The 57,671-nt window shown below is 34.3% G+C and carries 44 protein-coding genes and 2 tRNA genes (2 of these 46 cut by a window edge); 22 read left to right on the forward strand and 24 right to left on the reverse strand.

The features are described 5' to 3' along the window. On the forward strand, positions 1 to 74 hold the end of the coding sequence (locus tag P2W75_RS17810; protein WP_276381512.1) for a radical SAM protein. Its footprint begins 2,125 nt before the window's first position; the window shows 74 of its 2,199 coding nt (coding positions 2,126–2,199); its start codon lies off the left edge, out of view; the stop codon is at positions 72 to 74. On the opposite strand, the gene P2W75_RS17815 is transcribed toward P2W75_RS17810, so the two are convergent. From P2W75_RS17815 to P2W75_RS17825, 3 genes are all read right to left on the reverse strand, one after another. After that, on the reverse strand, positions 75 to 839 hold the full coding sequence (locus P2W75_RS17815; RefSeq protein ID WP_207295060.1) for an MBL fold metallo-hydrolase: 765 nt from the start codon (positions 837 to 839) through the stop codon (positions 75 to 77). A 109-nt stretch (positions 840 to 948) separates the two neighbouring features. After that, on the reverse strand, positions 949 to 1,635 hold the full coding sequence (locus P2W75_RS17820) for a response regulator transcription factor (RefSeq protein ID WP_276381513.1): 687 nt from the start codon (positions 1,633 to 1,635) through the stop codon (positions 949 to 951). After that, on the reverse strand, positions 1,632 to 2,897 hold the full coding sequence (locus tag P2W75_RS17825) for a sensor histidine kinase KdpD (RefSeq protein WP_276381514.1): 1,266 nt from the start codon (positions 2,895 to 2,897) through the stop codon (positions 1,632 to 1,634). Before P2W75_RS17825 ends, P2W75_RS17820 begins: the two co-directional genes overlap by 4 nt. A 163-nt stretch (positions 2,898 to 3,060) precedes the next feature. Between P2W75_RS17825 and P2W75_RS17830 the strand changes: the two genes are divergently transcribed. Further along, entirely contained in the window at positions 3,061 to 3,474 is a 414-nt protein-coding gene (locus tag P2W75_RS17830; protein ID WP_207295063.1) for a DUF1573 domain-containing protein, read from the forward strand. A 130-nt stretch (positions 3,475 to 3,604) separates the two neighbouring features. Beyond that, positions 3,605 to 5,182 (forward strand): murein L,D-transpeptidase, encoded by a 1,578-nt coding sequence (locus tag P2W75_RS17835; protein ID WP_276381515.1) that lies wholly within the window; start codon positions 3,605 to 3,607, stop codon positions 5,180 to 5,182. A gap of 158 nt (positions 5,183 to 5,340) precedes the next feature. Here P2W75_RS17835 and P2W75_RS17840 read toward each other — a convergent pair whose 3' ends face one another. Continuing rightward, on the reverse strand, positions 5,341 to 5,787 hold the full coding sequence (locus tag P2W75_RS17840; RefSeq protein ID WP_276381517.1) for a C40 family peptidase: 447 nt from the start codon (positions 5,785 to 5,787) through the stop codon (positions 5,341 to 5,343). Between the two features lie 278 nt (positions 5,788 to 6,065). Here P2W75_RS17840 and P2W75_RS17845 point away from each other — a divergent pair, with 278 nt between their 5' ends. The 3 genes from P2W75_RS17845 to bglX all read left to right on the forward strand — a co-directional run bounded on the left by P2W75_RS17845 (position 6,066) and on the right by bglX (position 10,986). After that, positions 6,066 to 7,166, forward strand: coding sequence for an SGNH/GDSL hydrolase family protein (locus P2W75_RS17845; protein ID WP_276381518.1), 1,101 nt, complete (start codon positions 6,066 to 6,068; stop codon positions 7,164 to 7,166). Further along, positions 7,156 to 8,535 carry a sialate O-acetylesterase gene (locus P2W75_RS17850; RefSeq protein ID WP_276381519.1) on the forward strand — a complete coding sequence of 460 codons (1,380 nt, stop codon included), beginning with the start codon at positions 7,156 to 7,158 and terminating at the stop codon, positions 8,533 to 8,535. Before P2W75_RS17845 ends, P2W75_RS17850 begins: the two co-directional genes overlap by 11 nt. A gap of 156 nt (positions 8,536 to 8,691) precedes the next feature. Continuing rightward, on the forward strand, positions 8,692 to 10,986 hold the full coding sequence (gene bglX / locus P2W75_RS17855) for a beta-glucosidase BglX (protein ID WP_276381520.1): 2,295 nt from the start codon (positions 8,692 to 8,694) through the stop codon (positions 10,984 to 10,986). A 91-nt stretch (positions 10,987 to 11,077) separates the two neighbouring features. Here bglX and P2W75_RS17860 read toward each other — a convergent pair whose 3' ends face one another. Both P2W75_RS17860 and P2W75_RS17865 read right to left on the reverse strand, forming a co-directional pair. After that, positions 11,078 to 11,413, reverse strand: coding sequence for a DUF5615 family PIN-like protein (locus P2W75_RS17860; protein ID WP_276381521.1), 336 nt, complete (start codon positions 11,411 to 11,413; stop codon positions 11,078 to 11,080). After that, positions 11,413 to 11,643, reverse strand: coding sequence for a DUF433 domain-containing protein (locus tag P2W75_RS17865; RefSeq protein ID WP_276381522.1), 231 nt, complete (start codon positions 11,641 to 11,643; stop codon positions 11,413 to 11,415). The genes P2W75_RS17860 and P2W75_RS17865 overlap by 1 nt, the downstream gene beginning before the upstream one ends. 167 nt (positions 11,644 to 11,810) lie before the next feature. On the opposite strand from P2W75_RS17865, the gene P2W75_RS17870 reads away from it, so the two are divergent. After that, positions 11,811 to 12,767, forward strand: coding sequence for an aldo/keto reductase (locus P2W75_RS17870; protein ID WP_276381523.1), 957 nt, complete (start codon positions 11,811 to 11,813; stop codon positions 12,765 to 12,767). A gap of 120 nt (positions 12,768 to 12,887) precedes the next feature. Here the strand turns inward: P2W75_RS17870 and P2W75_RS17875 are convergent, their stop codons facing one another. The 6 genes from P2W75_RS17875 to P2W75_RS17900 all read right to left on the reverse strand — a co-directional run bounded on the left by P2W75_RS17875 (position 12,888) and on the right by P2W75_RS17900 (position 20,545). Next, positions 12,888 to 14,174 carry a cellulase family glycosylhydrolase gene (locus P2W75_RS17875; protein WP_276381524.1) on the reverse strand — a complete coding sequence of 429 codons (1,287 nt, stop codon included), beginning with the start codon at positions 14,172 to 14,174 and terminating at the stop codon, positions 12,888 to 12,890. Positions 14,175 to 14,339: 165 nt separating this feature from the next. Beyond that, positions 14,340 to 15,569 carry a glycoside hydrolase family 26 protein gene (locus P2W75_RS17880; RefSeq protein WP_276381525.1) on the reverse strand — a complete coding sequence of 410 codons (1,230 nt, stop codon included), beginning with the start codon at positions 15,567 to 15,569 and terminating at the stop codon, positions 14,340 to 14,342. Between the two features lie 2 nt (positions 15,570 to 15,571). Continuing rightward, complete coding sequence (locus P2W75_RS17885) at positions 15,572 to 16,762, reverse strand: AGE family epimerase/isomerase (RefSeq protein ID WP_276381526.1); 1,191 nt, start codon at positions 16,760 to 16,762, stop codon at positions 15,572 to 15,574. Between the two features lie 6 nt (positions 16,763 to 16,768). Beyond that, positions 16,769 to 17,959 carry a glycosidase gene (locus tag P2W75_RS17890; protein WP_276381527.1) on the reverse strand — a complete coding sequence of 397 codons (1,191 nt, stop codon included), beginning with the start codon at positions 17,957 to 17,959 and terminating at the stop codon, positions 16,769 to 16,771. Between the two features lie 27 nt (positions 17,960 to 17,986). Then, complete coding sequence (locus P2W75_RS17895; protein WP_276381528.1) at positions 17,987 to 19,378, reverse strand: MFS transporter; 1,392 nt, start codon at positions 19,376 to 19,378, stop codon at positions 17,987 to 17,989. Between the two features lie 36 nt (positions 19,379 to 19,414). After that, entirely contained in the window at positions 19,415 to 20,545 is a 1,131-nt protein-coding gene (locus P2W75_RS17900) for a glycoside hydrolase family 26 protein (RefSeq protein ID WP_276381529.1), read from the reverse strand. 295 nt (positions 20,546 to 20,840) lie between these two features. Here P2W75_RS17900 and P2W75_RS17905 point away from each other — a divergent pair, with 295 nt between their 5' ends. From P2W75_RS17905 to P2W75_RS17935, 7 genes are all read left to right on the forward strand, one after another. Then, positions 20,841 to 21,719, forward strand: a complete 879-nt coding sequence (locus P2W75_RS17905) for an AraC family transcriptional regulator (protein WP_207295076.1) — start codon at positions 20,841 to 20,843, stop codon at positions 21,717 to 21,719. Positions 21,720 to 22,029: 310 nt separating this feature from the next. Further along, complete coding sequence (locus tag P2W75_RS17910; protein WP_276381530.1) at positions 22,030 to 25,227, forward strand: TonB-dependent receptor; 3,198 nt, start codon at positions 22,030 to 22,032, stop codon at positions 25,225 to 25,227. 11 nt (positions 25,228 to 25,238) lie between these two features. Continuing rightward, positions 25,239 to 26,837, forward strand: a complete 1,599-nt coding sequence (locus tag P2W75_RS17915) for a RagB/SusD family nutrient uptake outer membrane protein (protein WP_207295078.1) — start codon at positions 25,239 to 25,241, stop codon at positions 26,835 to 26,837. A gap of 17 nt (positions 26,838 to 26,854) precedes the next feature. Next, positions 26,855 to 27,910, forward strand: coding sequence for a hypothetical protein (locus P2W75_RS17920; RefSeq protein WP_276381531.1), 1,056 nt, complete (start codon positions 26,855 to 26,857; stop codon positions 27,908 to 27,910). Between the two features lie 88 nt (positions 27,911 to 27,998). Next, positions 27,999 to 29,234, forward strand: coding sequence for a glycoside hydrolase family 27 protein (locus P2W75_RS17925; RefSeq protein ID WP_276381532.1), 1,236 nt, complete (start codon positions 27,999 to 28,001; stop codon positions 29,232 to 29,234). A gap of 7 nt (positions 29,235 to 29,241) precedes the next feature. Next, positions 29,242 to 30,204 carry a glycoside hydrolase family 5 protein gene (locus P2W75_RS17930; protein WP_276381533.1) on the forward strand — a complete coding sequence of 321 codons (963 nt, stop codon included), beginning with the start codon at positions 29,242 to 29,244 and terminating at the stop codon, positions 30,202 to 30,204. Between the two features lie 591 nt (positions 30,205 to 30,795). Beyond that, positions 30,796 to 31,866, forward strand: coding sequence for an outer membrane beta-barrel protein (locus tag P2W75_RS17935; RefSeq protein WP_207295082.1), 1,071 nt, complete (start codon positions 30,796 to 30,798; stop codon positions 31,864 to 31,866). Between the two features lie 456 nt (positions 31,867 to 32,322). Here P2W75_RS17935 and P2W75_RS17940 read toward each other — a convergent pair whose 3' ends face one another. From P2W75_RS17940 to P2W75_RS17960, 5 genes are all read right to left on the reverse strand, one after another. Continuing rightward, entirely contained in the window at positions 32,323 to 33,228 is a 906-nt protein-coding gene (locus P2W75_RS17940; protein WP_207295083.1) for an N-acetylmuramoyl-L-alanine amidase, read from the reverse strand. A 32-nt stretch (positions 33,229 to 33,260) separates the two neighbouring features. Continuing rightward, a complete protein-coding gene (locus P2W75_RS17945; RefSeq protein WP_207295084.1) occupies positions 33,261 to 33,809 on the reverse strand; it encodes a hypothetical protein in 549 nt (182 codons plus the stop codon). Positions 33,810 to 33,849: 40 nt separating this feature from the next. Further along, positions 33,850 to 35,163: a 30S ribosomal protein S12 methylthiotransferase RimO gene (gene rimO / locus P2W75_RS17950; protein WP_276381534.1), complete on the reverse strand. Its 1,314-nt coding sequence runs from the start codon at positions 35,161 to 35,163 to the stop codon at positions 33,850 to 33,852. 150 nt (positions 35,164 to 35,313) lie between these two features. Continuing rightward, entirely contained in the window at positions 35,314 to 36,819 is a 1,506-nt protein-coding gene (locus tag P2W75_RS17955) for an OmpP1/FadL family transporter (RefSeq protein ID WP_276381535.1), read from the reverse strand. A gap of 50 nt (positions 36,820 to 36,869) precedes the next feature. After that, positions 36,870 to 37,883, reverse strand: a complete 1,014-nt coding sequence (locus P2W75_RS17960) for a hypothetical protein (RefSeq protein WP_207298757.1) — start codon at positions 37,881 to 37,883, stop codon at positions 36,870 to 36,872. Positions 37,884 to 37,987: 104 nt separating this feature from the next. On the opposite strand from P2W75_RS17960, the gene proS reads away from it, so the two are divergent. The 4 genes from proS (at position 37,988) to rpsT (ending at position 40,141) form a co-directional block, all read left to right on the forward strand. Beyond that, the gene (gene proS / locus P2W75_RS17965) at positions 37,988 to 39,466 is read left to right on the forward strand and encodes a proline--tRNA ligase (protein ID WP_276381536.1); all 1,479 of its coding nucleotides are present in this window, start codon (positions 37,988 to 37,990) and stop codon (positions 39,464 to 39,466) included. Between the two features lie 78 nt (positions 39,467 to 39,544). Further along, a tRNA-Glu gene (locus P2W75_RS17970) sits at positions 39,545 to 39,616 on the forward strand. Positions 39,617 to 39,662: 46 nt separating this feature from the next. Then, a tRNA-Glu gene (locus tag P2W75_RS17975) sits at positions 39,663 to 39,734 on the forward strand. A 155-nt stretch (positions 39,735 to 39,889) separates the two neighbouring features. Next, on the forward strand, positions 39,890 to 40,141 hold the full coding sequence (rpsT, locus tag P2W75_RS17980) for a 30S ribosomal protein S20 (protein ID WP_089052957.1): 252 nt from the start codon (positions 39,890 to 39,892) through the stop codon (positions 40,139 to 40,141). 148 nt (positions 40,142 to 40,289) lie between these two features. Here the strand turns inward: rpsT and P2W75_RS17985 are convergent, their stop codons facing one another. Next, on the reverse strand, positions 40,290 to 40,691 hold the full coding sequence (locus tag P2W75_RS17985; protein ID WP_207295088.1) for a response regulator: 402 nt from the start codon (positions 40,689 to 40,691) through the stop codon (positions 40,290 to 40,292). A 3-nt stretch (positions 40,692 to 40,694) separates the two neighbouring features. Further along, positions 40,695 to 42,404: a PAS domain-containing protein gene (locus P2W75_RS17990; protein WP_276381537.1), complete on the reverse strand. Its 1,710-nt coding sequence runs from the start codon at positions 42,402 to 42,404 to the stop codon at positions 40,695 to 40,697. Positions 42,405 to 42,572: 168 nt separating this feature from the next. Between P2W75_RS17990 and typA the strand changes: the two genes are divergently transcribed. Continuing rightward, positions 42,573 to 44,369, forward strand: a complete 1,797-nt coding sequence (typA, locus tag P2W75_RS17995; RefSeq protein ID WP_207295090.1) for a translational GTPase TypA — start codon at positions 42,573 to 42,575, stop codon at positions 44,367 to 44,369. Positions 44,370 to 44,480: 111 nt separating this feature from the next. On the opposite strand, the gene P2W75_RS18000 is transcribed toward typA, so the two are convergent. Genes P2W75_RS18000 through P2W75_RS18010 form a run of 3 tightly spaced genes read right to left on the reverse strand, consistent with a single transcriptional unit; the run spans position 44,481 to position 48,572 of the window. Continuing rightward, positions 44,481 to 46,805: a T9SS type B sorting domain-containing protein gene (locus tag P2W75_RS18000; RefSeq protein WP_276381538.1), complete on the reverse strand. Its 2,325-nt coding sequence runs from the start codon at positions 46,803 to 46,805 to the stop codon at positions 44,481 to 44,483. Positions 46,806 to 46,820: 15 nt separating this feature from the next. Then, positions 46,821 to 47,657 (reverse strand): ABC transporter permease, encoded by an 837-nt coding sequence (locus P2W75_RS18005; protein WP_207295092.1) that lies wholly within the window; start codon positions 47,655 to 47,657, stop codon positions 46,821 to 46,823. A gap of 3 nt (positions 47,658 to 47,660) precedes the next feature. After that, on the reverse strand, positions 47,661 to 48,572 hold the full coding sequence (locus P2W75_RS18010; RefSeq protein ID WP_276381539.1) for an ABC transporter ATP-binding protein: 912 nt from the start codon (positions 48,570 to 48,572) through the stop codon (positions 47,661 to 47,663). Between the two features lie 95 nt (positions 48,573 to 48,667). Here P2W75_RS18010 and P2W75_RS18015 point away from each other — a divergent pair, with 95 nt between their 5' ends. Next, the gene (locus tag P2W75_RS18015) at positions 48,668 to 49,720 is read left to right on the forward strand and encodes a hypothetical protein (protein WP_207295094.1); all 1,053 of its coding nucleotides are present in this window, start codon (positions 48,668 to 48,670) and stop codon (positions 49,718 to 49,720) included. Between the two features lie 28 nt (positions 49,721 to 49,748). Next, the gene (locus P2W75_RS18020; protein ID WP_276381540.1) at positions 49,749 to 50,612 is read left to right on the forward strand and encodes an SdiA-regulated domain-containing protein; all 864 of its coding nucleotides are present in this window, start codon (positions 49,749 to 49,751) and stop codon (positions 50,610 to 50,612) included. Between the two features lie 124 nt (positions 50,613 to 50,736). On the opposite strand, the gene P2W75_RS18025 is transcribed toward P2W75_RS18020, so the two are convergent. Beyond that, positions 50,737 to 54,471: a metallophosphoesterase gene (locus tag P2W75_RS18025; RefSeq protein ID WP_276381542.1), complete on the reverse strand. Its 3,735-nt coding sequence runs from the start codon at positions 54,469 to 54,471 to the stop codon at positions 50,737 to 50,739. 26 nt (positions 54,472 to 54,497) lie between these two features. Between P2W75_RS18025 and P2W75_RS18030 the strand changes: the two genes are divergently transcribed. Then, positions 54,498 to 55,676 (forward strand): Pycsar system effector family protein, encoded by a 1,179-nt coding sequence (locus P2W75_RS18030; protein WP_207295097.1) that lies wholly within the window; start codon positions 54,498 to 54,500, stop codon positions 55,674 to 55,676. A 169-nt stretch (positions 55,677 to 55,845) separates the two neighbouring features. Here P2W75_RS18030 and P2W75_RS18035 read toward each other — a convergent pair whose 3' ends face one another. Next, positions 55,846 to 57,671, reverse strand: partial view of a GAF domain-containing protein gene (locus P2W75_RS18035; RefSeq protein WP_276381543.1) — the 3' portion only. It continues 544 nt past the right edge of the window; the window shows 1,826 of its 2,370 coding nt (coding positions 545–2,370); the start codon falls outside the window, past its right edge; its stop codon occupies positions 55,846 to 55,848.

Here is a 57,671-nt window from a genome sequence, read left to right on the forward strand (position 1 = left end):
TAGAAGACTTTGAATTATTTTGGTATTCAAAACCAATTAATACGTTACGTGAATTTGGACTTTTGGTTTTATAATTAATATTCGATCGCATATCCATCATTTGGAATTGCTGTTTTAGATAAAAGATTGTTCTGCGAAAGCGCTCTTTTTAATTCCTCACGCGTTGTTGGACAATGATTTAAAGCTTCAAGATGATTGGCAAAAACTTTTCCGGGAGCCAAAGTCACAAATCTCAAAATGTCATTCATTTTCATTAATAAAGGCTGTCCAATATCCAATCGGGCAGTTCCGCAGGCAACAGTTGAAATATCTGGTTTTAGTTCGATAAGCACCTTTTGAACATCATCTGTAAAAATAGTGTCGGAACTTATGTAAACTGTTTTCTCGTTAGGAAGTTCAATAAAAAATCCCATTACATTTCCCATCAATTTGGCTATAAAACCATAACCATGAACGGCTGGGATTCCAATAATTCGTCCGCCTAAAAAAGGCTGTGGTGTCCAATATTCTAAAGTTTGAATAATATTTAAACCTCTTTGAGTAAGTTTTTTTTCGTCTTTTACGTTGCAGATTACCGGAATACTTTTTCTTCTTAAAAAAACTTCTCCCGCTTTGTCAATATGATCCGGATGTAAATGTGTAATTAAACAATGCGTTACCTTACTCAAAATTTCCCTGCTGTTTTTAGGAAGAGCGACAAGAGGATTTCGTTTCGGATTATATCGAAAAATGGTAAATGGCGGAATTGTTTTTCTCTTGCCTAACATTGGGTCAACCAGAATCACATTCTCTTCTGTTTCGATAACCAATGTAGCATTTCGCAGGTGATGTATTTTCATGTCAGGGGAATTTAGAACTTAAAAATACAAAGATTTTCGAAAAACCATTTACAGATTTTTCTTTATTTTTAACAGAATTGTTAATAATTAGCGTCAGATTTACAACAAACTATCCAATCAAAAAGCGAAATCCAATTCCGTGTAGATTTTCAATTGAAATCCCTTCTTCATTAATCAAAATCTTGCGAAGGCGAGATATAAAAACGTCAAGGCTTCTTCCCATAAAATAATCATCTGTTCCCCAAAGTGCGGTTAAGATCTGCTCTCTTTTTAGAACTAAGTTTTTATTGTCTAGAAAAAGTTTTAGTAATTCGGCTTCACGTTGTGTCAAACCGACTTTTTCATCGTCATTGAAAAGAATAAAGTTTTTAGTGTCAAACTGATATTTTCCAATTTCATAAATTGATTTTTCAGTCTTATTATTTTTCTGGGAACGTTTTAAGAAAACTTCAATTTTCAAAATTAATTCTTCAATACTAAATGGTTTTACCAAATAATCATCGGCACCCAGACGAAGTCCTTTTATACGATCTTCTTTTAAAGTTTTGGCCGAAAGAAAAATAATCGGAATATCAATATCTATTTTACGAATTTCCGAAGCCAGTTCGAAACCATCCATTTTCGGCATCATAATATCCAGAATGCAGATATCAAAATCTTCTTCTTTAAAAGCCTCCAATCCTGCTTTTCCATTTAAACAATGCACTACCTCATAATTATTTTGCTCCAGATTATCTTTGGTCAAAAATGCTAAAGTTTCATCGTCTTCGGTATAAAGTATTCTGAATGGCTTCATTTTTTATAAGGAATTGAAAGAGTTATCGTAACTCCGTTTGTTACATTGTTTTCGGCTTTTATTTTCCAATTCTGCAAATTGCAGATTTCTTTTACGTAATACAATCCAAGTCCAAAACCATTCACTTCATTGCTTTTCTCGTTTTGTATACGATAGAATTTATCAAATATAAAAGATAATTTTTTAGCAGCAATCCCAATGCCATTATCTATAAACTCAATTTTTAGAGTTGAATTTTCTTCAGAAATTTTAACGGTAATTTCAGGTTTTTTATTGCAGTATTTAACCGCATTGTCAAGAAGATTGTAAACCAGATTTGCAAAATGAAAAACATCAGTTTCGAGAATATATTCATTAGAAACACTTTCTATTTTAATGCTTGCATCAGGATATTTTAGCTGAATATTTTCAATCGTTTCTTCAATAACAGGAATTATTAAGACATTTTCTTTTTTTAATTCCAGCGGAGTATGATCAGACTTGGCAACACTTAATATTTTTTCAACATGATGATTCAGTTTGTTTCCTTGATTCACAATGATTTCAGCATATGTGTGCAATTTTTTATTCTCTTTAATGAGATTTTGTTCGCTCAAATATTTTGAAGCAATTAAAATGGAAGAAAGAGGCGTTTTAAATTCATGCGTCATATTGTTAATAAAATCACGTTGCAGCTCCGAATATTTTTTCTGCTGTAAAAGCGTTACAATCGAATACACATAAATCAATAATATAAGAATCAATGCAATTGAAAGTACAAACCAGAAACGCATTGAACTAAATAAATACGTGGTTTCATTAGGAAAACGAACCGCGAAATAATAAACGAGATTTTTATGTTTAGGGAAATAAACCGTTTTTTTACATTCTGCTTTTTTCTTCGAAAGCGAAATATAATCTCCGTAAATCATTTCATCGCTCTGGCAATTGTACATCGCATATTCAAAATCGGTCGTGATATTCATTTTTTTGAATTCCGTTTTTAAATAGAATTCCAAAATATCAGGTTCGAAATCATTATCGACATTTACAATATAATAGTCATTCGCAATTTTCTGAACCGGATTTTGCACAGGAAGTTCGTGATTTGTGCCTTCGTATAATTTTTTAGCTACTTCAAGAAGAGCGATGTGCGCTTTTTGACTCAGCTTTTTCTGCTCAATTGTAAACGCTTCTTTCGTCCAAAGTAATTGCGCAACCAAAATACTGATAATCGCTACCAGTCCTAAAACAATGATACTATTGAGTTTGTTTATTTTCAAGAATAAAGAGTTTTCAAGGTGTAATATTAAGCAATTTTATAGTGAAAATAGGCGATTAACAAGTCGTTAACAAACATTTGAAACCGCTTAACAGCGATTTGTTCAAAGCTGAATTACTTTTGAAATGTAAAATTCGAACTATAAACCATTAAATATTTTAACTATGAAAATTATCAAAATTTCTATGCTGGCTGTAGCGTTAAGTTTAATGTCTTTTTCAGCGATCGCACCAGTGAAATCTTTAGTTTCTGAAACTAAAAAAGTTGAAACAGCTTCTACAATTGTTTGGAAAGCTGAAACAATTGATGTTGGACAAATTCCGCAGGGAACTCCAAAAGCAATTGTATACGAATTTAAAAACACAGGAAAAACAGCAGTTGTAATTACAAATGTTCAGGGTTCATGCGGATGTACTGCAACAGATTACACAAAAGAACCAGTTTTACCTGGTAAATCAGCAAAAGTGACTGCCACTTATAATGCGGCAAACAAAGGCGCTTTTACAAAAACAGTTACAGTAACAACAAGTGCTGAAACGGCTCCAAAAATACTTACTTTAAAAGGAACTGTTATCTAAAATAAAGGTTGGTTATAAAGTGAAAAGCCCTGAATACGTAGTCTATTCGGGGCTTTTTTTATGACAAAATATTATTTTTAGAATCATTTGATTTTACCAAAACTTTTCTACTTTTATTAAAAAAATCATTATGAAAATTTGGTGCAGATTTGCTGTTATTACGCTCCTTTTTGCTATTGTTTCCTGTAATTCAAAAGGAGATAAAAAAGAAGAAAATCAGAAGAAAGCAAAAGTCGTTATTCCAGAATTAAAACTTGTAATTGACAGTACGGCGATTGCTAAATTTTATGAAGCATATCCGAAACTGCAAAACTTTCAGGGTGAAGTCGCGTCTTTATACACTAAAAAACAATCAACCCAATTGTGGCTGGATAATAAAGGTGTTGTCGAGTTTGGAAATACTTTATATAATAAGTACAAAGAATTAGAAACCGAAGGCTTAAAAGCAAATTTTCCGTACAAGGAAATCAATTCTATTTTTGAAAATAATACAGATAATAAACTCTCAAAAGTCAACACCGACTTGATGATTACGAATTTGTATTTCTATTATGCCGAAAAAGTATACCGCGGTTTTGATGAAAAAACATCTCTTTCGTTAGAATGGCTTTTGCCGAGAAAAAAACTCAACTATCAGGTTTTAACCGATTCGATCTTCAAAAAATCAACTATAAATGATGATAAGAAGAGCAAGATGTTCAGCCAGTATTACAAACTTCGTGATGCTCTTCATCAATATAGAGAAATTGAAAAGAAAGGCGGATGGAAAACAATTGAAACTGATGAAGATTATAAAAGTTTAAAACTAGGCGATTCTTCAGCTGTGATTGCTCAAATTAGAGAAAGGCTTTTTATAACCGGAGATATTAAAGAAGATACCAAAAGTGCGGTTTGTGATTCGACGTTAATCAGCGCGATGAAAAAATATGAATTTCATCACGGTTATGCACAAAAGAACACTATATTATTGGAACATATTAATGATTTGAACATTCCAGTTTCTGATCGAATCAAAACCATTATTGCCAATATGGAGCGTTGCCGATGGATTGATCCAGAACTTGAAAAAGGTCAGAAATACATTGAAGTCAACATTCCTGAATTTAAATTGTACATAATCGAAGATGGCAAAATTGCTTTTACATCGCCGGTAGTGGTAGGAAAAGCAATGACCAAAACCGTTATTTTCAGCGGCATGATGAGCAATATTGTTTTTAGTCCGTATTGGAATGTACCGCCGAGTATTATTGCAAAAGAAATAAAACCCGGAATGGCGAAAAACAAAAACTATCTCGCTCAGAAAAACCTAGAATGGAATAACGGAGCGGTTAGACAACTTCCGGGGAAAAATAATTCGCTTGGTTTGGTGAAATTTTTATTTCCAAACACCAGTAATATTTATCTGCACGATACTCCTGCAAAAAGCTTGTTCGAAAGAGAAAGCAGAGCCTTCAGCCACGGTTGTGTACGTGTAGCAAAACCACGTGAACTGGCAATTGAATTGCTAAAAGTAGATCCGCAGTGGAATCCTGAAAGAATCGACAAAGCCATGCATGCCGGAAAAGAAAGCTGGTATACTTTAAAGAAAAAAGTTCCAGTTTATATTGGTTATTTTACAGCTTGGGTAGATCGTGAAGGAAATCTGAATTTCTACAAAGATATTTACGACAGAGACGAAAGTCTAATTAAACTTTTAACGGAAGAATAAAAGTTTAAATTCCAATTTATAAAAAACAAATTCCAAAGTTGGATGTAAAATTTAAGTTGCCACAAATTGCACAAATTACAATTTTTAATTTGTGCAATTTGTGGTTTAAAAGATAGCTAAAAAATAAATTCGTGAATTCGTGGGCTAACAAAAAAAACTTATTCCGATAAAACATCCACACATTTATAAAAACGTTTGGTATAATGTTCTGTATCAAGTGCTGTTATAGTTACTTGCTGTGCTTTTCCAGAAGAAGCATGAATAAATTTCGACTGCATGCCATTGGCTTCACAGATAATTCCAAGATGGCCAATTATGGTTCTGTCTTTATACCCATAAAAAACTAAAATATCTCCAACTTTAAATTCTTCAGGTTTTAAGGTTTTGCCAATGTTTTTATAACCGCTTGAACTTCGTGGCAATGTCTTTCCAAAATGGCTGAAAACATAACTCACAAATCCAGAACAATCAAATCCTACAGCTGGATTACTGCTGGCATATTTATATGGGGTTCCCAAATATTTTTTTGCAAAAACAATAATCGAATCGCGATTGATTTCAGTTTGAAGTTTAGGGTTTTCAAATCGTATTTGAGATTCTTTCATTTTTGATTTAAACGAAGAGAAGAAAAATACAGGCAGTAAAAATAGCAATAGGAACGTTCTCATTTTTTTAGTTTTATCTAAATTAAAACGCTAAATTTAAATTGTTATTTTATTTTAAAAAGAACAGAAACACCTAAAAAGTACAAATATGTATGGTTAGCCTCCAAACGATGTGTTTATGTGGTGTTTTTTTATTGCTTTTTGACATTTTAGTATCTTTTTAAATATTTTCTTTCTAATATATTTGTGAATTGTATTTATATTTTAACAAATAAATTATGTTTCCCAAAAAAATAGCACTTTTAATTTTATTTTTGCTGATTTCGATTATTTCGACTTCTCAAACGCTAAATTCAAATAAAACTTTCTTATACCAAGGCCGGGTAGAAAAATTACAGAACGATGAGGTCATTTTAATTGGAACCGCTTCTTCGGTTTCCTTTAATTTTACAGGAACAAAATGTTCGATTTCCCTTCAAAGCGTCGATTCGTATGAACATCATAATTATGTTTCCTTAGTTTTAGATGGAAAATACTTGGGTAAAATCAGGGTTGAAAAAGGAGCAGTCCAGTCATTTCCAATACAAGTAACTTCCAATAAAAAAGAACATCATTTAGAAATCTATAAAAATACAGAAGCGCAAAGTGGTAATATCTTGTTTGCCGGAACAACTGCAAAACTGACTTCAATTTCATTTAAAAAGAAAAAGAAAATCGAGTTCATAGGTGATTCTATTACATGTGGTGCCGCCAGCGATGGTTCTGATGTTCCTTGCGATCAAGGAGAATATTTAGATCATCATAACAGTTATTATGCTTATGGGCCAAGAATTTCCAGAGCTATTGGAGTTGATTATTTAATGAGCTGCGTATCTGGAATTGGAATGTACCGAAACTGGAACGACGAAAATAAAGACGAAGCTATAATGCCTGATGTCTATCAAAATTTATATTTAACCAAAGACGCTTCAAAATCTAAATATGACTTTGCTTTTCAGCCGGATATTATCAGCATAGCTTTAGGAACCAATGATTTTTCGGGTGGAGACGGCAAAAAAGAACGCTTGCCTTTTAATTCCGAAAAATACGTTTCGAACTACATCAATTTTATTAAGATGCTGTACAAGCATAATCCCAACGTGCAGATCGTAATTACCAACAGTCCAATGGTAAATGATGCCAGATCTGTTGTTTTTGAAGATTGTTTGAACCAAGTAAAAAAGGCTTTTGATACTGATAAAGCCCACAAACCGATTCAGATTTTCAAATTCAAACCTATGAAACCAAAAGGCTGTATAGGACATCCAGATGTAGAAGATCATAAAGTTTTAGCTGCTGAATATGGACCTTTTTTAAAGAAACTTTTAAATGAAAAATAAAATACTATTCCTTTTCTTTTTGATGATGTATGGTTTTGCAGAAGCAAATGTTACACTTCCGAATATTTTTGGAGATAATATGGTTTTACAGCGCAACTCTGAAGTGAAAATCTGGGGATGGGGAAATCCAAAAGAAGAAATAAAATTAGTTTCAAGCTGGAACAATCAGGAATATAAAACCGTTGCAAGCAATCAAGCAAAATGGGAATTGACAATTAAAACTCCAGAAGCCGGAGGTCCTTTTACTATTTCTATAAAAGGCTACAATGAAGTGATTTTAAAAAACATTTTGATTGGTGAAGTGTGGCTTTGTTCAGGTCAGTCAAATATGGAAATGTCGGCAAGCTGGGGAATCGATAATGGCGATGAAGAAGTGAAAAATGCTGCGAATCCTAATATCCGTTTTTTCACCGTTCCGAAATTAACCGCCGCAAGTCCGCAGAATAATTTACTCGGAAACTGGACGGAATCGACTCCAGAAACTATGAAATATTTTAGTGCCGTTGGTTACTTTTTTGCGAAACGTTTACGAGAAGATTTGAAAAATGTTCCAATTGGATTGATTTCTTCCAATTGGGGCGGAACTCCTGCGGAAATATGGATGCCGGAAGAAGTAATAAGTAACGATTCCCTTTTATTAGAAAATGCCAAAAAACTCAACGAACAGGAATATGGTCCGCATCAGCCGGGGCGTGCATACAATGCGATGATTCATCCAATTGCAGGATTTAAAATTGCAGGAACGCTTTGGTACCAAGGAGAATCGAATGTGGGTTCTTTGGTTTATGATAAAACTTTAGGAGCTTTAATTACTTCTTGGCGAAAAGAATGGAAAGAAAATTTCCCGTTCTATTATGTTCAGATTGCGCCGTATAAAACGGGAACGAATAATTTCTCAAACGTAACGGTTCGTAATTCTCAACGAAAATTATTAAAAGAAGTTTCAAATACCGGAATGGTCGTGATTAGCGATATTTCAGACACGATCGATATTCACCCAAAGAATAAAAAATCGGTCGGAATTCGTTTGGCGAATCTGGCTTTGGCTGAAACCTATAAAACCAATTCTAATTTGGTAAACGGTCCATTGTTTACCGATTTTAAAATTGAGAAAAACAAAGTAATCGTTTCTTTTGATTATGCTGACGGATTGTATTTCAAAGACAAAAAATCAAATCAATTTGAAGTAGCTGGAGCAGATGGAGTTTTTGTTCCCGCCCAAGCTTCGATAAAAAATAATCAGGTGATTTTGACCAGTAAAAAAGTTGTAAATCCAGCGAAAGTGAGGTTTGCGTGGGGAAATACAACGCAGTCGGATTTGTTTAACAAAGCAAACCTGCCTGCTTCTTGTTTTACGAGCGAATTTTAGAGTGTAGATTTTAGATTTTAACCACTTGTCAGGCTGAGCGAAGTCGAAGCCCGCACGGCATAATTTAATCTCGCAAAGTCACAAAGGCGCAAAGTTTTTAAAACTTAGAACCTTAGCCTCTTAGAACCTTAGTACCTAAGAAAAAACTAACTAACCATGAAAAATAAAAAAATAATAATTATTGGGGTCTTGTCCCTGTTTACAGTTGGAAACATGAATGCACAAAAAAAGCCGTATCTGGATAAAAATAAAACTATTGAGCAGCGTATTGATTTGCTTTTGCCTTTAATGACTTTAGACGAAAAAGTGGGACAGATGAATCAATACAACGGTTTTTGGGATGTTACTGGACCTGCGCCAAAAGGCGGAACAGCCGAATTAAAATACGAACATTTGCGAAAAGGATTAGTGGGTTCAATGCTGACGGTTCGTGGCGTAAAAGAAGTGCGCGCCGTGCAGAAAATTGCAGTAGAAGAAACTCGTTTGGGAATTCCTTTAATTATTGGTTTTGACGTCATTCACGGTTATAAAACGTTAAGTCCGATTCCGTTGGCAGAAGCGGCGAGCTGGGATTTAGAAGCCATTAAAAAGTCGGCGGCGATTGCAGCTGATGAAGCTTCGGCATCTGGAATTAACTGGACTTTTGGTCCAAATGTCGATATTGCAAATGATGCGCGCTGGGGACGTGTGATGGAAGGCGCAGGCGAAGATCCGTATTTAGGAAGCAAAGTGGGTTATGCACGTGTGAAAGGTTTTCAAGGAGAAACCGTTGCTGATTTGGCAAAAGTAAATACGATCGCCGCTTGTGCGAAACACTTTGCGGCTTACGGTTACGTTGAAGCGGGATTGGAATATAATATCGTAGATATCAGTAATTCTAAATTATACAATTCGGTTCTGCCTCCTTTTGAAGCAACGGTTCAGGCAGGAGTTCGTACGTTTATGAATTCGTTTAATACTTTGAACGGCGTTCCGGCAACAGGAAATGCTTTTTTACAAAGAGATATTTTAAAAGGAAAATGGAAGTTTGACGGATTTGTAATTTCTGATTATGCATCAATCCGTGAAATGATTGCACACGGATATGCCAAAGACGAAGCCGATGCAACAGCAAAAGCGGTAATGGCAGGTTCTGATATGGATATGGAATCCTATTTATATGTGGCAAAACTGGTGGATTTAGTAAAATCTGGAAAAGTAAAAGAAGCTTTGGTTGATGATGCCGTTCGCCGAATTCTTCGTGTGAAATTTGAATTGGGATTATTTGATGATCCGTACAGATATTGCGATGAAAAACGCGAAAAAGAAGTTGTGGGAAGTAAAGCCAATAATGAAGGCGTTTTGGATATGGCGAAGAAATCTATTGTTTTATTAAAGAACGAGAAGAATTTGCTGCCACTAAAAAAATCGGGGCAGAAAATTGCTTTGATTGGAGCTTTGGCAAATGATAAAAACAGTCCTTTAGGAAGCTGGAGAATTGCTGCTTCTGATGATACTGCAGTTTCAGTTTTAGAAGGAATGCAGCAATACAAAGACAATCAATTGGTTTTTGAAAAAGGGGCCGATTTATTAAAACAAAAAGCAACTTTTTTAACCGAAACAGTTTTCAATACAACTGACAAAAGCGGATTTGAAGCAGCGAAAAAAGCAGCAAAAAATGCAGATGTTGTCGTAATGGTTTTAGGCGAATACGGTTTTCAAAGCGGCGAGGGAAGAAGCAGAACTGATTTGAATTTGCCTGGATTACAACAAGAATTATTAGAAGAAATCTACAAAGTAAATCCGAATGTGGTTTTGGTTTTAAATAATGGACGTCCGTTGAGTATTCCATGGGCTGCAGAAAATGTTCCAGCAATTGTGGAAGCTTGGCATTTAGGAACTCAGGCTGGAAATGCAATTGCGCAGATTTTATACGGAGATTACAATCCGAGTGGAAAATTACCAATGTCATTCCCGAGAAATGTAGGGCAGGTACCAATTTATTACAACAAATATAGCACAGGAAGACCAACAGACAGCGATAAAAACGTTTTTTGGTCGCATTATATGGATGTAGAGAAAACGCCTCAATTTCCATTTGGTTTTGGATTAAGCTATACCACTTTCGATTATAAAAACCTAAAACTGAATAAAACGTCTTTTGCAAAAGGCGAAAAAGTTGAGGTAAGCGTTGAAGTTACAAACTCTGGAAATTATGATGGAAAAGAAGTCGTTCAATTGTATATTCATGATGAATATGCGAGTATCGTTCGTCCAATTAAAGAATTAAAAGGTTTTGAATTGGTGAATCTTAAAAAAGGAGAAACTAAAACCGTAAAATTTACTTTAACAGATAAAGAACTTGGTTTTTATGATAACGAAGGGAAATATCTAGTTGAGCCAGGAAGTTTTAAAATTATGGTTGGAGGAAGTTCTGATAAAGGATTGCAGGGTGGATTTGAGATTCTTTAAGGTTCAAATTAACAAAGTTTTTTTGCCACGAATTCACGAATTGATTGATTTAAAATTCGTGAATTCGTGGCTATTTTTTTTAGGACACAAATCAATAAATTTCTAAAATCATCAATTGATCATTAGAAATAAAAGATTCTATAATTTCTTTTTTTGAAATCAGCAATTCGGCTAATTGCTGTGTGTTTTTATTGAAAGTCTTTAGAATTATGACTTTTGGAGGAACTCCTTTTAAAAGTAATAATTTTTCGAAATCATCATCATGCGTAAGAATGGTAAAATCATTTTTTCTTGCAAATTCCCAGATTTCATTATCCTTTGCGGGTTGTGTTATCTGAATATCTTTTGAGTGAAAACAATTCGGGAAATCATTCTCAACAAGTTTTGCAATTCTCCATGAAATATTAGCATCTAAAAGCAATTTCATTATGCGGCAATAATTTTGGTGATATTTTCCCTATTGGCAGCAAAAGACAAAGCAGCAAGGATATGTTCTCTTTTTAATTCAGGAAAATCTTCGATAATTTCTTCGAAAGACATTCCTGTAGATAACCAAGAAAGAATATCAGAAACACAAATACGTGTTCCTGTAATAACAGGTTTTCCAAATCTGATATCAGGATCAATTGAAATTAAATTTTGCCAGTTATTTTCCATGTCTCTTTCTATTTAAAAACAAATTTACAAAATTTAATATGATTTCAATTTGCTCTCGCAGATTTAGCAAATCTGACAGATTTTTTTAATCTCCTAAATCTGCAAAATCTGCTGGAGTTTTTTGTATTTTTAAAATCTATTAAAACTCCAACTTTTAAATAATAAACATGAAATATAACAGATGCGGCAGAAGCGGATTATTACTGCCTGAGATTTCTTTAGGATTATGGCATAATTTCGGTTCAGTAGATAATTTTGAAAATGCAGAGAGTATCGCTATTGAGGCTTTTGATAAGGGAATTACGCACTTTGATTTAGCCAATAATTATGGTCCGGTTCCGGGTTCTGCCGAGGAGAATTTCGGAAAAATACTTTGGCATAATTTTCAGGGAAATCTGCGTGATGAAATCGTGATTTCTACTAAAGCTGGTTATACCATGTGGAAAGGCCCTTATGGAGATTGGGGATCTCGAAAATATCTCCTTTCTAGTTTAGATCAGAGTTTGAAACGAATGAATATCGATTATGTAGATATTTTTTATTCACATCGTCCAGATCCGGAAACGCCAATTGAAGAAACGATGATGGCTTTAGATCATGCTGTTAGAAGCGGAAAAGCACTGTATGTTGGAATTAGTAATTATTCCGCAGAACAGACTCGTGTTGCGGTTGATGTTTTGAAACAATTGGGAACGCCTTGTTTGATTCATCAAGCAAAATATTCGATGTTGGAACGCTGGGTAGAAAATGGTTTGTTGGATGTTTTAGAAGAAAAAGGAGTGGGGTGTATTGCCTTTTCACCTTTGGCACAAGGACTTTTAACGGATAAATATTTAAAAGGAATTCCTGAAAATTCACGCGCTCATAATCCAAACGGACATTTGAGAGAAGATGAGGTTACGCAAGAAAGAATTCAGAAATTAATTCAGCTGAATGAAATTGCTCAGAACAGAAATCAGTCTTTGGCACAAATGGCTTTGGCTTGGCTGCAAAAAGACAAACGAATTACTTCGGTTTTGATTGGTGCGAGTTCAGTAAAACAATTATGTAATAATATCGATTGTCTTGAAAATACGCAATTCACGCATGATGAATTAAATGCGATTGAGAAGATTCTAGCATAGTTTTTTGAAAAGTAAAATGTGATTGTAGAGACGCACCGCAGTTCGTCTTATGCGCATCGAATTTACAGAACGTAGACGCACTGCGGTGCGTCTCTACAAAAAACAGGAAAAATAATATCGTTATTTCTTCAATTCTAAATTGTATTTTTTTACAATTTTTAAAGTTGATTTATCTCCGTTAAAAACAGAATTCAAACCTTGCGGTTCCTGCGGAGGATCTGTAGTTAACGGATCTCCAGGATTCCATTTTCCAGTTTCGTTTACTGCTTTTCCTTCACCGCCATAACCCCAAAAATTTGCTGCCTGCAACGGACCGCCATTTTTACGACTTTCAACTACTCTTCCAAAAATGTAGCTGTAAAATTGATCACGATAAACGGAAGGCTCACCAGCATTTAAATTTTCATGCTCTCTCGGAAGCCCAAATTCTTCAATAATAATAGGTCTTTTTAAGTTGTTGGCTACTTTAATATGGTCATCAATATATTTTCCTGCGTTTTCGATTGTTTTTGATATGGTTGCTTCGGCATTATCGGCTTTGAACCAATTCCAGTTTTTTGGCCAAATGTGCATCGTCAAATAATCGATATTCGGGTTTTGATGTGTTCTTTCAAAGATTTCCATGCTGTCGTTAGAACTGTTTTTCCCTTCAGAACCTGTAGAAACTAAATGATTTTTGTCTAAACTGTCAATTAAATCGACAATATTGTTCAGCCATTTGGTGAATTTAACTTCGTTTTCTGTCGTAAAAGTTCTTGGTTCATTTCCAACCTGCCACGCCATAATCGTATTGTCTTCGTTGTATTTCTTTTTAGAATAAACGTTAGTTCTTCCAATAATAAACTTCACATGATTGCTCAGTGCCTCCATACAAGGTTCGCAGCTGTGAAACTGTTCTGTATACGACATAAATTGAGGCCATGTATTCGGTGGAATATTTGGAATGGGAACTGGACCTTTCCCGTTCCATTCTAAATATTGTGACATTCCGCCCGACCATTCCCAGTTATTGGTCAAGTACAAAACCGCATACATTTTGCGTTTGCTCATTTCATTAATCAAGAAATCCAAACCGTCCAATAAATCTTCATCATATTTTCCTTGTTCGTATTGCAAAGCTGGACGAACGGTGAAATCGTATTTTCCGCCATCGGCACCAACCAAAATACGTAAATTATCGATTCCGTTTTTTTTCATGAAATCCAATTCACGTAAAAGTCTTTTACGATCGCCTATTTTTTTAGAAGCCAGCATACTCCCATACCAGTAATTGGTTCCAATATAAGCGTAAGGTGTATTGCCTTTGTAAAATTCGTTTCCTTTTACGGTAATTCTTTCCTGCGCCTGACAAGCGATTACAACAAAAATCAACGCTGCAGAAAGTATTTTTAAAAAATGGTTTTTCATAATTTATATTTTAAGGAGCTAATCCTGCTATCCGTTACAATCTTTTGTGGTCTCGTTAAAAAAAAAACGAGACCACAAAAGGATTTTCACTCCTATCAGGGCTAGGGCTATACGTTATTTTAGAAGTTTTGATTTTAACTTCAAACTTTAAACATGAAACAAAAACTATTTCGGCATTTCATACATTTTTGGCAGAGAATTTACCAATGCTGATTTTGTTTTTAAACTGTACGTTTTGAAATCTGCTGTGTTTGAAACCGAACCGTTTGGAACATAATAACCATCTGTATTATTATTCCAGAACATAACGTAACTTATCTGAATGTCATTTTTAGTTAAAGCACTGTACAATAAAGTCGAAAACCAATCAGTAATGGCTGGATTTGTGTTGGTTACACGATAACCAGTTTCGGTTAAGGCTGCGATTTTTACTTTTGCTTTAGCGTAATCAGAAAGAATTTTTAATTTAGAATTCGCTCTGTCAGATCCAGTTTGTCCTTGATTATTGAAATCTCCATAATTGTCCATTCCAATAATGTCAACATATTTATCGCCCGGATATCTGCTTAAATAAGCAGTTTCCGTTGTATACGAATTGTCGGGAGAAAAGGCATATAAAATGTTATGAACGCCTTTTGTATTTTTTAAATAATCAACGGTAAACTGATACGCTTTTTTGTATTCATCGGCCGTGCAGTAATCCGCTCCCCACCAAAACCAGTTTCCGTCAAATTCGTGAAAAGGTCTGAAAATAATTGGAATCAATTCGCCGTTCGCACCTTTAAGATTTGAAACAACACTGGCAACTTTGTCTAATTTTTTCTTGTACCATTCGTTGTTGGCTCCGCCAGGTAAAATACTTTTAAAAGCCGTTGCCTTTTGTTCCGAAGTCATGTCGGCCGTATAGAAAGATTCATCATTATACGGTTCTCTCAAATGCCAGCTAAAGGTGTTAATTATGCCTTTTGCGTAAGCGTTTTTAACATCTGATGTAATTTTAAGTTCCTGTTGATAGAACCAGTTATTGGCTTGTTCGTTATTGTTTTTATCAGTGATGAACATAAAATCAGAACCGAGAACGGCAGGATCAAAACCCGTATTTTTTTTGATATCAGATTCTCCGCCTGCATCTTGGTAAAAACTGTTGAAAGCATCCTGTTGTCCAATTGCAGTTTTGGTTTTCGCCAGTCTTTTTAAATTATAAAATAGGGCAACAGTCTCTTTCGTAGCATTGGCGTCGACCATGTAGGTTGCTGCATTTGATGTGGTTAAAGGATCGTCTTGCGTAGGATAATCGATTATAACTTCGTCAGAATCTTCTTTGTCTGAGGAACAGCTTGCGAGGGTTAAAATCGAAAGACTGAGAAATGCTATTTTAAGAAATGTTGTTTTCATTTTTACGTTTTAATTCGGTTAATAAGTTCCAAACAGGCTCTGCCGTTGTGATAAGGGCATTTCCAAAAACCTGCTTTGTCTTTTTGCATTACAGAATAATCGCTGTAAACTCCCCAAAACCATTCGCCGTTTTCTTTGTCGAGAATGTATTTTTTGGTGAATTCCCAGTTTTTGTACACAATATCCAGATATTCTTCTTTACCGGTTAATTGGTAGGCATTATAAAAACCAATTAAAGCTTCGGCTTGCGGCCACCAATGTTTTTCGGCAATTAATTCTTTTTTTTCTGGATCGTATTCGTACCATAATCCGCCATCAGAATCGATTCCTTTTTTTGTGGCTTCGGCAATTTGGATTGCGTATTTTTTATAATTGGCAATTAAAGTTTCATCTTCAGAAATTTCAGCACATTGCTGTAAAAGCCAAGCTGCTTCAATATCGTGTCCGTATGAAATTACGTCTGGTTTTTCGACCCATTTTTCATCAAAAAACAAACGAAGATGACCAGTTTCGGTATTAATAAAATGTTTTTCAATGGTTTCGAGAAGCTCAATCATACTATTTTGAAGCGTCTTGTTTTTCCACACTTTATACAAATTCGCATAGGCTTCAATAATATGAAGGTGCGTATTCATGGTTTTCTTTTCGTTGGCGTCTTTTTCGCTTAAACGCAAGTCATCAATGGGTTTCCAGTCTCTTGTAAAAGCTTCCAGATACCCTTTGTTTATAGGATCATAACTATAATCTTGAATCTTAGAATATAAATTAATGGCAATTTCTAAAGCTTTTTCATTTTTAGAAATGGCATAAAATTCAGATAATGCGTAGATTGCAAATGCCAGCGCATAAATTTGGTTTTTGGTATCTTTTGGAGTTTTATCGGCATTGATGCTCCAAAAAAGACCGCCAAATTGATTGTCATAAAAGTGTTCAGACAGAAACTCAAAGGCTCTTTCAGCCAGTTTTTTGTGGTTTTCGTTTTTTGTGGTCTGATAACTGGCTGAAAACGTCCATAAAATGCGGGCGTTTAAAACTGAACCTTTTTCTGAATCTGCTATAATGTGATCGTTAAAATCAATCTGGCCAATGAAACCTCCGTTTTGATTGTCGATGGTATTTTTTGACCAATATTTAAGAATAGAATCCAGTTCGGTTTCTAATTCTGATTTTAACTGTTTTAATTTTTCTGGCACTTGGAATTATATTGCGTTGTTTTTTTCGATTTGGCTGATGATCGTTTCTACAGAACCTGCCGAAATAAAGGTGTCTGCCGGCGCATTGGTTACATAATCGACTAATTTTTCTATAGAAGAAACAGCAACATGCATTCTGGTATCTGATGAAGCGTAATACACATACACAGTTCCGTCTGCATCTTCAATCCAGCCGTTTGAAAATAATACATTTGATACATCGCCGACTCTTTCTATTCCTTCCGGTCCCATAAAATGTCCAGCTGGAACGTGCGTCACTTTCGAAATATCATGTAAGTCAGTCATGAACATATATAAGGTGTAGCGTAATCCTGCAGCGGTATTGCGAACTCCGTGTGCCAGATGTAACCAGCCTTTTGACGTTTTGATAGGAGCAGGGCCAAGACCATTTTTTAATTCGTAAATGGTATGATATTGTTTTCCGAAAATGATTTTTTCGTCTTTTACAACCGGATTCGTCATATCGTCAACATATCCTAAACCAATTCCGCCACCTGAACCAACATCAATAAATCCATCCTGCGGACGTGTGTATAAAGCGTATTTTCCGTTTACGAATTCGGGGTGTAGAACCACATTTCGCTGTTGTCCTGTATTTGAAATTAAATCAGGAAGCCTTTCCCAATTGATTAAATCTTTTGAACGCACGATTCCTGCATTGGCTACAGCCGAACTTGTATCGCCTTTTGGAGCTTTTCGATCTTTTCTTTCGGTGCAGAAAATACCGTAAACCCAGCCGTCTTCGTGGTTGATTAAACGCATGTCATAAACGTTTGTATCGGGTTCTGCAGTCTGCGGAATCACGCAAGGTTTGTCCCAGAATTTGAAATTATCGATTCCGTTTGGACTTTCTGCAATGGCAAAAAATGATTTTCGATCTATTCCTTCTACACGTACGGCAAGAAGATATTTTCCGTTCCATTTCATTGCTCCGGCGTTAAAAGCGGCATTCATCCCAATTCGTTCCTGTAAAAACGGATTTGTTTTTTCGTTAAGATCAAAACGCCAGTTCAACGGAACGTGAGCAGCAGTTACTACAGGGTTTTTATAACGTTCATAGATTCCGTTTCCTGCTTTTTCTTCAGGAGTGTTTTTTTTCTCGATGAGCGCTTTATGTTCGTTTTCTAATGCCGTTTTTCTTTGTTGAAATGTAGCTGAAGAGGTTATTGTTGTCATATATTTTTGATTTCGGTATCTTATTTTTTAGTTTTTAGGTTCTCTTTTTTCGTTTAAATCTTGTTCTATCGTCTGCAGTTTTTCTTCAGATAAAGGATAGAACACAATAAAAGCGACTGATATGGCTGCTGCTATTGCAGGAAGTATGCTTAACATTAATTGAATTCCGTGTTGGGCTGTTGCGGTTTGTTCGACATTGGCTTTAAATCCGTAAAAACCTAAAAGCCATCCAGCGCCGGCTCCGCCAATTGTCCAGCCGAATTTTTGTGACATTGATGATGCTGAGAAAACTAATCCTGTGGCACGACGGCCTTGTTTCCATTCTGAGTAATCAGCGCTGTCTGCGTACATTGACCAGATTAATGGGAATATACATCCGGCACAAATGCTGATTAAAATTTGAAAACTCATGATTAGGAAAACATCTTCTTTTCCGAAGAAATAGAAAATTATACTCAAAATTGAAGCGAGTGCCATAGCGCCAAAAAAGGTTTTCTTTTTACCAATTTTGTTAGCAATTGGTGTTGCAATAATAACTCCGATGATATTGGCAGCTTGCCCTAAAACCAAATAGATGGAAGTGGGAGTCATGTGAAAATCACTTCCGAAAAGTGAAAAATCAAAGTTTACAGCACTGCTTACATAATATTTGAAATAGTATACTGCTGCACCGTCTCTGATAGAGTTGAAAACTAAAGTTCCTATTCCGGCACCTAATAAAATCCACCACGGTTTGTTTTTAATTAAGTCTTTTAAATCTTCTTTTAAATTAGATTGTTCGTTTTCAATAGGTTTTATTCTTTCTTTTGTGAAGAAGAAACAAGCCCAGAAAAAAACGGTGGTAATAATTCCGAAAACCGTAATGGTAGCCAGCCAGCCCGTTTTTGAATTTAAATTTCCTCCAAAATAGTTTACTAATGGCTCGATTAGCCAAAGTGCTAAAAGACTTCCGCCGAAAGCGAAAACCATTCTGTAGGATGATAATGTGTTTCTGTCTTTTCTGTCTGATGACATTACGCCTAAAAGGGAAGCATACGGAACGTTGATTAAAGAATAAATCATCATCATTAACGAATAGGTAACGTAGGCGTAGATTATTTTTCCTTTTTCATCAAAATCAGGGGTATAAAAAGTTAAAACTCCAATTACGGCAAAAGGTATGGCAACCCAAAGCAAATAAGGCCTGAATTTTCCCCATTTTGTTTTTGTTCTGTCGGCAATGATTCCCACAATCGGGTCAAAACAAGAGTCCCAGATTCTGGTAATCAGGAACATTGTTCCCACTACAGCCGGAGCCAGACCGAAAACGTCGGTATAGAAAAACAGAAGATACATGCTGAAAATTTTCCAGAACATAGAGGAAGCGGCATCTCCAAGTCCGTAACCGATTTTTTCTTTTAAATGAATTTTGTCGTGCATTGGTTGGTTTTTAAGGTTTTAGTTTTGAGTTTAGTTTTAAAGTTTTTTGATGTCTTTTTCAAATAAGGTTTGTTTCAGATGGTAAAAATCAATGAAATCTTTTTCGCTGATCTGGCCTTTAAACGGTGCATAATAATGCATTTTCTGTTCTTTTTCCTGCCAGCCGTGATTTCGCCACAATAAAACATATGAAATTTTATAATCGCCAATTGCTTTTAAAAGCGTTCCTGTCCACCATTTTGGATCTGGAACGGCTTCGTAACCTGCTTCGGCAAGAGCAATGGGTTTGTGTTTTTCAAGTCCAATTTCATTTAGGATTTTAAATTGTTTTTGCACTTCTTCAATAAATTTCTGACCGTCTTTATCATTATTATTTTGGTACGAATCAAAGCTCAGCATATCCACAAAATCGTCACCTGGATAATTGGCTAGAAAATCTTCTTTAGAATTAAAACTGCTTGTGTTATAAATGTAAATTAAATTATGAACGTTTTTTTGCTGCAGGTATTTAAAGGTAAATTTCCAAATTACTTTAAATTCTTCGGGAGTACAGTTTCCTTTTCCCCACCAAAACCAGCCTCCAGTTAATTCATGAAAAGGTCTGAAAACTATTGGAATTTGTTTTCCTTTTTTATCTTTTAAGGAAAGAAAAAAATCGGCGGCTTTGTCTAACCATGAAAGGTATTTTTGATGGTTTTCTGCACCAGGTAAAATGGTTTTTACAACATTTGGAGTGTTATCCCAAGCATTTTTTCCGGTTGCAGGATTATCAAAGTGCCAGCTTATGGTCGAAATTCCTCCTCGTTCATGGGCTTCAATAATATATTGTTTCATTTTGGCAAAAGGTACGCCGTCGATATTATTAATGTCTCCTTTTTCTAAACCGGCAATATCCCATCCGTAAACGGCAGGATAATCGCCTACAACGTCTTTTATGTCACTTCTCCCGTTTTCGTATTTCCAGTTTACGCCATACGCAAGATCATCCTGATGTCCAAATAAGAATCCTTTTTGGGTAAGACGCTTGAGTTTTTTGTATAACGAAACCGTTTCTAGTGTTGCTTTTTTATCTGAAAGTGACAAATTCGTATTACTTTTTATAGATTGAGCAGAACATGAAGTTCCTAGAAATGTGGTGATTAAAAACGTATAAAAGTATTTCTTCATATTCGGAAATATTGGGCTTCCTTATACTTCTGTATGGTTGCTTCTCATGAAGCAAATCAGTTCAAAAGTTGGTTTTGGTTAGTTTGTAATTCAGTATTGTTTCTTGGATAAAATTATTAAAACTATAAAAGATTGAGTATTAAAAATGATTAATGATTATTATTAATACAGTTTTTGTAAAGTTGATAATTCTATTTTTCAAAGATAATTGTATGTTTCTCGTGTAATTAATATTATTTTATCAATTATATATCATATTATTGCAGGACTAAACTAACTAAAACTAACTTTAATAATGGGCAACGATAAAAATTTTTATAGAGAGATCGCTCCTCTTTCTGCTGGAGACAGTTTTTTGGTGTTCGATCGAGTGAAAGACAGTTTTGATTTTCCGGTGCATTATCATCCTGAATTTGAGATCAATTTTATTTTGAACGGAAAAGGAGTCCGACGTGTTGTAGGAGATAATATTGAGGAAATAGATAATGTTGAACTCGTTTTGATTGGTCCTAATTTGTATCACGGCTGGGAATTAAATAAGTGTACCAATAAAAAGATACATGAAATTACTATTCAGTTTCATAATGACCTTTTTCATGAATCGCTGCTTGCCAGACGCATTATGAATCCAATTCGTGATATGTTTAACCGTTCTATTCACGGAATTTTATTCTCTAAAAAAACAGCAGAAGAATTAACACCAAGATTGGTAAGGCTTTCTAAATTAGATGGTATGGATTATTTTTTGGAAATCACATCCTTATTATATGATCTTGCTAATTCGAGAAACCAGCGTTTGCTTTCTACGTATACAGTTGATTATGATAAGTTTGATGATTATGATAAAATGAAACTGGTGTATGAATATGTACAGAAGCATTTTGCCGATAAGATTACTTTAGAAGATGTGGCCAATGTGGCGAGCATGTCTATAATTTCTTTTAACCGATTTATAAAAAAGCGTACCGGAAAAACTTTTGTCAATTATATTAATGATATCCGAATAGGATATGCGGCAAGATGGCTGGTGGAAAAAGATATGAGTGTTTCTGAAGTAGCTTTTAAATCTGGATTCAATAATATTGCGAACTTCAATCGCAGCTTTAAAGCTATTAAAAATTGTACTCCGAGTCAGTATCGTGAGGATTTTTCTGGTTTAAAGCGTATTTTATAGTGATACTTTTTTTTCACTGATGCATATTATTTTTAACGAAAACGTTTGATTTTTATGTTTTTGTTAACTTTTCTTTATAATTAGTGGTTGGTTTTAGTGATGTTATTGCGAATAATTTAATTTTTACCATAATTTTTTTTGATATGTGTTTTTTAAATGGGTTATAGTAAAAATATTATCATTAAATGATGGAATACTATCGATTTGATAATTTCTTCTGTTATAGATTTGTTAAATAATTTAGAAAATAAATCACGCCCTTTTATTACTAATTATGAAGAAACAAATTTAAACTAACCAAACACTTATTATGAAAAAACTAATGACTAACTTTATTCATTGGAACGCAAACCACAGTGCTGTTCCTTTGATTTTCTTCTTGTTACTGACCAGTAATTTTATTACCGCTCAGGTTAAGGTTTCGGGAACAGTCTCTGATGAAAAAGGATTATCGATTCCTGGTGCCAATATTTCGATTGCCGGTTCTAAAGTTTCGACTTCAACAGACTTTGACGGAAAATATTCGATCGATGTTCCTGCAAATGGGACTTTACTATATTCTTTTATTGGATTCAATACACAAAAAGTAGCTGTTGATGGTAGAAAGACTATAAATGTAATTTTAAAATCGGCTGCTGAAGATCTTAAAGATGTAGTGGTAATTGGTTACGGTACTCAAAAGAGAAAAGATGTAAACAGTGCTATTTCGAGCATTAGTTCGAAAGATATCGAAAACTTAAAAGTAGTTTCTTTTGACCAGATGATGCAGGGTAAAGCGGCTGGGGTAGTCGTAAATAGTAACTCTGGCGAACCGGGAAGTAACGTTTCGGTGAGAATTAGAGGGGTTTCGTCTTTAACAGGAACAAACGAACCTTTATATGTAATTGACGGCGTGCCAATGTCGGGAGACGCGAGAAACTCATCTACATCTGGAAGAAATGCTCAGGGAAATTCGAACTTCTCTAACAATGGTAATATTACACAAAGTCCGCTGGCACTTTTAAATCCAAGTGATATCGAATCGATTGATATTTTAAAAGATGCTTCTGCAACAGCTATTTACGGTTCTCGTGGAGCAAACGGGGTTGTAATTGTTACGACAAAATCAGGTAAAAAAGGAACTGGAAAATTGTCTTTTGAGAATTCGTATACGATTAGTAATCTTCCTAAAAAGCTTCATTCTATGAATCTTCAGGAATATGCTAGACATCAAAATGCATTGTCATCAGTTTATGATCCAACTTCTTACAGACCCGAATTTGCACATCCAGAACTTTTAGGAAAAGGTACTGACTGGCAGGATGCAATTTATGAAACGGGAGTGATGAGTTCAAACCAGTTATCATTTTCTGGAGGAAAAGAAGGAATTAATTACTATATCTCTGGAGGTGTTTTAAATCAGGAAGGTATTGTGATTGAATCTGGTTTTAAAAGATACAACTTCAGAACTAATATTGATGCTAAAGTAAACAGCTTTATTAAAGTTGGTGTAAATGTAAGCGGTGCTATAACTGATGAAAAACTAACACTTAACGGACAATTTAACGGAGTGGTAGCGACTTCATTATTGGCAACTCCAGACGTGGCAGTTAGAGAATTATCAGGTGCTTTTGCAGGTCCTCCTGCAGGTGGAGCAACATCGTTTGTAAATCCAGTTGCAACTTCTTTATTAGGTTCCAATACTTTAGTGAGAAAAAACTATTCAGGGAATTTTTATACTCAAGTTGATATTGCTAAAGGGTTAGAATATCGTTTTGAAGCGGGTGGTTATATTTATGATAACTTAGGCCAGCGATTTGATCCAATGTATTCTTTAGGCAATGCAGTAAAAAGTTTTGCCAACTTGTATTATAATCCTTCTTCAGGAAATTCATGGAACTTAAAAAACATGCTTACCTATAGAAAAACAATTAATAAACACAATTTTACAGTTTTAGCAGTTCAAGAATCGAATAGAGCGCACTGGGAGGGATATACGATTACAGGTTATGGTTATAAAGATAATAACGATAAATCGTTAGCAGCTTCAGACTTATCAAAAGCGGTTACAAGCGGAGTTTATTCTGGTACTCAAACACTGGCTTCTTATTTAGGAAGGGTAGTTTACGATTATGGCGACAGATACGGAATTACAGCTGCCGTGAGAACTGACGGATCTTCAAAATTCTTTGTGGGTAATAAATGGGGTGTTTTCAGCTCTGCAAGTGGTTCATGGAAACTTTCAAACGAAGCTTTCATGGAAGGAACTAAAAAATACATTGACAATATTAAATTAAGAGCAGGCTGGGGACAGACAGGAAACAACCAGATTGGAAATAATTTATACGATTCTAACCTTCACTTAATTAACAGTACAATGGGAACTTCTTATCTTCCATCAAATACGGCTAATAAAGATTTGAAATGGGAGACTCAAGAACAGACAAATTTAGGATTGGATTTTACTTTGTTTAATTCTTCACTTTCTGCCACTGTTGATGTGTATAAAAAAGTGTCTAAAAATTTCTTGTATCAAGTGCCTCTTCCAAACTTTCTTTCAGGTGGTGGAGATTACGAAGGTGGAGTTAATCCTCCATACTTTAACTTAGGAAGTATGCAGAACAAAGGTCTTGAGGTTACACTTACCTATAACAAGCAGTTTACTCCAAACTTTTCATGGAATGCCAGTGCCAACTTTACTAAATATGTAAATGAGGTTACAAATATGGCGGGATTAAACATTGTAAAAACAATGGGAACACTAGCGTATAATACTGTAACGGTTTCTAGAACTCAGGAAGGTCTTCCAATTGGTTCATTTATAGGGTATGAAGCGACAGGGATTTACAGAACCGATCAGGATTTATTGACTTACGGACACGATAATGGTTCTGGAACAAAAGTAGTTTTGAAAAACGGTACCAACTCATTATTGCCTGAATTCCAAAAAGGAGATGTAATTTATAAAGATCAGAATAATGATGGTATTATTGATACTAAAGATTTAGTGACAATTGGAAATCCAAATCCAAAATTCACCTATGGTTTTACGAATAACTTCAAATACAAAAATGTTGATTTGTCTATTTTCCTTCAAGGAACTGCTGGAAATAAGCTGATGAATTTAACTCGTATGTCCGGTACATTAAACAGTAATTTAGGAACTAACTATTTAACAGAAGCGGCAGATTTTTATTCAGCGACAAATACAGATGCTGCTTTGCCAAGACCATCTGCTTACAATGATATTAATAATGCAGTTTCTTCAAGATTTATTGAAGACGGATCTTACTTAAGAATTCAGAATGTGACTTTAGGATATTCACTTCCTTCAGATATAATTTCAAAAATTAAACTCACAAGATTAAGAATTTATGCTTCTGGTCAAAATCTATACACTTTTACAAAGTATAAAGGATATGATCCTGAAGTAGGTTCATACAATCAGGATGCTTTATTATCTGGTGTAGATAACGGACGTTACCCAGTGCCAAGACAGATTTCTTTTGGTTTTAATGTTGAATTTTAATACGAAATAATATGAAAAATATAATAAAAAGAAGCGGTGCTGTTGCTTTAACCATAATTACGTTAATGTCTTCTTCTTGTTCTCAGGACTTTTTAGATGTACCTGCAGAAGGAGTGCCAACAATAGGAAATTATTACGATTCTGATGTAAAACTAGATAATGCCAGTAACGGACTTTACGGTATTGTATGGTTTAATATGAATAAAGAAGGATTTTATGGTATTACCGATGTTATTTCGGGAAATATGTATGCAGGTCCTTATAATGAGTTTGGGAAGTTTACAGATTTGAGTTTTACCAGCAGCCAGTCTTTTATTGGTGATTCATGGAGATCATGTTTTGGAGCAGTTGCCAATTGTAACTCATATATTAATACATTACCGCAAAGTGTTGGCCCAAACGTTTCAAAAGAAGCTTTGAACAATGCAATGGGAGAAATGCATTTTATTAGAGCTTTTGCTTATTTCTTCTTAGTAAGATTATGGGGAAATGTGCCCATTATTGAAAACAATGCTGATTATTCTAAAAACTTCGTGATTCCAAGTAATCCGGTTGAAGACGTTTATAAATTTATTGAAAACGATTTGAAATTTGCTATCGATAATTTAAGATCAAAAAACAGAGGTTCTGATTACGCGGCAAATGCACACGTGTCCAGCGGATCTGCAAAAGCACTTTTGGCAAAAGTATATTTGTATCAAAAGAAATACGATCTGGCCAAAACAATGGCTCAGGAAGTAATCAACAGCGGAGAATTTAAATTATTAGGAGGAGACGAACTGCCAACAAAATCATTTGCTGATTTATGGCTTCAGAAAAATAATAACAACGAAGAATCTATATTTTCATGGCAATGGACAGGAGCGGGAACGTATTTCGAAGGAAACTTCTCTAATACATTATTTGCACCAGAAAACAGATTGGTGGAAACTTCTTATTCAGGTCAAATTGCACCTTCGCAAGATTTAATTCATAATGTTTATGAGCCGGGAGATAAAAGAAGAGCAGAAACATTTATGCTGCCTGGAGATTATTATCCAAACTTGACTTATGCACAGACACTGGCAGTAGATTCGCCAAAACTTTTAGGGTATACTTTTGAAGAAGAAAATGAAGCGCAGAATTCAGGAGCTGGTTTGAAAAAATACGTTATCGGAAAAGAAAATTTACCACTTACAGGACCATTCAATGCGCCGTTTAATGGAGAAAGCAGTATGAATAGCTACATGATGCGTTATGCTGACCTGCTTTTAATTCATGCCGAAGCAATATTAGGTTCGCAATCAGGAAGTACTTCAGATCCAGCTGCTTTAAAATCGTTTAACGCAGTTCGCAAAAGAGCTGGTCTGCCCATTAAAGCTTCTATTTCGTTTGATGATATTTTCAAAGAGAGACGTGCCGAATTAGCTTGCGAAGGAGATTATTATTTTGATCTTGGACGTTTGCCATTCGCGAAAGCAAAAGCAATTTTAGAAGCACAAAATAGAGGAGATAAAGTAACGCCAAAACACATTACCATTTCGGCATCAAATCTTTTACTTCCTTATCCTGCAGATGATTTAATTAAAAATCCAAAATTAACAGAAGTAGCACCGTATACTTTTAAATAATTTTTAAAAATAATAGTATGAAAAATATAAAAATTGTTTCGTTAACAATAAGTATGGCGTTGATGCTTTTTCTGACGCTTTTTACTTCATGTTCCAGTGATGACAGTGCTGAGGTATATACGGGTGCTCCTGTAATAGAGTCTGTAATGCCTTCAGGATATAATGCAGATGGAAGTCTTAAACCATTAACTCCAGTAACCTTAGTAGATCCAAAAAACTATTATGTGATTCATGGAAAAGGATTACGTACGACAAAAAAAGTATACTTTAATGACTTCGATACCTATTTTAGACCAACATTTGTAACAGATACTGACATCATTATATTGGTCGATGAAAATACGCCTTACGCGAACGCTTCTAATCAGTTAAAAGTAGTTACAGATAGAGGAACGGTGGTATATAATTTGACTGTTGCGCCTCCAGTGCCTACATTCAGCGGTTTTAATTCTATAAACTGTTCAGAAGGAGATCAGGTAATAATTAAAGGTAAATACTTCTTAGATCCTGTAGTTACTTTGGCAGAAACACCAACACAACCTGCGGTTCCGGTTACAATAGTATCTTCAACTTTAGAGCAGATCGTTGTAAAAATCCCAGCAAATGCTAATCACAGATATCTTTCTGTAGCTAATATCTCTGGAACAGCAACTTCAAAAGAAGCCATAGGAACAGCATTGTACGATGATGTATTATACGGCGTACAATGGGGAGGTCCGTGGGCAGGAAAAGGTGTCAATTTTGATTTTGGTGGAGATTCTTATCAAGGCCAAAAATCTTGGCAGTGGGAATTCGGTCAATGGGATGGCGGAAATTGGGGCTTCAATGTTGATTTAACTCCATACAAAGCATTGCGTATTGCTATTAAAGGTTCAAAAACGGGTAGAGTTAATTTTAGTGTAAATGGCGGCGTAAATTATGTTTTGCCAGTTACAACTTCGTGGGTGTATATGGAAATTCCTTTTAGTGATTTAGGAAATCCAACCAGTCTTACTATGCTTACGTTTCAAGAATCAAATAATGATGGTGGTAATACCGTATTATTCGACGATATAGGATTTGTATTAAAATAAGAGATTTTCTTTTTGAGTTAGTTTGTGTGATATTCCCTAATTAAAAATTAGGGAATATCTTTTTATAATAGCTTTAAATAATATTAAAATGAAAAAAATAGTTTTAGGATTGACTTTACTGGCTTCGGTTTTAGGTTTTGGTCAGGGAAATACACATACACAATCAGCAGGAAAATTTGAAGGTCTGGCCATGACACCGCCAATGGGCTGGAATTCATGGAACACTTTTGCTACTAATATTGATGAAAAACTGGTAAAAGAAACCGCCGATATTATGGTGTCATCAGGATTAGCTGCGGCAGGTTATACGTATATTGTATTAGACGATGGCTGGATGACCAGAGAACGTGACGCAAACGGAGATTTAGTTCCTGATCCAGTTAAATTTCCAAACGGAATGAAATCACTTATTGATTATGTTCATGGCAAAGGTTTAAAATTTGGTTTGTATAATTGCGCCGGAACCAAAACCTGTGCCGGTTATCCTGGAACTCGCGGATACGAATATCAAGATGCACGTTTTTATGCAAAATTAGGCGTCGATTTTTTAAAATATGATTGGTGTAATACCGAAGGGATTACCGCTAAAGAAGCATATACAACAATGAGTAATGCGTTAAAAACTGCAGGAAGACCAATTGTTTTCAGTCTTTGCGAGTGGGGCGACAATCAGCCATGGGAATGGGGGAAACCGGTTGGAAATCTTTGGAGAATTTCAGGAGATATTTATCCTTGTTTTGACTGCGAATTCAAACATCCAGAAAATTGGTCATCATGGGGATTTATGAAAATAGCCGAAATGAGAAAAGACATTCGTAAATATTCTGGTCCCGATCATTGGAATGATTTTGATATGATGGAAGTAGGAAACGAAATGAATCATACCGAAGATAAATCGCATTTTGCAATGTGGTGTATGTTATCGTCTCCATTATTTACGGGAAATGATTACCGAAAAATGAACAAAGAGACATTGGCTCTTTTGACCAATAAAGAATTAATTGCCATTAATCAGGATAAATTAGGAATTCAAGGATTTAAATATTTGGCAGAAGACGGATTGGAAGTTTGGGTTAAACCCTTATCAGATGGAAACTGGGCTGTGACATTTTTAAATAGAAGCGAAGTTGCTAAAAAAGTTAATTTTGACTGGAAGAAAAATACATTCAAAGATGCTGATTTTGGCTATGAAGCGGACTTTAACAAAGTAACTTTCAAACTAAAAAATCTTTGGACTCATAAAGAAGCAGGAACCACCAAAAAGAACTTTACAGCAGATTTGGCTTCTCACGATTGCATAACATTGAAATTATCTCTAAAATAAAAACAAGATGAGGTTCAAAACAATAATACTATATATAGGTGTATTACTGATGTTTTCTATTTCGAATGCACAATTTGTAAAGAAACATGCTTTTTTAAGTGTTCAAGGCACTCAATTAACAGATCAGAATAATCAGCCAATTGTTTTAAGAGGAATGAGTTTTGGCTGGCATAGTATGTGGCCGAGATTCTACAATGAAAAAGCCGTAAGCTGGCTAAAGAAGGATTTTAATTGCAATGTTGTTCGTGCCGCTATGGGAATTGAACTTGGTGATCATTCCTATAGTAAAGATCCGCAATTTTCAAAAGAAAAAATCGAAGCGGTTATAAAAGGAGCCATACAATCAGATATATATGTTATTGTTGATTGGCACAGTCATAACATCAACCTGAACGAAGCAAAAGAATTCTTCGCTGAGATCTCAAAAAAATATGCCAAATATCCCAACATTATATATGAGGTATTTAATGAACCGGATTATGAAACTTGGCAGGAAGTTAAGGATTATGCCGAAGAGATAATTAGTGTAATTAGAGAAAACGATTCTAAGAATATTATTTTGGTAGGATGTCCGCATTGGGATCAGGATATTGATCTTCCAGCGGCGGATCCAATTTTAGGGTATACTAATATAATGTATACTATGCATTTTTATGCCGCAACCCATGGCAAAGAGTTAAGAGACAGAACCGATGCGGCCATAAAAAGTGGTCTGCCAGTATTTATATCGGAATCTGCCGGAATGGAAGCTTCTGGAGATGGACCTTTAAATGTAAAAGCATGGCAGGAATATATAGATTGGATGGAAAGTAATAAACTGAGCTGGATAACTTGGTCGGTTTCAGATAAAGATGAAACCTGTTCTATTCTAAAGAAATTGGCAAAATCTGAAGGAAAATGGAAAGAAGAAGATTTAAAAGAATCGGGAATCAAAGTTAGAGAGTTTTTAAGAAAATATAATAAGGAATAAAATTTAAGCGGTAAACCATAAAGCCTGTTCAAAATTGAGCAGGCTTTTTTTATGTTTTAAAGGAGAAAATAATACTGCTGAAAGTCTTTTTGATTATAGGTTTGCTGTATATATTTTTGTAAGAATTTTAACGTGGTGTTACTGATGGGGTTTTATACTTTTAATTTGATTCTGTATTTGAATAATTTTTTATGTTTTGATTAATACCCTATTTTTTAATGGGTGTGGTTTTATTTTTAAGTGATTTTTTAGTTTTTTTAGTGTTTTTTATGTCTTTAAATTTTGTTTTACCCTTATTTTTTGGTTGTTTTTACTGAAATTGTGTTATTGAATTTTCAAAAACAAAACGCTGTAAATGTCAAATATTGATTATTGGCTCTTTAATTTTTGTAATCCATAATTCTTTAGCGAAATCGTCAAAAAAGTACTTTTCAATGATTCTACTCATGCAAAAGTTAATAAATTCGCTAATGAAAATATGAGGTTTTAGAGCACAGATTCAAGACTTCCAGAAAATGACTTATACTATGAAATAGATATATAAAGGATTAACTAACCAAAATCAATTTAATAACTAAAACCAATTAACACATGAAAAAAGTATTTTACATTTTAGCTGCGACGTTAACAAGTTCATTTGCTTTTGCTCAAGATGAAGAATCACCAACTTCACCAGCAACAACTTGGGGCGGATCTGCTGATGCTTATTACAAATATGATTTTTCTAAACAAATGAATGGACTAACGAGCTTTACCAACTCACAGGATTCATTTGAATTAGGAATGGCTTCGATCGAAGCAGGTCATAGTTTTGGAAAAGGATCTGTTTTCGTAGACTTAGGTTTCGGAAAGAGAGCAGGAGAATTTTCATATAATGAGACAACAGATAAAGATATAAATGCTAAATTCTTAATTAAACAATTATTTTTCACGTATCAAATTACAGACGAATTCAAAGTAGTTGCGGGTAGTTTTGGTACGCATATCGGATATGAAGTATTAGACGCTGTTGATAATAAAAACTACAGTATGTCATATGCTTTCTCTTACGGTCCGTTCTTTAATACAGGGGTTAAAGCACAGTATACTTCAGGAAAATTTACAGCGATGTTTGGTGTAACCAACCCAACAGACTTTAAATCAGCGATGGATGCAGGATCAACTCAAAAAACATATATTGGGCAGATTGGATATATAGGAGAAACAGGAAGTGCTTATTTGAACTTTACATCAGGAAGCAGCAACCCAGCATCTGATGAAAACAAAACACAGTTTGATTTCGTAGCTTCTAAAACTATTACTGATGCATTTGCTTTAGGGTTTAACGGAACTTACGCAAAAACTAAAAATGATTTTGACAGCACTTTAGATGGTGAATGGTTCTCATTAGTAGGATATGCTAATTACTCATTCAGCCCATCATTGCTTTTAGCTTACAGAATGGAATATTTTGATGCTAAAGATGCAGCTCCAAGTTTAGGAACCCTAACAGGATCTAGCGTATTTGCTAACACAATTTCATTAAACTATAAAGTTGGAAAACTTACAATAATCCCAGAGTTTAGATACGATGCTGCTTCTGAAGATATCTTCTTAGATAAAGACGCTGCACCAACTGGAGGATCATTCTTCGGATTAATTGCTACAACATACTCATTCTAGAGATAAAGATTGATATTTTTTTTTTTTTTTTGGAGCTGTCGAAACATACTAATGTTTTGGCAGCTTTTTTATTTTGGAAGGGGGGGTAAGTTATGAGTTATGAGTTATGAGTTGTGGGTTATAAGTTATAAGTTATGAGTTATAAGTTATAAGTTATGAGTTATAAGTTATGAGTTATAAGTTATGAGTTATAAGTTATGAGTTATGGGTTTGAGTTGTGGGTTTGAGTTGTGGGTTTTTAAGTTGAGGATTTAATAAAAACGTTATTCATTTATCTCCTTGATTTGCTTTTATGAAAAATGTTTTATTTCGAAGGAATGTATGTGCGCTCGCAGAAATAATTTGATTGGGATTTAGGTGCTTCTGTGGAATAGTTTGATTTAATGTAAATATAAGCAACAAAAAAAAGCGCATTCTATTTAGTAAGAATGCGCTTTTCGTTTTATTATTTAAGGCCTATTGAATCTGCTTTTTATAAATTGAATAGATCGTGTCAATTGTTTTTCGATCTAGAGTTGGGGTAGCATCAGTTTGAATATAGTGTAATTTAAAAGCCTGAATTGCTGCCGAAAGATTCTTAGTGTTATAACCAATAATTCGTAAAGCAGGTTCGATTTTAAAATCAAATGGAGCTTCTTCTAAAACAGCATCTGGCCAAATTCCGAAACCTTTTTCAGCAAGTGTTTTCCATGGAAATAAAGCACTTGGATCTTGTTTTCTTCCTGGTGCAATATCGGCATGACCTAAAAAGTTTTGAGTCGGAATGTTGTAGTCTTTTTTCAATTTCGTCAAAAGCGCTACTAAACTGCTGATTTGTGCTTCTGTAAAAGGTTTAAAACCATTATTGTCAAGTTCGATTCCAATAGAAGATGAATTTAAATCAGTGTTTTTTCCCCAAGAAGAATTTCCGGCATGCCAAGCTCTTAAATAATCATTCAGCATTTGAACCACTTTTCCGTTTTCCGAAATAATGTAATGAGAACTAACCTGTGTTCTTGTTTTGGTAAACGTATTAATAGTCTGCTGAAGAGAATCCTGAGCAGTATGGTGAATAATTACAAAACTCGGTTTTCTTAAATTAAAATTTACAGTGCCAATCCACTCAGTACTGATTCCGTTTAATAAAGAAGTCGATCCTGTTTTTGATAATGTATCTTTTACAATGCCAAGCTGAGATGCATATGTAGTATCAATAATAACAGGGCTTACAGACGGAATTGTTTGTGCTTGTTTACTTGTAATTTGGTTTTCCAGCGTTTTAAGCTGCTGGTCGTACGCTTTTTCAGTAGTCTTGTATGGATTTGTTGAGCAAGAAGTAATTATAATTGCTAAAATCAGACAACAAAAATGTTTTTTTGTCATAATTAACTTATTTATATATAGAGTTAAAACGATTATTCTTGAATTTTCGTATCTGAAATATCTTTACTTTCTTTTTCTTTTGAGTCTTTTGAATCCTTATCTTTTTTCTTTTTTGATTTTGTTTTTTTGATTTCTTTAAAATTATCCATGAAAGCAGTATATTTTGGTATCTGATCAGGATTTAAAAAAGCAGTTACTTTTTTATTGGTGCTTTCTCTTAAGGCTTTAATCTGCTCGATTTTCTGATCTTGACTGCTGCTTTCATTTTTCAATAAAACGCCTTGTTCTCTCATGCTGTCTGCTAAAACATTTGTAATAGCAATAACCTGTAATTCGTCAAGATTTACTTCGGGTTTCATTTGTTCTACGATCATAGCTGCCGTTTCTTCAGCAGGAATTTCTTTAGGTTTGCTGGTGTTTGGCTGTGGACCTCCCATCATGCTTCTATCCATTCCCATTCGGTTACCGCCATATCCGTTTCCGTAGCCATTATTATAGTAACCATTTCCGTATTGAGCTGAAGCAAAGTTGAAACAAAATAAAGTAAAAACTAAAATAATTAAGTTTTGAGTAAGTTTCATAAAAGTAATTTTGTTGGGTTAGCAATTCTTTCCTGTAAAATTAAGCAGGTTCTCCGTATAAATCAAATTCTGTTGCTTCAATTATCTTGATATTAACAAATTCGCCTGTTTTTACATAATGCTTAGATGCATCAATTAAAACTTCATTGTCAACATCCGGACTATCAAACTCGGTTCTACCCACAAAATGCGCGCCTTCTTTTCGGTCAATAATACATTTATAAACCTGACCTACTTTTTCTTGGTTTAAATCCCATGAAATTTGAGATTGTAATTCCATAATTTCATTGGCTCTTGCTTGCTTTACGTCATCTGGAACATCGTCCTCTAACAAGTAAGCATGAGTGTTTTCTTCGTGAGAATATGCAAAACAACCCATTCTGTCAAATTTCATTTCCTGAACGAAATCTTTCAAAATCTCAAAATCTTCCTGAGTTTCTCCAGGATATCCAACAATTAAAGTAGTTCTAATCGCTATTCCTGGAACGGCTGCACGGAAATCTTTTAAAAGTTGTGTAGTTTTGGCTTGTGTAGTACCGCGACGCATCGATTTTAAAATAGAATCAGAAATATGCTGTAGCGGAATATCAATGTAATTACAAATTTTTGGTTCGCGTTTCATGATTTCCAAAACATCCATTGGGAAACCAGTTGGAAAAGCATAGTGAAGACGAATCCACTCGATTCCTTCTACTTTAACCAAAGCTTCTAAAAGTTCTCCAAGATTTCTCTTTTTATATAAATCAAGACCATAATAAGTTAGGTCTTGAGCAATTAAGATTAATTCCTTAACACCATTTTTAGCTAAACCTTCAGCTTCTTTAACCAATTTTTCAATGGGCTGCGAAACGTGAGAACCGCGCATTAACGGAATAGCACAAAAACTGCATGGTCTGTCGCATCCTTCGGCAATTTTTAAATAAGCATAATTTTTAGGAGTTGTTGTTAATCTCTCTCCTAGCAATTCATGTTTATAGTCTGCTCCTAAAGCTTTTAATAATTGAGGTAATTCAGTTGTTCCAAAATATTGATCCACATTTGGAATTTCTTTTTCTAAATCAGGTCTGTAACGTTCAGACAAGCATCCTGTAACGAAAACTTTATCAACTAATCCTTTGTCCTTTTTATCAGCATATTCCAAAATCATATTTACTGACTCTGCTTTTGCATTATCAATAAAACCACAAGTGTTGATTACAATAATGTTTCCTTCATCCTTAGCTTTTGCTTCGTGAGTTACTTCTTTTCCGTTTGCACGAAGCTGACCCATAAGCACTTCACTATCATATACATTTTTTGAACACCCAAGAGTGATTACGTTAATTTTGTTCTTTTTTAAAGACTTGGTTCTCATACTTTTATAAATTGGAGTGCAAAATTACACTTTTTTATTCAAACACCGCTTGTTTCAGTTTCTTTTAGATGTTTTTTATGAAGAGGTTGGATAAAAAAAATCCGCCAAGTAAAACCTGACGGAAATTCTCATTCATCTATTTAATTTTAATTACAATTCAAATAATAAGGTCAAAGAAACATTATTTAGTTTCGATGTGATGTTAGCACCATCGGTAAAGCCTTGCGAGAAGAATCCCTGATTAGATTTTCTTTCTAGATATGAATACGCTAAATCTAATTTAGTTGCGCCAAAATTATAGCCTAAACCAGCAGAATAGCTGTTTAAATCGCCAATTGTAGTTCCGTTTTTATAAGGACTACCTTCAAAACGATATCCGCCTCTTAAGCTTAATTGTTTTATTTTGTATTCAGCACCAACTCTTAATTCTCCATTATTAGTTAACTGATTGCTAAGATCACTGTTTACTCCTCTAAAACCTGCATCGCTTGTTGGCTTATATTTAGTGTTGCTATAGTCTTTAATGGCGTAATCAACACTTATTAATCCTGATTTTCCAAAAACATATGCCGCACTGAAAGTTACTTTTCCTGGTGTTTGTAATGTGTAAGAGTCATACACGTTCACAATATTAGGATTTACAGTTTTATAAAGTTCAGGTCCGCCACTGGCTTGTCTTGTTGTGGAAATACTTTGAGAAAGCTCGTCGTATAATTCATACCAAGTGTTAGATTCATAAGCTAAACCAACTCTAAATTCTTCTGTAACTTTTGCAATTGCTCCTAATTGAAAAGAGAAGCCATTCCCGTAAGTGTATAAATCATTATTGAAGCGAAGATTTGATATTGTTTCAGTGGGTACTAAAGGATTAGAATTGTCTTCATAAAAACTTGTCGATCTTCTGTAGTCTGTAACGTGAACGTTTAAGTTTGCTCCTAGATAAATTCGGTCATTATATGATGTAGCAATATTGAAGCTTAATTTACTATTATATCCTCTTGCGTAAATCTCATTTTCATGATAATAATTTCCGCCTGCAGGAACATTGCTTGTATATTGAGTGTTATTATCGTTGTTTGCTACTGGGTTAATTACAAAGCCATAATAACCAAAATAAGCTTGTTGTTCATTGTAAAATTGATCTCTATAATCAATACCTGTTATGTCTCCCAAAGGAATTCCATTAGCATATGCTAAGAAATAATTAGAAATACTGTTGGTTGGGTTGGTTCCGGCTGAAAATACATTGTTGTCAAAGTTATTAGTGTTTTCGTAGCTGGCTCCAATTGCTATTTTGTTCCATCCTCTATTATTTGGATTTCGGTCTTTAAAAACAAAAATACCTCCAGCCTGATTTAAAATGAAAGAATTTTTTTTATCAGAAGTCTGAGTTCCAAAATAGTCAGAATTGTTTTTTATGTTTTGATTACTTAGTGTTACTCCAACCTGGTTGTTATTGAAAATAGCAGATCCTGCTGGATTGACACTAATAGCGGATAAATCTCCTCCAACTGCTCCAAAAGCACCGCTCATGGCTCTAAATCTGGCAGTTCCAGTTAAATTGTCTTGTGCATAACGCATCGCATCTGAAACTTCCTGTGAATATGACGCGCTGACAGTTAGTCCTGTGATAATTAGGAAAAATATTTTTTTCATTATGATTTTTGTTTAGTATGTGATATTAGATGGGTAAAAGAAGGGAATTGTTACCTTCTTCCACCACCGCCTCCGCCGTAAGATCTTCCACCTCCGCCTCCGCCGCCAGATGATCTCATTCCTCCGCCTCCGCCACTATTCATAGAACGTGATGGGCTAGGAGAGTAGCTTCTTGATGGAGTGTTACCACTATTGTTGTAACTTCTGTTAGTCGTGCTTGATCTGTTAGAATAATTGTAGTTACCGTTTGTGTTTCCTTGAGAGTAGCTTCTTCTGTTTGAGAAGGTCGGACTTGAGCTGTCGTAAGTTCTGCCATTTACAGAACTTCTTCTGTAGTCAGAAAAGCTGTTAGATCTGTTGGTGTAATTTCTGTTGGTGGTGTAACTGTTTCTGTTAGTGGAGTAACTTCTGTTAGAAAAGCTTCTGTCTGAAATGTAATTTCTATTCGATGCATATCCTCTATTATAAGCGTAGTTACGTCCTCCGTAGTAAGCTGCAGATCCTCTTCTTCCGTAGTTGTAAGAATAGTTAGCGTAGTAACGAGGTCCCCAGTAACTTGGGTATCCCCATCCTCCCCAATAACCTGGGTAGCCGTATCCCCAAGCGTATCCAGGATACCCCCAGTAGCCGCCGTAGTAACCACCCCAGTAACCTCCATAACCCCATCCGTAATATGGGTATCCCCATCCAAGACCGAATGACCATGTTGGGTTGGAGTAAACATTTACTGAAACGTCTGAATTACTGCTTCCCCATGCTGGATAAGCGGTAACAGCTGCAGTTTGTGTACTGTCGTTTTCCGAATAATTGCCATAACTGTCTACATCTGTAAAGATTTCGGTAGGCTGATTATCGTCTTGTAACGATCTAAAATAATCTTTGTATTGATTGTTTGTTTCTGTGGTATTTGATTGAGCATATCTGTTGGAGTAGTTACCGTACACGCCGTCATTGTCATGATAAGATGTATTTTGGTAAGAACCACATGATGCTAATAGAAAACTCAATAATCCAATTAAGTAAAAATGACTTGAGTTTTGGCGGTGAGTAGTATAAGTTTTCATATCTGTGGTGTTTTTTATTGTTGCACATTACAAAAATAGTTAGTTTTGTCAAACTATTTAGTTAAAATTATTAAAACAAAATTTGTGCCAAACTATATAAATATATGAGTAAGAACCTTACTACAAGATCAGAAGATTATTCTAAATGGTATAACGAACTGGTTGTAAAAGCAGATCTGGCTGAAAATTCAGGGGTCAGAGGTTGTATGGTAATTAAACCATACGGATATGCTATCTGGGAAAAAATGCAGGCTGAATTAGATCGTATGTTCAAGGAAACTGGACATCAAAATGCTTACTTTCCTTTATTCGTGCCGAAAAGCATGTTTGAAGCAGAGGAAAAAAACGCAGAAGGATTTGCAAAAGAATGTGCGGTTGTAACGCATTATAGATTAAAGAATGATGAGGAAAGACCTGGGAAATTAATGGTTGATCCGAATGCAAAATTAGAAGAAGAACTTATTGTTCGTCCTACAAGTGAGGCGATCATTTGGTCTACATATAAAGGATGGGTGCAGTCTTATAGAGATTTACCATTATTAATAAACCAATGGGCCAATGTGGTTCGCTGGGAAATGCGTACGCGTTTGTTTTTGAGAACTGCCGAATTTTTATGGCAGGAGGGACATACAGCACACGCAACAAAAGCTGAAGCATTAGAAGAATCAGAAAAAATGATGAATGTGTATGCTGATTTTGCTGAAAACTTTATGGCAATTCCTGTTGTTAAAGGTTTTAAAACCGAATCAGAACGTTTTGCTGGTGCAGATGAAACATATTGTATTGAAGCATTAATGCAAGACGGAAAAGCACTGCAAGCAGGGACTTCTCATTTCTTGGGACAGAATTTTGCAAAAGCTTTTGATGTGAAATTTGCAAATGCAGAAGGTAAACAAGAGCACGTATGGGGGACATCATGGGGAGTTTCTACTCGTTTGATGGGAGCTTTGATTATGACGCACTCTGATGACCAGGGGTTGGTATTGCCTCCAAATTTGGCGCCGATACAAGTTGTAATTGTTCCTATTCATAAAACAGATGAACAATTGGCGGAAATTACAGCTGCAGTTAATGAATTGACAGCTAAGTTAAGAAAGCTGAAAATTTCGGTTAAGTATGATGACAGAACAACTCAAAAACCAGGATTTAAATTTGCTGAGTGGGAATTAAAAGGTGTGCCTGTTAGAATCGCTGTTGGCCCAAAAGATTTAGAAAACGGAACTTTTGAGGTAGCAAGACGCGATAATTTGACGAAAGAAGTCGTTTTTAGCGAAAAAATCGTAGATCACGTAAATAATCTTTTAGAGCAGATTCAAGCAGACTTATTTACAAAAGCTTTAGAGTATCGCAATACTCATATTACAGAAGTAGATAATTTTGAGGAATTTAAGGAAATTTTAGAGGGTAAAGGAGGTTTTATTTCAGCCCATTGGGATGGAACTTCGGAGACAGAGGAAAAAATAAAAGACTTGACAAAAGCGACTATTAGATGTATTCCTTTGGATGCTGTAGAAGAGGCGGGAACCTGTGTGTTTACTGGGAAACCTTCTGCTAAGAGAGTGCTTTTTGCTAAGGCTTATTAAAAATTTATATATTTTTTTGCATTAGGTGTTGCGTAAATAAAAATTAGATGTATCTTTGCATCCGCAATACAGAAGCATGGTCCGTTCGTCTATCGGTTAGGACGCCAGGTTTTCATCCTGGTAAGGGGGGTTCGATTCCCCCACGGACTACAAGTTATATTACATATTGAAAAGTTTCCAAACTTAGGAGAATTATGGTCCGTTCGTCTAGGGGTTAGGACGCCAGGTTTTCATCCTGGTAACAGGGGTTCGATTCCCCTACGGACTACAAAATTAGTTGTAAATAAGTTTTGTAAAACAGAAATTGGTGTCTCGGTTTTTGTTTTATTAGTTAAAACCAAAGTGATTGTTTTTTGCAATTGTGGGAGGTTTTTCTTTTTTAACTAGTATTTATAATAATTATTACATCTAAAATTAAAAGAAATGGCAAATCATAAGTCAGCATTAAAAAGAATCAGAAGTAACGAAAAAAGAAGAGTTCTTAATAGATATCAGCACAAAACTACTCGTAATGCTATCAAAGCATTAAGATTAGCTACTGATAAATCTGATGCGACTGCAAAATTATCAACTGTAATTTCTATGATTGATAAATTAGCTAAAAAGAACATCATTCATGATAATAAAGCTTCTAACTTGAAGTCTAAATTAACTAAACACGTTGCTAAATTGTAATTAAACAATTTATCTAAATTATATTAAAGTCCTCTTAAAGAGGACTTTTTTTGTTTATATCTGTAATGAAACTCCAATTTTAAATATATTAAGATTGGAATTTTGAGTTTTTTAGTATTGAATTTATTTGTTTTATGAATTAAAATAGTTATCCCATTTTTTTCTTTAAATATTCCAGCATCGCCTGTGTAATTGGTTTTGAAAGAAAATCTATTATAATAGGATATTTTTTTGCTTTGGCAAGATCTTCAGGATCTATAGTGGATGACAGTACAATTACTTTTGCACTGTTGAATTCAGAATAAGCTTGAGAAGTAAAATGATCTAGAAATTCCCAGCCACCCATAACCGGCATGTTTAGGTCTAGAAAGATTAATTCAGGTTTCTTACTGATTTTGTTGTTGTATTTTAAGTTGTTGAAATGGCTTAAGGCCTCTTCACCATTATGAGCGCTAATGACTTCTTGGGAAAATGAAGATTTTGCGATTACTTTTTTGCACAGCATTAATGTGATTGGATCGTCATCTATACATAAAATCTGCTCAAACATATATTAGTTTTTAAATGTTATAGTAAATGTTGTTCCTTTATTGACTTCGCTGTCAATGCTGATTGTTCCTCCCATCGTTTCTACCTGTGATTTTACCAAATATAAGCCTAATCCTTTACTGTCGGGATAATTGTGGAATCTTTGGTATAGTCCAAAAACTTTATCGCGATTTCGTTCCAAGTCAATCCCAATTCCGTTGTCTTTAAAAGTTAATACAGCTTGATTGTCAATTTGATCAGCAACTATTGAGATTTTTAACTTCCTATTTTCAGATTTATATTTTATTGAATTCGTTAATAGGTTAAGTAAAATGCTTTCAATATAAGCTTTGTTAGTATTAAGAAGCGGAACTTTGTCAAATTTTAATTTAATAATAGGTTTATGTAATTCTATTTGAAAAGATAATTGGCTGAAAACATTTTCAAAAACTTCTTTTAAAGATACTTCTTCTTTCTGCATCGAAGGGTTATCTTTAATAATGATGACCTTTACAAGATCGTTAATGGTTTCATTTAATAAGTGAGTCGATTTGGTAAAGCCGGCTAGAATTTCTTTCAATTCTTCATCTTCGATTGGAATATCTTCTATTAAATTTAAAAGTCCAATTAAGTTAGATAAAGGTGCTCTTAAATTATGCGAAGTGATATACGAGAACTGTTTTAGATCTTTATTGTTTTGAGTCAGCTCGCGTATAAGGTGTTCTTTTTCGGTTTCCAGTTTCTTTTCATCAGTAATATCTCTTTGAATGGAAATCCAGTGGGTTATAATACCTTCATTGTTAAAAATAGGAATCATGGCAAACCGAACCCAGTATTCTTCCTGTGTTTTGGTGTAGGTTATGGTTTCAATTACACACTCTTCTTCATTTTTAATGGCTCTAAGGAGTTTTTTTAATTCCTCCGAATCAGATTTAGGGCCTTTAAAGATGTTGGCAGATTTTCCAATTATTTCATTAGATCTGTAACCAGACATTTGAGAAAAGGCTGGGTTAACATAAACAATTCTCGGGATTTTACGGTCAACGGAGTTGGCTTCGGTAATTAAAATAGAATCTTTAGATTGAGTAATTACTGTTTCTAGAAGTTTTAATCGCTGTTCTTCTTCTTTTTGTTTGGTGATGTCCTGAATGGCTCCAATCATTCTGATCGCTCGTCCGTTTTCATCTTTCAATAAAAATCCACGGTCAAGAACATATTTGTAAGTTCCATCGGCACATCTAAAACGGTATTGATCCTGCCATTTTTCTGTTTTTTGTTCAATGAAAGAATATAATTTAATCGACATTCGAATGCTGTCTTCCGGATGAATTTTGTCAAACCACCATTTTGAAGTTTTTCCAACTTCTTCTGGTTTATAGCCGAAAACACTTTCAATTCCCTTGTTCCAGTTGATGCTGTCTTCTGGAATTTTCCAATCCCAAATAGTATCACTAGTCGCTTTTGCTACTATGTCATACTTTTCATTTGATTCCTTAATTTCTTGATTGGTTTCCTGCAGTTTTTCAAAAACAGAAATATTTTTATTTTCATTTTTAGAAAGTATATATTTGAAAATAAATCCAGTAGTTAAAATAATAAAAGCGTCTTTCAGAAGAAATAAAAAGGAATATTTTGGTTCAAAAAAGTACTTAGTAATTATGTTGTGGCCTGCTGCAGCCACAATTAGCGATATGATAACGTAAACAAGAGTAATTTGTATAGTTTTACTTTTCATCACTCAAATATAGTTAAATTAACTATAACTATACAATAAGAAAAGTTCATTTTGGCACCTAAATTAACACTGGATTAACGAACTAATTACTTGGATATACGCAAACTATCGCAGAAACGTTTTTTTTATCAAAATAAAGTGTACTTTTGCACCCATTAAAAAACACAAATGGAATCTATTAGAAATATTGCAATTATTGCCCATGTCGATCACGGTAAGACCACTTTGGTTGATAAAATTATGTATCACTGTCAATTATTTCGTGAAAACGAAAATACAGGTGATTTAATCCTAGATAATAATGATTTAGAGCGTGAGAGAGGTATTACTATTACTTCAAAAAACGTTTCTGTTCAATATAAAGGAACAAAAATCAATATTATCGATACTCCTGGCCACGCGGATTTTGGAGGTGAAGTAGAACGTGTATTGAACATGGCTGATGGTGTTTGTTTGCTTGTGGATGCTTTTGAAGGTCCAATGCCGCAAACGCGTTTCGTATTGCAAAAAGCGATTGACTTAGGTTTAAAGCCATGTGTGGTTATCAATAAAGTGGATAAAGAAAACTGTACTCCTGAAGAAGTTCATGAAAAAGTTTTCGACTTAATGTTTGAGTTAGGTGCAACTGAAGAACAATTGGATTTCCCAACTGTTTACGGTTCTGCTAAAAACAACTGGATGTCAGATGACTGGAAAGTTCAAACACAAAACATTGAGCCATTATTAGACATGGTAATTGCAAATGTTCCTGCTCCTAAAGTTTCTGAAGGAACTCCTCAAATGTTGATTACTTCTTTAGATTTCTCTTCTTTTACAGGTCGTATCGCTATTGGACGTCTAGAAAGAGGTGTTTTAAAAGAAGGAATGCCAATTTCTTTGGTAAAAAGAGATGGGAAAATCATCAAATCAAGAATTAAAGAATTACATACTTTCGAAGGTTTAGGCCGTAGAAAAGTTGATCAAGTGGTTGCAGGAGATATTTGTGCTGTAGTAGGTATTGAAGGTTTTGAAATTGGTGATACAATCGCTGACTTTGAAAATCCAGAAGCTTTACAGACAATTGCTATCGACGAGCCAACCATGAGTATGTTGTTTACAATTAACGATTCGCCTTTCTTTGGTAAAGAAGGTAAATTTGTTACTTCTAGACATATCCGTGAAAGATTAACAAAGGAGCTTGAGAAAAACTTAGCGATGAAAGTTGGAGAAACTGATTCTGCTGATAAATTTATGGTTTTTGGTCGTGGTGTACTTCACTTATCTGTTCTTATTGAAACAATGAGAAGAGAAGGGTACGAGCTTCAAATTGGTCAGCCGCAAGTAATCATCAAAGAAATTGATGGAGTTAAATGTGAGCCAATTGAGGAATTAACTATCGATCTACCAGAAAATCTTTCAGGTAGAGCAGTTGAATTCGTTACAATCCGTAAAGGTGAAATGCTTTCTATGGAAGGTAAAGGCGAGCGTATGATTGTTAAATTTAATATCCCGTCTCGTGGAATTATTGGTTTAAGAAATCAATTGCTTACTGCTACAGCTGGTGAAGCTATTATGGCACACCGTTTCATTGGATACGAACCATACAAAGGAGAAATTCCTGGACGTAACAACGGTTCATTAATTTCTATGGAAAATGGAAAAGCAATTCCTTACTCTATCGATAAATTACAAGATCGTGGTAAATTCTTCGTTGATCCAAACGAGGATATCTATGAAGGTCAGGTAATTGGAGAAAATACTCGTAGCGATGATATGACAGTTAACGTTACTAAAACGAAAAAACTTTCTAACGTACGTTCTTCAGGAGCTGATGATAAAGCTAGAATTATTCCAGCTATCAAATTCTCTTTAGAAGAAGCTTTAGAGTACATTCAGAAAGATGAGTATGTTGAAGTTACTCCAAAATCTTTACGTTTAAGAAAAATTTACTTGAACGAAAATGATAGAAAAAGATTTAAAATCTAATACATTTTAAATTTCGATATAAAAAATCCCAAATTCCAATTAAGGAGTTTGGGATTCTTTTTTATGAATTAGTTTGGACTTTAGAATTTCAAACATTGGATTTTTAATACATTATCTTTTCAAACTAAAATGACCTTTAATATTTCGGCCATCTGCAAAAAGTAAGGAAAACCAATAATCATCTGAAGGGAGTGGCTGACCATTGAAAATTCCATTCCATCCTGTACTGCTTTGGTTCATTTGTTTTAGCAATTTTCCGTATCGATCAAAAATAGAAATGGTATAATTTGAAAGAATATTTGAATTACTGATAGACCATAAATCATTATAACCATCTCCGTTTGGGGTGAAAAATCTAGGATAATCAATAACATATACAATGAAAGTATTCGACATACCGCATCCATTTTTATCTCGCGCAACCGCATTATAAATTCCCGGAAGTATTCTTGTGAATTCCGGATCATTCTGAAAAGTGACGCCATCAAGTGAAAATTCATAATCACCAACACCTGTATACTGAATCAAAACAGCATTATCATTACCTGAAAAATCTTTTACCACCGCATCAGTAATAATAGCAGGTTCAGATAAAATAACTTTAAATGTTTTAGTCTTTTCGCATCCATTTACATCTTTTACAGTTACGGTATAATCTCCTGGATTAGTAATTATAATAGAATTAGAGGTTTCTCCGGTGCTCCATAAATAACTGCTGAATCCTGCTGTGACTGATAAGGTTTGATCGTCTCCTTTACATACATATACGGATTGATCTTCAAAATTGGGTGGATCAAATGTATTGACAACCAAACTTACAGATGTAATGGCATAGCAATCTGAACCATTAACTATTCTGGCATAAATGGTTTGATGGTAAGCAGTTGTATTTTCAAAAATATTAGGAAGTGGATTTGTTTCGGATAATGCGTCATCTGCTGTTAAATAATAAACTGCTTTAAGTCCCGCAGGAAGTCCTGTGATGATTTGAGGAGTAACTTCTCCATCTAAATCAAAATGATAAAGTCCATCTTGAGTTCCATCACCGTCGCAAGTACTGATTGGATTTGGATTAGGAACTGCTGTATTTGAGATTTGAAGCGTAACTTCTGCAATTTTGTAACAGTCAAATTGATTTTCTAATCGAGCATAAACAATCTGATTTGCAGTTTTATTGATGTAACTTTCAGGAGTTGCAATTGGATTTGTTTTATTTTGAGCGTCAATGAATGTTTCATAATAACCTTCGTTTGAGATGCTGGAAACATTATTTTTAACCATGTTATCAACTTTATTGATGTTGATAATAGAAAATCCGTCATTATCATCGTCACATTGAACGATGGTTGTATTGGTAGAAAGAATTTCAGGAGCATAATCTATTTGTATCTCCCCAATTAGAGTACAGCTAGAAGGGCTCAACGTAACTTCAACACTGTATTTTCCGCTGTCTGTAACAGTGTAAGTTGGAGTAGAAGCAACCTGTACATTATTCTTAAACCATTTATATGAATATGCTGGAGATAACTTTGGATCTAATAAATACGTATCGCCATAACATAACGGATTAGCATTAGAAGAAGTTCTATTTGGGCCAAAATCAATTTTAGATGCAAAACTTCCGGCTTGTAAAAAAACAGCCGAATCATAATACCTGTTTTTGTCATCGGCAATAACCAATTTTATATGATAGGTTTTTCCTGCTGTAACATTGGTTTGTGCATTCATAACAACTGTCTGGCCCGCATAATTTACTGGACTCGAATTGTTATTTAAACCATTAAAATAATGTTCATTGATTGCAGGACAGCCATCATAACGGTCGTCATTTGGAGCAATTCCTCCTTCAATTTTTGGACGTACATTGGTAGAAGAAAGCGGAGTTGAAGTGTTGGGTAAAACTGCTAAGTTCTTATAAGGTTCAGAAGTTCCCACTTCTTTAATTAAAAAAGCAAATCCATCTGAATATTCGCAGGGATAAAAATATTGATATTCGTTTGAAGCAAAAATATAATTGAAACTTAAAAAATCAGTAAGTGGTACAAAATCAAATTCTATTGAAGTAGCATTTATAGAATTAATACCCAAAATTTGATTCAAATCTGTATCGCCAACCCAAGCCGGATTTCCTCCGCCCATATCACTAAAATAAGGGCCAATTGCTTCAGTACTTGTAGAGGTAGTTAAAATGATGCCTTCTTTAAAAGGAAAATTACTTGTTCCTGCACTAAAATAAGCAAAACTGTTTTTTCCGGGTGTGTAGGTATCTCCAATTCCCGTTGTATTACTAACAGCAGCACATGAGCTATTTACTAAAACATTCTCAACGAGCTGCTGTGGTGTTCTTTGATCGTCAATTGTTATTGCTTGTGCCTTTACCTTTACAGATAAAAGACAGAGCAATAATAAAAGTATAAATCTTTGTAACGAATCCATAGTATAACAAATATACTATAAATCCCGACTCTTTAGTAGTTTGTAAGAAAAGTAAATAAATAAAAATGTCCAGACTGATACGATAATAACGGCAGCATAATCAACTCCATATTGTCCGTCTAAATCAACTCCCATTTGCGAACTGATATTTCTAACAACAGAAAGACGTGGGCCTGGATTAACAATTAAGTTAGACATTGATTCTAAAGGAAGAAACTGTGTGATTTTATCGCCGGTGTTACTATCTGGGAAAATTTTAAAAACTAAAATTCCTTTGAAGATTCCTTCAAGAATGCTCCATACCAAAAGAAAACCTAGTGCAAAAGCAGAACGTTTTACCAAAATTCCTAAAAACAAACAGAAAGAAAAGAAACCTGTAAGCTTTACGAAAAAGGCTAAAAGATAATCCAAATCACTGAATATAATTCCAAACTCAGTATACGATGAAAAGCTTAAACCCAGTAATAAACTCATTATAAAAACAAAAACAGTAGAGCAGAAAGCAAATACAACTACAGTGAGAAATTTCGAAAGAATGAATTCTTTTTTGCTTAAACCGTCAATTAAATTTTGTTTTAAAGTTCCGTAACTATATTCATTGGCCATCATAGAAACAATTACAATAGCAAGAAAGAATTTTAGCCAAGCAGCAACATAAGTATTAAAATGCCAGATAAACGGAAAATTAAAAATTCCCATTTCGGCAAGATGAAATTTAAAAGGGCCAATGTCGAATTTTATCGAAGCTATTAAGGCAATAAACGAAAGTAAAATGAAATATGTGAGCGTAAGAACACGGCTGGCTTTGTTTTTCCAGATTTTTTGTAATTCTATTGAGATAAGTCTTTTCATGGCTTAGTTGGTTTTTGAAGTAGTGTTTTTGGTTAAGGCTAAAAATTGAGCTTCCAGGCTGGTTTTACGTTTTACCAGATGACTTAAAACAATATTTTTTGAGAATAAAAACTGGTTTAATTCTGAAGCAGCAAGATCAGATTTTAAGTAAACCAAAACCTTTCCTTCTTCCTCCGTAATTCGGTCTATAGCCGAATGATTTTCCAGAGCTGATTTTAAAAGAGTATTATCATTTGATGAAATTTCAAAAAAGCCTTCGTTAGCCGACATCGCATCAACGGAACCTGAATATAAAATTTCACCTTTTCGTAAAACCACTACATGCGAACATACTTTTTCTACTTCATCCAGCAAATGCGAAGCCAGTAAAATGGTAGTTCCCTGAGCTGCAATTTCTTTGATGATGTCACGAATCTGGTGAATTCCCTGCGGATCTAAACCATTTGTAGGTTCATCTAAAATTAAAATTTCTGGATCATTTAAAAGTGCCGAAGCAATTGCCAGACGTTGTTTCATTCCTAAAGAAAAAGTGCTGAATTTTGAATCTTTTCTTTCGGTAAGACCAACCAAATCAAGTTTTTCAATGATTTTAGAATAATCAATACTTTTGATTTTACAGACAAGTTTTAGATTTTCTTCTGCTGTCATGTACGGATAAAAGTTTGGGCGTTCGATAATCGCGCCTACTTTTTTCAAAGCTTCATGAGTTTCTATTTTTCCATCAAACCATTTGTAATTGCCTGAGGTTTTATTAACAACATTTAAAACAATTCCTAAGGTTGTAGATTTTCCACTTCCGTTAGGACCTAAAATTCCGTAAACGTGACCTTTTTGTATAGAAAAAGATACATTTTTGAGCGCCTGAATACGTCCGTATTTTTTGCTGAGATTCTCGATAGTAAGTATGGTTTCCAAATTTATTTCGGTTTTAGTTTTTAGTAAGACGAATCAAGTTCTATATTGTTACGTTAAATTTAATTTTCTCTAAATTTGTACTAAAGATATTCAAAATGAGTGAACCTTTAATGGTGTTAAAGAAACCTTCTTATCCTTTAACACAACCACTTTTAAGTTATTTGGAGAGATTTGAACGTATTTCGAAAGTTTCGATTTTTTACGATGACTTATTACGCTTTTCCGGTTCAATCAATGTGTATGATAAAAATGACAACGATACTTTATGGATACGGGTGTATTACGGCGAATTTGAAAGAGATGAAATTGATTTAAACTTAAAAAAAATCTATTCTCTTCTGCATTCAGATGGAAACAGCGAAATCATTCAATATCTAAATGTTGATGCGATTGATTACTGTACTTTCGGAAATTCGAAACCTTTCCGAATCAAAGTCCGAAATATTCTCAACGATAACTACGTTCATTTCTACATTAAAAAAGCAGATGCATCTAGAATTTACGGACTTGAATTAGAAGATATTCTTTCGCCAGATAAAATCAACTTTTTAGTGTATAATGATACATTAATTGAAGAACATATTATTGGGATTCCAGGCGATGTTTTTATGGATACATTATTGGATAAATGTACCGAAATGGAAAAAGCCCAGATTGCCAAAGAGTTTGTAAAATTCAACGAACGTTGTATGATTAGGCTTTTAGGAGATATGCGAGCGTACAATTATGTAATTGTTCCTATTCATGATTTTGATCAAGTAGTCTATAAAATCCGTCCGATTGATTTTGACCAGCAGTGTTACGAAGGAAATTTTAAAGTATATCGTCCGCAGTTTTTTAAAGAAAATTTTCCAATGATTCAGCTGATTAAAGAAAAATTGGAAGAACGTTCTATTATTCAATACAAAGATGAAGAAAGAGCGATTTTAGCAAAGCGTATTCACTCCGCCGAAACCAGAATTAAAAAATTACTGAATATTATGTGCCACGATACCATTTCGACTCAGGAGCATTTAAACCAGTTAAAAATGGAATTGTACCGATATACCAATGATATGAAGTTTAAAAATGCTAAATCAATGGGACACATTATGCATGCTGCGTTTGAGTTTATTACCCGTAACTTTAAGAACACAAACCTAGTGTAATCGATCTAAACTTATAAGACATAAATTTATGAAAAAGACCTTTTTAATAACCGTTTCAATTGTTTTATTAGCCTGTCAGCAGCAATCTGGTTCTGATTTAAAAGAGCTGTATTCGCTTCCCAAAAAATTAAAAGAAGTTTCGGGAATTACCTATTTTCCAGAAACCAAACTGATTTACACTTTAGAAGACAGTGGCAATAAAAACGCGATTTATGCTATTGATTCAAAAGGGAAACTGAAAAGAACTATAAAAATTGAAAATGCTGCAAATGTTGATTGGGAAGATATTACCAAAGACAAAGCAGGAAATATTTATATTGGAGATTTTGGAAATAACGATAACGAACGCAGAGATTTGTGTATTTATAAAGTGGCCAAAAATCAGTTGAATAAAGATCAGGCTTCCGCCGAATATAAAATTTCATTTTCGTATCCGGAACAAAAAGAATTTCCGCCAAAGAAAAAAGAAATGTTTTTTGATGTAGAAGGTTTCTTTGAGCAGAATGGTTATTTCTACCTTTTCACTAAAAACCGAAGCAAAGGTTTTGATGGAACTGCTTTTATCTACAAAATTAAAAATGCTGCAGGAACTCAGAAAGCAGTTAAAATTGGAGAATTTAAAACCTGTAATAATTACAATCACTGTGTACTGACAAGCGCGACAATTAGCCCAGACGGAAAAAAAGTAGTTTTATTAAGCCACGATAAAATTGTTTTATTTAAAGGTTTCAAAGGAGATTTATTCCATAAAGGCACACAAACTGAAATTAGCCTAAATCATTTCTCTCAAAAAGAAGCTATCGTTTTTAAAGACAACAACACTTTGTTGATAGCTGATGAAAAAACAAATAAAATAGGAGGAAAGGTTTATGAGTTTGCTCTAAGTCGCTAAGGTTCTAGGCACTGAGGTACTAAGAAAAGATTAGCCACGAATTCACGAATTTTACTTAAATTATTCGTGAATTCGTAGCTAAAAACCTTTGTCACTTTGCAGCTTTGTTCCTCTGAACCTAAAATTAAAAACTATATGCCGCTCCAAAAATCACCCTTCCAACTTCATCAGGAGATTTAAAATAAGATATTCTGGCTGTGATTACGTTGATTGCATTTAACCAAAGTCCGCCACCGTAATCCTGATGCCATTTTCTTGAATTTTCACCATCAAGCCAGATTCTTCCGTAGTCGAAACCACCCAGAATTCCGTAAGTCATTGGTGCGACAGTTTTTCTGATTTTTCCAATACTTAAACGCAAATCAGAACTTTGAGAGAAGTACGAACTTCCTAAGAAACGCTCATTTCTAAATCCGCGTAAATCAGTATCGCCGCCCAGAGCAGCACCTTGATAAAATTCGTAGTTATTATTTAAGATTGCTTTTCCTTTAAAATAAGTAGCCAAAATCAATTGTCCGTTATGATCAATTTTGTGCGTAAAACCTAAAACACTTTCCAGAGTAGGGAAGTTCTTTTTAGTTTCATCAAGATTGGTTGTCCAAGTTCCGGCAATCATAAAATGAATTCCTAAAGTTGGTTTTGCAGCAAAATCGGCATTTTTAAATTGATATTTTACTTTTAAACTTCCAAAATTCTGACTATCAAAAATATCAGGATTTACAATCCCTGGAATATTAATAAATCTATTTTCAGTATCTTCAACTGTCATTCTTTCGAAAATAGGCTGAATACTAAATTCACTTCCATATCTTCCAACGTGTCTTATCGCGCCAGAAGCATTAAATTTTCGAATTCGGACACGATTATAATCCATTCCCACTTCCTTATTATCGTATGTGGTTTCGTTTCCGTAACCAAAATAATTCATCGCAAAATTTGGAGTCGTGTACAATGATTCAACGTCAATTACCCATTTTCCTAACAATCCAGGAAAATGTGCTGCATAATTAAACTCTAAACCGCCAGTTGCAAAATAATAAAAAGCATTTACTATGTGTCTTTGTGTATACGGATTCTGTTTGAAATTATTAACCGTATAATTTAAATTAATACCCACTTTTACCCCATCATCAGGATTGAAACCAACATTAGGAAGTCCAGAAATCACATTGTATTTTGGTCTTTCATAATTGTACAAATTGACATCATAATCATCTGTCAACTGAGTCTGTGTTTTCGAATCAAGATTATACGTGTTTTCTTTTGATTTAAAATCATACACAATTACCTTTCTTCCGTTTTCGATTGTATATGTATCATTGTTCTGACCACCAATTAAACGGATTTTAATTCTGGATTTCTCATTTCCTTTTACCTCAAAAACATCATTATCATCCAAACCATAAATCCATAAGTTTTTAGTTTTAGCATCCGTTACATTTTTGGTATAAACCAATTCATCGCCTTCTTTTTTAACTCTGAAAACCTGAATTTCAATTCCTTTTTTCACATTATGATTCAAAACAAACTTGTCTTTTTTGTCTGTTCCCGCAATCATAACCGTTTTGCTCAAAACATCAGAATAACGAACCGCATATTTTTGAAGATCTTTTTTCCTGTTTTTTAGTTTCGCTTTGATTTCGTCAATTGTTGCGTCTTGAACTTCTTTCGGCAGATTTTTAAAAGCAGTATCAATATCGCTGTCGCTTAAATTTTCCTGAATGTATTTCGCTTGTTCGATCCAGTCTTTTTCTGTTGCGGTTTTCAAAAATGCTAAATCCATAGGATAAGGTTCTCTGCTCAGCCATTTTACATTGTCAATTTTGTATTTGAAAGTTCGCATATGACGAAGCGCCGGAATATTCATTAAAATAGAAAGCAAAGCTCCATCGTATTTTACAAAAGCCTGATCACGATCTCGCGGAATAGGTCTGTAAACCACTTTTCCATTTTCCTTATATTCTGCCCAACGCCATTGATCGCTGTGTCGGTCCCAGTCACCCAAAAGCATATCAAATAAACGTGCCTTGATGTATTCTTTTTCATCAACCACATATTTTTCATCTTTATGAAGGTTCAGCATCATATCATCGGTGCCAATAATATTAGTTGGTTTTCCGAAGTTTTTCCCATCAAGATGATTATCTGCCGGTCTTTCTTCAACCATATACAATTGATCGCCAAAACCTGCATTAAATTCACCCAAACCATTTTGTTTTGGAATATAATACAAAATAGGATTTGTGTGTCTTAAGCCAATTTTATCAGACATACTTCCAATTGCAAAAGAAGAATAGGGATGTGAAGTCGTATAAAAATCAAATAAGAAATCTTCAGCATATGTCTTTTCAAAATCGTTTACGACATATTGATCTTTAAACGCAACCGACTGTAGAAAGACAGTAGCGCTTTTTTTCATAGCACGCATAACATATTCTCTACCCTGTGGATCTGACATTCGTAAAGAAACCGACTGATGTCCGCCGCCTTCGTGAATTGGTTTTAATCCGCCTTTTAAAGTATCTACTGTTGCAGTTGTAGCTTCAATTGGCATACTGTAATATTTTCTGTAATGCTGTCCGAATAAAAATTTGTGAAACAAACTTTTCTCCGTCATTTTTGGAGAATAGATTGAAGTTGTCACTTTTGAAGGGAAATTATTTGGAATATCAGAAGCCCAGTTGATTTCTTTCGCTTTTATGATTTCACGCTCGAAAAGCATTTTTTCTTTATTGTTTTCATTTCCAAAAAAATTAACTTTAGCATCACCAGTTTTGTATAAAGTTAAAGTGGCGTATCCATTTCCACCATACGAAAAATCAAACGGATTTATGGCTCTTGCCGCTTCTGATTTTGATCCCGCGCCGCTGATAATCTGCTGAATATTTTCTTTACTGATGTATTGTAGATTATGATCGTGTCCCGAAACTACAATTACATTTTTCTGCTTCTGCAAAAGCGTCTTAATTCTTTTGGCATAAATTGTATATTGTTTATTCTGAATATCCTGTGGACTTACTCCGGAAGTTTTTCTCAATAAATTAATAAAAGATCCAATTACAGGAAGCGGAATTTTTTTCTCTAAAGGGAACAATTGTTTTTCTAATGAAAATTGTCCGCCGTGAGTTCCATTGCTTAATAAAGGATGATGAATGGCCAAAACAACTGTTTTCTCCTGATTTTTATTTAAAATACTTTCCAGTTCATCAAAGAAATCTTCGCGAGTTTTAATTTCGCAGTTATCATTTATAGTAGGGTGATCGTCCCAGTCTTCCAGGAACCACTCGCTGTCAACAGTTATTAACGCAGTAGTACTATCAATTTTTACATCTTCAATAGGACAGGTTTTTCTTGGCAGAAACGCTTTTTTATCATTTAAATATTTGGTCACAAAATCGGCTTGTTTTTCAAGACCTTTTATGCCGCTGTACCAATCGTGATTTCCGGGAATAAAAATGGTTTTACCTTTAAAACCTTCTGCTATTTTTAATTGGTTAGTCAATTTTGTTTGAGCTAAAGCCTTGTCTTCGGCATGTTTATCAGCAGGAAAACCTTTAGGATAAATGTTATCTCCTAAAAAAATAAGTGTCGATTTTTTATTGGCTTTTTTAAGTTTTTGATGTAAAAGATCAAGCGTTTGTTTGGCCTGTTCTTCATCAGCATTTCCAGCATCTCCAACCAGAAAAAACGTGTGTGCAATTTTTAGGGTATCTGTTGCGTTTTCTGTTTCGTTGGCGCTGACATTTTTTCCATATTGCGGCTTATGCGTTGCACAGGAATAAACAATGAATAGTGCCATTATTGCTGCTAAATAGTTTTTAATCGTAGCAATAAAATGATTATCCAAAAACAATTTCATAATTTAGTGGTATAAAAATATTCTTTATGAATCTAATAGAACAATCCGAGGATTTCGTCAGTAATTTACTCAAAGATAAACTTTCTAATTTATATTCTTATCATAATTTTAACCATACTTTCACCGTAGTTTCTGCGGTAAAAGAGTTGTGTAAAAAAGAAGATGTAGTAGGCGATGATAAAGAGGCACTTTTGGTTGCCGCTTGGTTTCATGACACCGGATATGTGAACGGATACGAAGACCACGAAGAGAAAAGTATTAAAATCGCTGCTGATTTTTTAAAAGAAAAAGGAAAATCTGCGGAGTTTATTGATAAAGTTTCGGGTTTAATTCTGGCTACTGCTAAAGAATATCAGCCCAAAACTCATTTGGAAAAAATCATTAAAGATGCTGATTATGCTCATTTAATGGGAACCGAATATACTACAACCTGCGAATTGCTTCGATTGGAACTTAAAAACACAGGAATTGTAAGTTTTACAAATGCTGAGTGGACAAAAGAAAACTTGAATTTTCTGTTGAACAAACACCGTTTTTATACTGATTACGCTTTGAAAAAATGGCAGCCTTTAAAGGAAAAAAACCTGCTTTTGATTCAGAAAAAAATAAACAAACAGGAATTGAAAGCCGCTGCAGCGATCGAAGCAGAAAACAAAAAGAAAGGCAAAGACGAAAAACCAGAACGCGGTATTGATACTTTGTTTCGCGTTACACTTGGAAATCATACACGATTAAGCGGCATTGCCGATAGTAAGGCTAATATTCTATTGTCTGTAAATGCGATTATTATTTCTATTGCACTTTCTACGATCATCCCAAAATTAGATAGTCCAAAAAATGCACATTTAGTGGTGCCGACATTTGTTATGCTGATGTCAAGCGTTATTACGATTATTTTTGCGATTCTATCGACACGACCAAAAGTAACTTCGGGATATTTTACCCGTGCTGATGTAGAAGCCAGGAAAGTAAATTTGATGTTCTTTGGGAATTTCTATAAAATGCCTCTTGAAGATTATGATTGGGCCATGAACGAAATGATGAAAGACCGCGATTATTTGTATTCGACCATGATAAAAGATTTGTATTATCTTGGGTTGGTATTACAGCGAAAATATAACCTACTTAGAATTGCTTATAATTTATTTATGTTCGGAATTATTATTACAGTGATTTCGTTTGTAATTGCTTTTAAATCAATTTAAGTTTTTGAAACACATAGAAACATAGGTTTTTGTTTGTGTAAAAGAATATAGAAAGAAACTAATTTCTAACACATAAATCAAAATATTTAAGGCTTTGTCGAAGTTTAAACTTTGACAAAGCCTTTTTAAATTTTAAAGAAATCACTATGTTTTTTGAAAGCTCAATTATTTAGTTGAGCTCATCTAATAAATCCTGATAAGTTATTTTTTTTACTGTAGAACTTGTCGTGTTATTAATCACTTTGACACGAATTGCTCGTAAACCAGAAACTCCCTGAAGATCTTCGACTTCAAATTGTTCAATTGAAGGCTCAAGTATTTTCTTGTGCTGCAGATATTTGATATATTTTAAATATTCTGCTTCTTCGCTGTTTTGAGAATATACAATAGTGATTTTCTCTTTTTCAGTAATTCTTTCGTTTGTTCCTTTAATGTTCGATTTGTCAATTCGTTTTTTAACGACTTCATATCTGGCATTGTAAGTTCCGTCAACATCAAAACGTTTTTCATCCATTCTGAAACGGATAGAAAGCGGCTGGCTGAACACTAATATTAAAGAAGTCACATCCAATTCGTAAGGAAGCGATTCTTTAAGCTGATGATGTTCTAATTCCATCTCGCATAAAGTCTGTAACTGCCACAAACGAAGATTATGTAAATACATAATATCGAATGGTTTCGTTGGTGAAATCGAAGATCCAATGTACAAATTATGTTCTACACCATCGGTTTTAAAACGCTCATAATAATGCGGATAAATCTGTTGTGCTTCAACTTGTTTTTTATCTAAAACAGTAGCCAGTCTTTTATTGATAATAGACATGGCATTATCAAATTTCTTTCTTTCCTGATAAAACATTCCCGTTTTTTCGTCCAGACTTTCAAAATACAATTCTTCTAATTTTTCATTTTTAGCATTGCCTTTGGTGTTTTTCAGGATTGGGTGAATTTCTTCTTCAATATAACGCTGAATATGTTGCTCCGTATCAGCTTTTAAAGGGAAATCAAGTTCGCTTCGAAGTGATTCCAATTCGAATTTACGTTGTTCCAAAAGAACCAGATTTGAATTTGGTTTCTGATTATCAAAAATTTCCAGAAGCGCTGTAAGTTGATTTTTTAAATCAATTTTAACCGTTTCATTTCGATGTTCAGACGAGCTTTTAATGTCGATTTGTCCATATAATGGAAAAACATTTTTAAAGACAATTTCTTTGAAAATATAATCTTTCGTATGATTTATATTTTGGAAATAATTCTGAGATTCTTTTTTGAATTTCCAATACACACTTGGGTGAATTGTTGTGTATTCACGCTGAATAATCGCTTCAATCTGATGCTGCATATCAGTATTATAACGATCAATAGTATCGGTTAAATACGGTAGAACCAAATCTAGTTTTGTAGCGTTGACGCTGTTTAAATCTCTTGGGTTTTCTGAAACTAATTCAACGATTCCTAATAAATGATCGTCTTTGATGACAGGTGCAAAAACACAGCTTTGAATACCTTGTTTCAGCAAATGTTCGCCAAGTCGTTTGTTGTTAGATTCTTCGATGAATTTTTTGACATTCGAAATCACAAAAGGTTCTTTATTATCCAGCAGATTTTCAAATGAACATCCAAAAAATGCATTTTTACAATCCATTTCCTGATCTGATTTTAAAAGATAACTTTCCATGTGATTATCAAACTTCATAGGTCTGATAAACTTTTCTTCTTCAGGATTGTAGATTATAAAACCAACTTTTAAACTCGGAATCTTAAAGATAGATCTAAAGATGTTTTCTACAATATCTGTAGAAGTTACTCTCGAATTATCTGGTTTTAATAAGTTACTTTTTAAAGTCGAAATAGCGCTTTCTGTAGTTGCGTCAAACAAAGAAACAATTCCAAAACCTTTTAAAATCCAGCTTCCAGGAGGAAACTTTGATTTCCATAATTCTATGTTATTGTAATTGTCAATTAATTGATCAATATCATTTTGAGAAAGTTCAA

Origin of the sequence: Flavobacterium sp. H4147, assembly GCF_029360735.1 — a bacterium.
In the GTDB taxonomy this organism is placed as follows: Bacteria; Bacteroidota; Bacteroidia; order Flavobacteriales; family Flavobacteriaceae; genus Flavobacterium; species Flavobacterium endoglycinae.

What these genes read in the sequence shown, in the direction of transcription:
- P2W75_RS17985 (WP_207295088.1), bottom strand. Translation starts at nt 40,691, where the DNA reads ATGTTTGAGCAGATTTTATGTATAGATGACGATCCAATCACATTAATG.
- P2W75_RS18015 (WP_207295094.1), top strand. Translation starts at nt 48,668, where the DNA reads ATGAGTGAACCTTTAATGGTGTTAAAGAAACCTTCTTATCCTTTAACA.
- P2W75_RS17845 (WP_276381518.1), top strand. Translation starts at nt 6,066, where the DNA reads ATGTTTCCCAAAAAAATAGCACTTTTAATTTTATTTTTGCTGATTTCG.
- P2W75_RS17955 (WP_276381535.1), bottom strand. Translation starts at nt 36,819, where the DNA reads ATGAAAAAAATATTTTTCCTAATTATCACAGGACTAACTGTCAGCGCG.
- P2W75_RS17930 (WP_276381533.1), top strand. Translation starts at nt 29,242, where the DNA reads ATGAGGTTCAAAACAATAATACTATATATAGGTGTATTACTGATGTTT.
- P2W75_RS17870 (WP_276381523.1), top strand. Translation starts at nt 11,811, where the DNA reads ATGAAATATAACAGATGCGGCAGAAGCGGATTATTACTGCCTGAGATT.
- P2W75_RS18020 (WP_276381540.1), top strand. Translation starts at nt 49,749, where the DNA reads ATGAAAAAGACCTTTTTAATAACCGTTTCAATTGTTTTATTAGCCTGT.
- P2W75_RS17960 (WP_207298757.1), bottom strand. Translation starts at nt 37,883, where the DNA reads ATGAAAACTTATACTACTCACCGCCAAAACTCAAGTCATTTTTACTTA.
- P2W75_RS17925 (WP_276381532.1), top strand. Translation starts at nt 27,999, where the DNA reads ATGAAAAAAATAGTTTTAGGATTGACTTTACTGGCTTCGGTTTTAGGT.
- P2W75_RS17835 (WP_276381515.1), top strand. Translation starts at nt 3,605, where the DNA reads ATGAAAATTTGGTGCAGATTTGCTGTTATTACGCTCCTTTTTGCTATT.
- P2W75_RS17830 (WP_207295063.1), top strand. Translation starts at nt 3,061, where the DNA reads ATGAAAATTATCAAAATTTCTATGCTGGCTGTAGCGTTAAGTTTAATG.
- P2W75_RS17990 (WP_276381537.1), bottom strand. Translation starts at nt 42,404, where the DNA reads ATGAAAAGTAAAACTATACAAATTACTCTTGTTTACGTTATCATATCG.
- P2W75_RS17865 (WP_276381522.1), bottom strand. Translation starts at nt 11,643, where the DNA reads ATGGAAAATAACTGGCAAAATTTAATTTCAATTGATCCTGATATCAGA.
- rimO (WP_276381534.1), bottom strand. Translation starts at nt 35,163, where the DNA reads ATGAGAACCAAGTCTTTAAAAAAGAACAAAATTAACGTAATCACTCTT.
- P2W75_RS17915 (WP_207295078.1), top strand. Translation starts at nt 25,239, where the DNA reads ATGAAAAATATAATAAAAAGAAGCGGTGCTGTTGCTTTAACCATAATT.
- bglX (WP_276381520.1), top strand. Translation starts at nt 8,692, where the DNA reads ATGAAAAATAAAAAAATAATAATTATTGGGGTCTTGTCCCTGTTTACA.
- P2W75_RS17900 (WP_276381529.1), bottom strand. Translation starts at nt 20,545, where the DNA reads ATGAAGAAATACTTTTATACGTTTTTAATCACCACATTTCTAGGAACT.
- P2W75_RS17905 (WP_207295076.1), top strand. Translation starts at nt 20,841, where the DNA reads ATGGGCAACGATAAAAATTTTTATAGAGAGATCGCTCCTCTTTCTGCT.
- P2W75_RS17820 (WP_276381513.1), bottom strand. Translation starts at nt 1,635, where the DNA reads ATGAAGCCATTCAGAATACTTTATACCGAAGACGATGAAACTTTAGCA.
- P2W75_RS17935 (WP_207295082.1), top strand. Translation starts at nt 30,796, where the DNA reads ATGAAAAAAGTATTTTACATTTTAGCTGCGACGTTAACAAGTTCATTT.
- P2W75_RS17875 (WP_276381524.1), bottom strand. Translation starts at nt 14,174, where the DNA reads ATGAAAAACCATTTTTTAAAAATACTTTCTGCAGCGTTGATTTTTGTT.
- P2W75_RS18025 (WP_276381542.1), bottom strand. Translation starts at nt 54,471, where the DNA reads ATGAAATTGTTTTTGGATAATCATTTTATTGCTACGATTAAAAACTAT.
- typA (WP_207295090.1), top strand. Translation starts at nt 42,573, where the DNA reads ATGGAATCTATTAGAAATATTGCAATTATTGCCCATGTCGATCACGGT.
- P2W75_RS17815 (WP_207295060.1), bottom strand. Translation starts at nt 839, where the DNA reads ATGAAAATACATCACCTGCGAAATGCTACATTGGTTATCGAAACAGAA.
- P2W75_RS17850 (WP_276381519.1), top strand. Translation starts at nt 7,156, where the DNA reads ATGAAAAATAAAATACTATTCCTTTTCTTTTTGATGATGTATGGTTTT.
- P2W75_RS18005 (WP_207295092.1), bottom strand. Translation starts at nt 47,657, where the DNA reads ATGAAAAGACTTATCTCAATAGAATTACAAAAAATCTGGAAAAACAAA.
- proS (WP_276381536.1), top strand. Translation starts at nt 37,988, where the DNA reads ATGAGTAAGAACCTTACTACAAGATCAGAAGATTATTCTAAATGGTAT.
- P2W75_RS17860 (WP_276381521.1), bottom strand. Translation starts at nt 11,413, where the DNA reads ATGAAATTGCTTTTAGATGCTAATATTTCATGGAGAATTGCAAAACTT.
- P2W75_RS17840 (WP_276381517.1), bottom strand. Translation starts at nt 5,787, where the DNA reads ATGAAAGAATCTCAAATACGATTTGAAAACCCTAAACTTCAAACTGAA.
- P2W75_RS17920 (WP_276381531.1), top strand. Translation starts at nt 26,855, where the DNA reads ATGAAAAATATAAAAATTGTTTCGTTAACAATAAGTATGGCGTTGATG.
- P2W75_RS18000 (WP_276381538.1), bottom strand. Translation starts at nt 46,805, where the DNA reads ATGGATTCGTTACAAAGATTTATACTTTTATTATTGCTCTGTCTTTTA.
- P2W75_RS17890 (WP_276381527.1), bottom strand. Translation starts at nt 17,959, where the DNA reads ATGACAACAATAACCTCTTCAGCTACATTTCAACAAAGAAAAACGGCA.
- P2W75_RS17940 (WP_207295083.1), bottom strand. Translation starts at nt 33,228, where the DNA reads ATGACAAAAAAACATTTTTGTTGTCTGATTTTAGCAATTATAATTACT.
- P2W75_RS18030 (WP_207295097.1), top strand. Translation starts at nt 54,498, where the DNA reads ATGAATCTAATAGAACAATCCGAGGATTTCGTCAGTAATTTACTCAAA.
- P2W75_RS17945 (WP_207295084.1), bottom strand. Translation starts at nt 33,809, where the DNA reads ATGAAACTTACTCAAAACTTAATTATTTTAGTTTTTACTTTATTTTGT.
- rpsT (WP_089052957.1), top strand. Translation starts at nt 39,890, where the DNA reads ATGGCAAATCATAAGTCAGCATTAAAAAGAATCAGAAGTAACGAAAAA.
- P2W75_RS17895 (WP_276381528.1), bottom strand. Translation starts at nt 19,378, where the DNA reads ATGCACGACAAAATTCATTTAAAAGAAAAAATCGGTTACGGACTTGGA.
- P2W75_RS17880 (WP_276381525.1), bottom strand. Translation starts at nt 15,569, where the DNA reads ATGAAAACAACATTTCTTAAAATAGCATTTCTCAGTCTTTCGATTTTA.
- P2W75_RS17910 (WP_276381530.1), top strand. Translation starts at nt 22,030, where the DNA reads ATGAAAAAACTAATGACTAACTTTATTCATTGGAACGCAAACCACAGT.